37 protein-coding genes and 1 pseudogene are annotated in these 41,776 nt (G+C 73.7%); 22 read left to right on the top strand and 16 right to left on the bottom strand.

Features of this window, described 5'->3' with window-relative positions:
* From AZE13_RS31530 to AZE13_RS31515, 4 genes are all read right to left on the bottom strand, one after another.
* On the bottom strand, nucleotides 1–1,121 hold a 1,121-nt coding region (locus tag AZE13_RS31530; RefSeq protein WP_066939741.1), incomplete at its 3' end, for an ArsB/NhaD family transporter.
* A 357-nt stretch (nucleotides 1,122–1,478) separates the two neighbouring features.
* Nucleotides 1,479–2,450 (bottom strand): bile acid:sodium symporter, encoded by a 972-nt coding sequence (locus AZE13_RS31525; RefSeq protein ID WP_398780274.1) that lies wholly within the window; start codon nucleotides 2,448–2,450, stop codon nucleotides 1,479–1,481.
* A gap of 158 nt (nucleotides 2,451–2,608) precedes the next feature.
* Nucleotides 2,609–3,406 (bottom strand): ferritin-like domain-containing protein, encoded by a 798-nt coding sequence (locus AZE13_RS31520; RefSeq protein WP_066939735.1) that lies wholly within the window; start codon nucleotides 3,404–3,406, stop codon nucleotides 2,609–2,611.
* A gap of 156 nt (nucleotides 3,407–3,562) precedes the next feature.
* Nucleotides 3,563–4,759: a flavin-containing monooxygenase gene (locus AZE13_RS31515; protein WP_258528120.1), complete on the bottom strand. Its 1,197-nt coding sequence runs from the start codon at nucleotides 4,757–4,759 to the stop codon at nucleotides 3,563–3,565.
* A 245-nt stretch (nucleotides 4,760–5,004) separates the two neighbouring features.
* Here AZE13_RS31515 and AZE13_RS31510 point away from each other — a divergent pair, with 245 nt between their 5' ends.
* The 7 genes from AZE13_RS31510 (at nucleotide 5,005) to AZE13_RS31480 (ending at nucleotide 12,260) form a co-directional block, all read left to right on the top strand.
* The gene (locus tag AZE13_RS31510) at nucleotides 5,005–6,162 is read left to right on the top strand and encodes an NAD(P)/FAD-dependent oxidoreductase (RefSeq protein WP_066939731.1); all 1,158 of its coding nucleotides are present in this window, start codon (nucleotides 5,005–5,007) and stop codon (nucleotides 6,160–6,162) included.
* Nucleotides 6,163–6,240: 78 nt separating this feature from the next.
* Nucleotides 6,241–6,549 carry a (2Fe-2S)-binding protein gene (locus AZE13_RS31505; protein ID WP_066939756.1) on the top strand — a complete coding sequence of 103 codons (309 nt, stop codon included), beginning with the start codon at nucleotides 6,241–6,243 and terminating at the stop codon, nucleotides 6,547–6,549.
* The gene (locus tag AZE13_RS31500; RefSeq protein WP_079124576.1) at nucleotides 6,536–8,119 is read left to right on the top strand and encodes an NAD(P)/FAD-dependent oxidoreductase; all 1,584 of its coding nucleotides are present in this window, start codon (nucleotides 6,536–6,538) and stop codon (nucleotides 8,117–8,119) included. Before AZE13_RS31505 ends, AZE13_RS31500 begins: the two co-directional genes overlap by 14 nt.
* A gap of 35 nt (nucleotides 8,120–8,154) precedes the next feature.
* Nucleotides 8,155–9,063, top strand: a complete 909-nt coding sequence (locus tag AZE13_RS31495) for a dihydrodipicolinate synthase family protein (RefSeq protein ID WP_066939728.1) — start codon at nucleotides 8,155–8,157, stop codon at nucleotides 9,061–9,063.
* 67 nt (nucleotides 9,064–9,130) lie between these two features.
* Nucleotides 9,131–10,135 carry a proline racemase family protein gene (locus AZE13_RS31490; protein WP_066939725.1) on the top strand — a complete coding sequence of 335 codons (1,005 nt, stop codon included), beginning with the start codon at nucleotides 9,131–9,133 and terminating at the stop codon, nucleotides 10,133–10,135.
* Nucleotides 10,132–11,514, top strand: coding sequence for an aldehyde dehydrogenase family protein (locus tag AZE13_RS31485; protein ID WP_066939722.1), 1,383 nt, complete (start codon nucleotides 10,132–10,134; stop codon nucleotides 11,512–11,514). Before AZE13_RS31490 ends, AZE13_RS31485 begins: the two co-directional genes overlap by 4 nt.
* 47 nt (nucleotides 11,515–11,561) lie before the next feature.
* Complete coding sequence (locus tag AZE13_RS31480) at nucleotides 11,562–12,260, top strand: GntR family transcriptional regulator (protein ID WP_066939753.1); 699 nt, start codon at nucleotides 11,562–11,564, stop codon at nucleotides 12,258–12,260.
* Between the two features lie 45 nt (nucleotides 12,261–12,305).
* On the opposite strand, the gene AZE13_RS31475 is transcribed toward AZE13_RS31480, so the two are convergent.
* Nucleotides 12,306–12,707, bottom strand: a complete 402-nt coding sequence (locus tag AZE13_RS31475) for a DUF5997 family protein (protein ID WP_066939719.1) — start codon at nucleotides 12,705–12,707, stop codon at nucleotides 12,306–12,308.
* Nucleotides 12,708–12,764: 57 nt separating this feature from the next.
* Between AZE13_RS31475 and AZE13_RS31470 the strand changes: the two genes are divergently transcribed.
* Nucleotides 12,765–13,544, top strand: coding sequence for a LysR family substrate-binding domain-containing protein (locus tag AZE13_RS31470; RefSeq protein WP_066939716.1), 780 nt, complete (start codon nucleotides 12,765–12,767; stop codon nucleotides 13,542–13,544).
* A gap of 75 nt (nucleotides 13,545–13,619) precedes the next feature.
* Here AZE13_RS31470 and AZE13_RS31465 read toward each other — a convergent pair whose 3' ends face one another.
* Nucleotides 13,620–14,630, bottom strand: coding sequence for a chitinase (locus AZE13_RS31465; protein WP_066939750.1), 1,011 nt, complete (start codon nucleotides 14,628–14,630; stop codon nucleotides 13,620–13,622).
* A 239-nt stretch (nucleotides 14,631–14,869) separates the two neighbouring features.
* Between AZE13_RS31465 and AZE13_RS31460 the strand changes: the two genes are divergently transcribed.
* Entirely contained in the window at nucleotides 14,870–16,318 is a 1,449-nt protein-coding gene (locus AZE13_RS31460; RefSeq protein WP_107288552.1) for a GH1 family beta-glucosidase, read from the top strand.
* Nucleotides 16,319–16,381: 63 nt separating this feature from the next.
* Here the strand turns inward: AZE13_RS31460 and AZE13_RS31455 are convergent, their stop codons facing one another.
* The 6 genes from AZE13_RS31455 to AZE13_RS31430 are packed head-to-tail and all read right to left on the bottom strand — an operon-like array spanning nucleotide 16,382 to nucleotide 21,791.
* On the bottom strand, nucleotides 16,382–17,650 hold the full coding sequence (locus AZE13_RS31455; RefSeq protein ID WP_066939711.1) for a thiolase family protein: 1,269 nt from the start codon (nucleotides 17,648–17,650) through the stop codon (nucleotides 16,382–16,384).
* Nucleotides 17,643–19,307: an AMP-binding protein gene (locus AZE13_RS31450; RefSeq protein ID WP_066939708.1), complete on the bottom strand. Its 1,665-nt coding sequence runs from the start codon at nucleotides 19,305–19,307 to the stop codon at nucleotides 17,643–17,645. The genes AZE13_RS31455 and AZE13_RS31450 overlap by 8 nt, the downstream gene beginning before the upstream one ends.
* Nucleotides 19,308–19,313: 6 nt before the next feature.
* Nucleotides 19,314–19,895: a biotin transporter BioY gene (locus tag AZE13_RS31445; RefSeq protein WP_066939705.1), complete on the bottom strand. Its 582-nt coding sequence runs from the start codon at nucleotides 19,893–19,895 to the stop codon at nucleotides 19,314–19,316.
* Complete coding sequence (locus tag AZE13_RS31440) at nucleotides 19,892–20,629, bottom strand: energy-coupling factor transporter transmembrane component T family protein (protein ID WP_079124575.1); 738 nt, start codon at nucleotides 20,627–20,629, stop codon at nucleotides 19,892–19,894. Before AZE13_RS31440 ends, AZE13_RS31445 begins: the two co-directional genes overlap by 4 nt.
* Entirely contained in the window at nucleotides 20,626–21,309 is a 684-nt protein-coding gene (locus AZE13_RS31435; RefSeq protein WP_258528118.1) for an energy-coupling factor ABC transporter ATP-binding protein, read from the bottom strand. The genes AZE13_RS31440 and AZE13_RS31435 overlap by 4 nt, the downstream gene beginning before the upstream one ends.
* Nucleotides 21,306–21,791, bottom strand: coding sequence for an acyl-CoA thioesterase (locus AZE13_RS31430; protein ID WP_066939699.1), 486 nt, complete (start codon nucleotides 21,789–21,791; stop codon nucleotides 21,306–21,308). Before AZE13_RS31430 ends, AZE13_RS31435 begins: the two co-directional genes overlap by 4 nt.
* A gap of 117 nt (nucleotides 21,792–21,908) precedes the next feature.
* Here AZE13_RS31430 and AZE13_RS31425 point away from each other — a divergent pair, with 117 nt between their 5' ends.
* The 4 genes from AZE13_RS31425 to AZE13_RS31410 all read left to right on the top strand — a co-directional run bounded on the left by AZE13_RS31425 (nucleotide 21,909) and on the right by AZE13_RS31410 (nucleotide 26,431).
* Nucleotides 21,909–22,910, top strand: coding sequence for a zinc-dependent alcohol dehydrogenase family protein (locus AZE13_RS31425; protein WP_066939697.1), 1,002 nt, complete (start codon nucleotides 21,909–21,911; stop codon nucleotides 22,908–22,910).
* Between the two features lie 96 nt (nucleotides 22,911–23,006).
* Nucleotides 23,007–23,723, top strand: a complete 717-nt coding sequence (gene bioD / locus AZE13_RS31420; protein WP_066939694.1) for a dethiobiotin synthase — start codon at nucleotides 23,007–23,009, stop codon at nucleotides 23,721–23,723.
* Nucleotides 23,724–23,958: 235 nt separating this feature from the next.
* Nucleotides 23,959–25,059: a biotin synthase BioB gene (gene bioB, locus AZE13_RS31415; RefSeq protein WP_066939746.1), complete on the top strand. Its 1,101-nt coding sequence runs from the start codon at nucleotides 23,959–23,961 to the stop codon at nucleotides 25,057–25,059.
* Nucleotide 25,060: 1 nt separating this feature from the next.
* Nucleotides 25,061–26,431 carry a cytochrome P450 gene (locus tag AZE13_RS31410; protein WP_066939692.1) on the top strand — a complete coding sequence of 457 codons (1,371 nt, stop codon included), beginning with the start codon at nucleotides 25,061–25,063 and terminating at the stop codon, nucleotides 26,429–26,431.
* Here the strand turns inward: AZE13_RS31410 and AZE13_RS31405 are convergent.
* The 3 genes and pseudogenes from AZE13_RS31405 to AZE13_RS31395 all read right to left on the bottom strand — a co-directional run bounded on the left by AZE13_RS31405 (nucleotide 26,355) and on the right by AZE13_RS31395 (nucleotide 29,022).
* Nucleotides 26,355–27,527 carry an 8-amino-7-oxononanoate synthase gene (locus tag AZE13_RS31405; protein ID WP_066939689.1) on the bottom strand — a complete coding sequence of 391 codons (1,173 nt, stop codon included), beginning with the start codon at nucleotides 27,525–27,527 and terminating at the stop codon, nucleotides 26,355–26,357. The two genes, AZE13_RS31410 and AZE13_RS31405, sit on opposite strands and share 77 nt — an antisense overlap.
* Nucleotides 27,528–27,745: 218 nt before the next feature.
* A pseudogene (locus AZE13_RS31400) lies at nucleotides 27,746–28,636 on the bottom strand (beta-ketoacyl-[acyl-carrier-protein] synthase family protein); the annotation flags it as partial.
* A gap of 149 nt (nucleotides 28,637–28,785) precedes the next feature.
* The gene (locus tag AZE13_RS31395) at nucleotides 28,786–29,022 is read right to left on the bottom strand and encodes an acyl carrier protein (RefSeq protein WP_066939686.1); all 237 of its coding nucleotides are present in this window, start codon (nucleotides 29,020–29,022) and stop codon (nucleotides 28,786–28,788) included.
* A 242-nt stretch (nucleotides 29,023–29,264) separates the two neighbouring features.
* On the opposite strand from AZE13_RS31395, the gene AZE13_RS31390 reads away from it, so the two are divergent.
* From AZE13_RS31390 to AZE13_RS31350, 9 genes are all read left to right on the top strand, one after another.
* Nucleotides 29,265–29,852 (top strand): (2Fe-2S)-binding protein, encoded by a 588-nt coding sequence (locus tag AZE13_RS31390; RefSeq protein WP_066939683.1) that lies wholly within the window; start codon nucleotides 29,265–29,267, stop codon nucleotides 29,850–29,852.
* A complete protein-coding gene (locus tag AZE13_RS31385) occupies nucleotides 29,849–30,868 on the top strand; it encodes an FAD binding domain-containing protein (RefSeq protein WP_066939680.1) in 1,020 nt (339 codons plus the stop codon). The genes AZE13_RS31390 and AZE13_RS31385 overlap by 4 nt, the downstream gene beginning before the upstream one ends.
* Complete coding sequence (locus AZE13_RS31380; RefSeq protein ID WP_079124574.1) at nucleotides 30,865–33,003, top strand: xanthine dehydrogenase family protein molybdopterin-binding subunit; 2,139 nt, start codon at nucleotides 30,865–30,867, stop codon at nucleotides 33,001–33,003. Before AZE13_RS31385 ends, AZE13_RS31380 begins: the two co-directional genes overlap by 4 nt.
* A gap of 631 nt (nucleotides 33,004–33,634) precedes the next feature.
* A complete protein-coding gene (locus tag AZE13_RS31375) occupies nucleotides 33,635–35,206 on the top strand; it encodes a sensor histidine kinase (RefSeq protein ID WP_398780272.1) in 1,572 nt (523 codons plus the stop codon).
* A gap of 3 nt (nucleotides 35,207–35,209) precedes the next feature.
* A complete protein-coding gene (locus tag AZE13_RS31370; RefSeq protein ID WP_181690511.1) occupies nucleotides 35,210–35,614 on the top strand; it encodes a roadblock/LC7 domain-containing protein in 405 nt (134 codons plus the stop codon).
* Entirely contained in the window at nucleotides 35,611–35,964 is a 354-nt protein-coding gene (locus tag AZE13_RS31365) for a DUF742 domain-containing protein (RefSeq protein ID WP_066939672.1), read from the top strand. Before AZE13_RS31370 ends, AZE13_RS31365 begins: the two co-directional genes overlap by 4 nt.
* Complete coding sequence (locus AZE13_RS31360) at nucleotides 35,945–36,565, top strand: GTP-binding protein (RefSeq protein ID WP_066939669.1); 621 nt, start codon at nucleotides 35,945–35,947, stop codon at nucleotides 36,563–36,565. Before AZE13_RS31365 ends, AZE13_RS31360 begins: the two co-directional genes overlap by 20 nt.
* Nucleotides 36,562–37,839, top strand: a complete 1,278-nt coding sequence (locus AZE13_RS31355) for a cytochrome P450 (RefSeq protein ID WP_258528116.1) — start codon at nucleotides 36,562–36,564, stop codon at nucleotides 37,837–37,839. The genes AZE13_RS31360 and AZE13_RS31355 overlap by 4 nt, the downstream gene beginning before the upstream one ends.
* 325 nt (nucleotides 37,840–38,164) lie before the next feature.
* The gene (locus AZE13_RS31350) at nucleotides 38,165–41,251 is read left to right on the top strand and encodes a non-ribosomal peptide synthetase (RefSeq protein WP_066939666.1); all 3,087 of its coding nucleotides are present in this window, start codon (nucleotides 38,165–38,167) and stop codon (nucleotides 41,249–41,251) included.
* Nucleotides 41,252–41,272: 21 nt separating this feature from the next.
* Here the strand turns inward: AZE13_RS31350 and AZE13_RS31345 are convergent, their stop codons facing one another.
* The gene (locus AZE13_RS31345; protein WP_066939664.1) at nucleotides 41,273–41,632 is read right to left on the bottom strand and encodes a hypothetical protein; all 360 of its coding nucleotides are present in this window, start codon (nucleotides 41,630–41,632) and stop codon (nucleotides 41,273–41,275) included.
* Nucleotides 41,633–41,776 lie beyond the last annotated feature (144 nt).

The following is a 41,776-nucleotide window of genomic DNA, read 5'->3' as shown; positions in this document are numbered from 1 at the left end:
AGGTCCGCGCCCAGGGCGAGCGCCCACCACATGACGTGATCGGCGGCGCCGCCCATCTGGTGGACCAGGTCCTGGGTGATGGGGGCCATGGTGGCGACGTAGGGAATGTTGTCGACGATGCCGGAGAGGACGGCGGAGGCCCCGAGCAGGACCATGGAGCCGCCGGCCGCGTTGTCGCCGATCGTGTCCGCCAGGGCGCTGGACACCTGCTTGATGACGCCGGTGTCGATGAGACCGCCGATCATGATGAACAGGCCCGCGAAGAAGGCGAGGGTGGGCCACTCGACCTCGCCGAGCACATCGCCGGTCTCGGTCGCGGAGACGGCGATCAGCAGCCCCGCGCCCAGGAGGGCGACGATGCTGGGCTCGTAGTGCAGCACCGGGTGCAGCACGAAGCCGACGATGACGAGGGCGAGGACGGCCAGGCCCTGGACGAGCAGCCGCGGACGCCTGATCGCCTCGCGTTCGTCGAGCTCCATGATGTCCGCGGCGCGGTTCTCGTCGTAGACGAAGGTCCTGCGGAACAGGAAGCGGCACAGGGCGAGCAGCACCACTATCAGGACCGCGCTCAGCGGCGCGAGGTGGACGAGGAAGTCGTTGAAGGTCAGCCCGGCCCGGCTGGCGATGATGATGTTGGGCGGATCGCCGACGAGGGTCGCGGTGCCGCCGATGTTGGAGGCGAGGACCTCGGCGATCAGGAACGGCGCCGCGGGCAGCCCGAGCCGCTCGCACACCAGCAGGGTGACGGGGGCGATCAGCAGCACCGTGGTGACGTTGTCGAGCAGCGCGGAGGCGACCGCGGTGATGACTATCAGCATGGCCATCACCCGGAAGGGTCTGGCCTTGGCTCTCTTGACCGCCCAGATGGCCAGGTACTCGAAGAGTCCGGTCTTCTTGAGTACGCCGACGATCATCATCATGCCCATCAGCAGGAAGATGACGTTCCAGTCGACGCCCGAGTCCTCGGAGTAGAAGGCGGAGACATCGTCGGTGGCGCCGATGGCGAGCATCAGGCCGGCGCCGCCGAGGGCGGCCGCGACGCGGTGGATCTTCTCACTGATGATCAGGGCGTAGGTGCCGGCGAAGACGGCGATCGCGGCCCAGCTGTGCCAGTCGTTCATAGCTCCCCGATGGATTCGTGGTTCATCTGACGGCTTTCAGCAGCTCGTTGGCGGACGTGGTGTCCTTCCGCTTCACAGGGGCGCCCGATGGACTGACGGGCTGTCAGCCGATCCGGGGCGGCGTGGGCCAGGGGCGGGGCGCAGCGGATCAGCACGACAGCCGGCGGCAGCGGCGGCTGCGACGTGGGCTCCGTGACCAGCGCCATGAACAGGAATCCCCCGATCGGAACAGAGAGTTCTCTCGTGTTTCGCCGACCAGGCTTCCCGGCACTCCAGCGATGAACTTACACGACCCTTACGGGGTATTGACAGGACCTTGACGGCTGGTGGCGAAGCTCAAGACCGCCGCGCGCCGGGTCAGCGGCCGGGCGCGGACTCGTCCGAGCTGACGAGGCGGGGCACCAGACGGACGTAGCCGACCATGCCCAGGACCTCGACGAGGGTCTGGACCACCACGACCACGGCGGCGACGGCCAGCCGGTCGGGCAGGGCCAGGGCCAGGGGGAGGACGACCAGGGAGTTACGGGTCGCACCGGTGAAGACGACGGCGCGGGCGGCGGGTACGTCCAGCCGGAACGCCCGGGCCACGGCCCGCCCGGCGAACGCCATCACGGCAAGGAACAGCACATAGCACGGGATCACGGCGGCGACATCGCCGAGGCCGTCGCCGCCGTCGTCGCCGAGCCGGGGCACCTGGGAGGCGACCACCACCAGGAGCGTGGCGGCCATCAGCGGCACCATCGTCGTGGCCGCCGCGTCCGACACCGTCCGGCCGGCCGGACGGCGGGCGGCCCACGCCTGGGTGGCCCAGGCCAGTGCGAGGGGGATCACGATGAGGAAGGCGAACGCCTCGAGGAACGGGCCGGCCGCCACGACGTCGGCCAGCGCCGGTCCCATGAACAGGTAGAGGAACAGCGGGAGCAACAGCATCTGGGCCACCAGCAGCACCGGAGTCGTGGCGAGCAGGCGACGGCTGCTTCCGCCGGCCAGCCCGCAGAAGACGATCACGTAGTCCACGCACGGGCACAGCAGCACCAGCAGGACGCCCAGCCGTACGGCGTGGCCGGCGGGGAGGAACGGATATATCGCGGCGACCACCAGCGGGACGACCAGGAAGTTCACCACCAGGGTGGCCGACAGGAAGCGGCCGTCGCGGAGGGAGCGGACCAGTTCCGCGGCGGGGACCTGCAGGAAGGTGACGAAGAGCAGGGCACCCAGTACCGGGTTGATGGCGTGTGCCAGGCCGGGACCCACGGCCGGGGCCGCCCAGCCCAGCGCGGCGCCCGCCGCCAGCGCGGAGACATAGACCGCGACCTGGTGCTGTTCCATGCGCGCGACCAGGCCCCGCGGTTCCTCCGACACCCCTGTGGCTCCTCTGCTCCGTCCGGCGTCCGTCCGGCCTGCCGGCCGGGATCACTCGCCCGACATCCTCCCTGGCCGGGCTGCGGGGACGAGCGCCGGGGGCGACTGCGGCGGTGGACGTCCGGTCACCGGCGACCGCGCGGCCCGGCGGCCACCGCCCGGCCGAGCGCATCGCGCCGCCCGGGCGGGGACGTGCGCAAGCCGGTCAGCCGACGCCAGCCGCCACAGCGCTCGAAGAGGTACGTCACGCGGATCCCGGATCCCAGCAGCCGCTTCCTGGCCCACGACCATCCCAGGATCGCGCCCATACGGGACACCACGGCCAGGCTGACGTCACGGTGGACGCGGATCTCGGCCAGAGCGGTCCGGCGCAGGCTCCTCCGCACCAGGGCCGACCGCCGGCGGTCGCCGTCGGCCAGGCGCAGCAGCTCCCCGTGGGCGTGCGCGAGGTGCCGCTGTTCACCGCGCGTGATCGAGGTCAGGGCGCGGTGCGTGTCGGGCCGTTGGGCGAGCGCCTTCCGCATCAACCGCAGTTCTGCCGCCCCGCGTTGCTCGGTGACACGGCTGCGGGACAGATGGGCGATGACGTCCTCCTCGCAGAGGGGCCGCGCGTCCCGCAGACGACGGTGCGGGACACCGAGGCCGCGCTGTTCGAGCTGCGCCATGTAGTCGAGATCGGCGCAGAGCGGGGCCGCTTCCAGGCTCCGGCCGCGGAGCAGGGTGTGGAAGACCCGCGCGTGCTCGTTCCCCTCGGCCCCGTGGCGGGAGATCCTGAGGGCCAGTTCGGGGTCGGTGACCCGCGCGGCGATACGTTCGTTCGCCCAGCCGCAACCGGTCTGTCCGGCCGCGGTGAGGGTGCACAGCAGCCGGAACGCTTCGTCGTTGTCGTGGATGTCGAGGAACAGCTTCCGTACGGACAGCATGGCGATGGCGGCTCTCCAGGCGTCTGATCAGCGGACGGGGAAAGGCAAACAGACCGGGACGGCTCGCACCGCCCCCGGCGTCCACACCCCGCGCGGTATCGCCCGATCGAGCGACGGCACAAGGCCGTTCCGCCCTGTCACGAGGGTGCGACGGCTTCACCCCGGCTCCCGCGCACCCTCCTCCGCCTCCGCCTCCGTGCCACGGGGCGCCGGAACCAGCGTGGGGTCCGCGGCCCGCCGGATGGCCCGGGCGATACGGCGCCCCTCGATGCCGATCTCGCGCAGCGCTCCGGTGAGCGGGTTGTGGTAGCCGGCGAAGTACAGCTGCGGCGCGTGCGGGCTGGTCCGCGCTCCGCGCACGACGGGCAGCCCGTTCGCGCCGAGGAGCGGCAGCGGGCCGAGGAGCCGTTCCAGGTCGGAGCGGTACCCGGTGGCCGCGATGACGGCATCGGGGGTGCGGGACGTGCCGTCGGCGAGCAGGACGCGGGAGCCGTCCATACCGGTCACCGCCGCGGTCGGAAGGACCCGCCGCGCCCGGATGGCGTCGACGAAGCCGTGGTCCAGGACGGGGTTGACCTCCTCACGGGCGGCGCGGGTGAACATCCCCGTGGTGGGCCGGGGCAGACCGTACGGGGTCAGGTCCGGCAGGGCGAGGCGCTGCATGAGCGCGGTGGCCCAGTCGCCCCACGCGGTCGGCATCCGGGCCGCCACGATCCCCGCGGCCTGCCACCGGTTGCTGGACCGCGGCATGATGTGGGGCGGGGTCCGTACGGAGATCCAGACCTTGGCCGCCCCGGCTCCGGCCAGTGCGACGGCGATCTCCGCACCGCTGTTGCCCGCCCCGACCACGAGCACCTCGCGCCCCTGGTAGGGGCCGGGGTTGCGGTAGTCGCGCGAGTGCAGGAGTTCGCCGGTGAAGGTGTCCCGGCCCGGCCAGTCCGGCAGCAGCGGAACGTGGTTGCGGCCGGTGGCGACCACGACCGCCCTCGCCGGCAGCGTGCGGTCCGCGGTATGCACCAGCCAGCGCGCGGCCGTCCGCCGGTCCGGGAGCGCCGCCGCCGGTTCGATCCGCCGCACCGCGGTGCGGACGCGGACGTCGATCCGGTGGTGGGCGGCGTACCTCTCCAGGTAGCGCACCCAGTCGTCGCGGCCGACCCACAGGCCCGCCTGCCGGGGGACCCGCAGCCCGGGAAGGCGGGAGAAGCCGCGTGTGGTGTGCAGTTCCAGGTGGTCGTAGCGCTCGCTCCAGCTCGTCCCCACGCCGCCCGAGCGCTCCAGGACGACGGCCGGTACGTCGGCCCGGCGCAGCATCGCGGCGACCGCCAGTCCGCTGGGGCCGGCGCCGATCACCACGACCGGAGGGGGCTGATGGGGGTGGTGGGAATGACCGGAATGATTACGTTTCATAGACATCGCTGGCTTCAACGAACACCCCTACGCGGAGTCACGCCGCGCGCAAGGGTGTTGCACCGGAATGCCGGAACGCCGGGGACGTCGGGACGCGGGACGTGGGGCGGGTGCGGGGGCGGTACTGCCGGGAAGCGCGTAATCGCTCGCAGGCTCTTGGCACGGGCAATGCAATGTGAAATATTACTGACGTGCTGACAAGGAAGTCCGCGGACGTCATCGTCATCGGGGCCGGCGTGATCGGCGCGGCCTGCGCCCACTACGCCGCCCGGTCCGGCCTCCGGGTCCTGGTGCTCGACCGCGGCCCGGTGGCCGGCGGTACGACCGGAGCCGGTGAGGGCAACCTCCTGGTCTCCGACAAGGAGCCCGGCCCCGAGCTCGAACTGGCCCTGCTGTCCGCCCAGTTGTGGCGCGAGCTGGCCGAGGAACTCCCGTCCGGCATCGAGTACGAGGCCAAGGGCGGACTGGTCGTCGCCTCCGGTGAGAAGGAGATGGCCGCGCTGCGGGACCTCGCGGCCCGGCAGCGGGCGGCGGGTGTGACGGCGGACGAGGTCCCGGCCGACCGCCTGCACGACCTTGAGCCCCGGCTCGCCATCGGCCTGGCGGGCGGCTGTCACTATCCGCAGGACGCCCAGGTCATGCCGGCGCTCGCCGCCGCGCATCTGCTGCGCGCGGCAGGCGGCGGGCGGGTCCGGGTGCGGCTCGGCGAGGAGGTCACCGGGCTGCTGACGGGGGCGGGCGGCGCGATCCGGGGGGTGCGGACGGCGGCCGGCGAGTACCACGCCCCGTACGTGGTGAACGCCGCCGGGGCCTGGGGCGGTGAGATCGCCCGCCGTGTGGAGGTGGACCTCCCCGTGCGGCCCCGCCGGGGCTTCATCCTGGTCACCGAGCCGCTGCCGCGCGTCGTGCGCCACAAGGTGTACGCGGCCGGCTATGTCGCCGATGTGGCCAGCGGCTCCGCCGCGCTGCAGAGTTCCGCGGTGGTGGAGGGCACCCCGGCCGGGCCGGTCCTGATCGGCGCCACCCGGGAGCGGGCCGGCTTCGACCGCACGCTCTCGGTCGAGGCGCTGCGGCGGCTGGCGGCCCGGGCCACGGAGCTCTTCCCGGTCCTCGCCGGGGTCCGGGCGATGCGCACCTACGTCGGCTTCCGCCCGTACCTGCCGGACCACCTGCCCGCCATCGGCCCCGACCCGCGCGTCCCCGGACTGCTGCACGCGTGTGGCCACGAGGGCGCCGGGATCGGCCTCGCCCCCGCCACCGGACTGGTCGTCGCACAGGCGCTGACCGGCGGCGAACCGCTCCTCGACATCGCCCCGTTCAGGCCGGAACGCTTCTCCCCGGCCGCCTGAGACCACCACCGTGACCGCCATGACCGCGTGACCGCCATGACCGCCACAACCGACGTGACCGCCATCAGAGGAGGATCCGTGGCCCGTACCCCTGCCGGCCTGGCCGGCGCCCAGCCCGGTCCGCCGTTCCGGATCACCTTCGACGGGCGCGAGGTCACCGCGCTGCCCGGCCAGTCCGTCGCCGCCGCACTGTGGGGAGCCGGAATCCTGGCCTGGCGCACCACCCGCGTCCGCGGGCGCCCCCGGGGCGCGTTCTGCGGCATCGGCCAGTGCTACGACTGCCTCGCCACCATCAACGGCGAGCCCAACCGGCGGGCCTGCCTGGTGCCGGCCCGGCCGGGGGACACCGTCACCACGCAGGAAGGACACGGCCGTGCCGACGTCTGAACCGTACGATCTCGCGGTGATCGGTGCGGGCTCCGCCGGTCTCGCCGGGGCCGTGGCCGCCGGTGAACTCGGGCTCTCCGTCGCCCTGCTGGACACCGCCGCGCAGACCGGCGGGCAGTTCTACCGCACCCCGGCGCCCGCCCTGGGAGCCGTCCGGCCCGAGGCCCTGCACCACGACTGGTCCGCCTACGCCGACCTGCGCCGACGGCTGGCGCGGAGCGCTGTCCGCCACCTTCCCGGGCATCACGTGTGGAGCGTGACCAGGGACGAGGAGGCCGCCGGTGGGTGGTCCGTGCATGCCGTCACCGGGGCCGACGGCGGCGGCGAGCGCCCCGTGCGGGTACGGGCCCGCGCGGTCCTGCTGGCGACCGGCGCGTACGAACGGCAGCTGCCCTTCCCCGGCTGGACGTTGCCCGGCGTCGTGGGTGCCGGGGGAGCGCAGGCCATGCTGAAGTCCGGGCTGGTGCTGCCCGGCCGGAGGGTCGTCGTGGCGGGCAGCGGTCCGCTGCTGCTCGCGGTGGCCGCCTCGCTGGCCGCCGCCGGCGCCAGAGTGCCGGCTGTGGTCGAGGCAGCCGGCTACCCGCGGTACGCCCGGCACCCCCGGGCGCTGGTCACCAACCCGCACAAGGTGGCCGAAGCGCTGGTCCACGGCGCCGCGCTGCTGTGGCACCGGGTGCGGCTGCGGCCGCACAGCGCGGTCACCGAGGTGCACGGCACCGACCGGGTGGAGGCCGTCACCGTCACACGTCTCGACCGCGACTGGCGCCCCGTACGGGGGACGGGGCGCCGGATCGACTGCGACGCGCTGGCCGTCGGGCACGGCCTCGTCCCCCAGATCGACCTGGCCACGGCGCTCGGCTGTACCACCCGCCCGCTGCCCGACGGCACCCGGGGCCTGGCCCTGGACGGCCTCCAGGAGACCTCGGTGCGCGGCCTGTGGGCGGCGGGCGAGACCGGGGGAGTGGGCGGGGCACAACTGGCGAGAACCGAAGGAGAGTTGGCGGGTATCGCCATCGCCGCGCGGGTGCTGGGCCGCGCCGCCCATGGCGGCCGGGTCCGGGAACTCGGGCGCCGCAGGGACCGGATGCGCGCCTTCGCCGACGCGATGGCCGTCGCCCACGCGCCCGGCCCGGAGTGGCCGCGCTGGCTCACGGACGACACCGAGGTGTGCCGCTGTGAGGAGGTCACCGCCGGGCGGATCCGCGAGGCGGCCGAGGACCTCGGAGCGCACGACGGCCGCACCGTCAAACTGCTGACCCGGGCCGGTATGGGCTGGTGCCAGGGCCGGATGTGCGGCCCGGCGGTGGCCTGTCTCGCGGCCCGCGGCCGTGACGCCGAACCACCGGCCGAACGCCGCCCGTTCGCCGTGCCGGTCCGGCTCTCGGTGCTCGCCGCGCTCGACGACCCCGCCGAGCCCCGGCCCGGGACCTCGGCCGACCCCGATCCCGATCCCGATCCCCTCCCTGGCCACGACGCCGACGCCGATCCCGGCTCCGACTCCGAGCCCGGCCCCGAGCCCGCGACCGATCCCCACCCCGAGGCCGGTCCCGCCCCCGGCGGCAACGGCTGACCCCTTGTCACCTTCCGTAGAGAGGTTTCGCCGGTATGACCACCACTGGCTGGACCAGCGCCCGCCCCTGGCGCGGCATCATGGTCGCCACCGCCCTGCCCCTGCGTGACGACCTGTCCGTCGACCACGACGCCTACGCCGAGCACATCCGCTGGCTGCTCGACAACGGCTGCGACGGTGTCGTGCCCAACGGCTCGCTCGGCGAGTACCAGACCCTCACCGACCAGGAGCGGGCCCGCGTGGTGCGGACCGCGGTCGAGGCCGCGGGTGACGCGGCGCGCGTCATGCCCGGCGTCTCCGCCTACGGCAGCGCCGAGGCCCGGTGCTGGGCGGAGCAGGCGGCCGGGGAAGGCTGCCGCTCGGTGCTCCTGCTGCCCCCGAACGCCTACCGGGCCGATGAGCCGGGTGTGCGCGCCCACTATGCCGAGGTCGCCCGGGCCGGCGTGCCGGTCGTCGCCTACAACAACCCCATCGACACCAAGGTCGATCTCACCCCCGGCCTGCTGGCCCGGCTGCACCAGGACGGCAGCGTCGTCGCCGTGAAGGAGTTCTCCGGTGACGTCCGCAGGGCGTACGAGATCGCCGAACTCGCCCCGGAACTCGATCTGCTGATCGGCGCGGACGATGTCCTGCTCGAACTCGCCGTCGCCGGTGCGGTCGGCTGGATCGCCGGATACCCCAACGCCTTCCCCGCCGGCTGCGCTGCCCTCTACCGCGCCGCCGTCGCCGGAGACCTGGCCACCGCCCGTCCGCTCTACGCCTCCCTCCACCCGCTGCTGCGCTGGGACTCCAGGACCGAGTTCGTCCAGGCCGTCAAGGTGTCCATGGATGTCGTCGGGCGCCGGGGCGGGCCCACCCGCCCCCCGCGTTCCCCGCTCACCGCGGAGGCCGAGGCGGCGGTGCGGGCCGCCACCGAGAAGGCCGTCGCCGACGGCCACCGCTGATCACCCGCCGCACCCCCACGGACAGCCCGCCCATCCACAGACCGAAAGACAGACCGAAAGGAAGCCCGTGCGCACCCGCCATGTCTTCCACGCCGTCGACTCGCACACCGAGGGCATGCCCACGCGCGTGATCACCGGTGGCGTCGGCACCCTCCCCGGCGCCACCATGGCCGAGCGCCGGACGTACGTCATGGAGCACCGGGACGACCTCCGGACGCTCCTGATGTACGAGCCGCGCGGCCACGCCGCCATGAGCGGCGCCATCCTCCAGCCGCCCACCCGCCCTGACGCCGACTACGGAGTCCTGTACATCGAGGTCTCCGGGCTGCTCCCGATGTGCGGACACGGCACGATCGGGGTCGCCACCGTCCTGGTCGAGACGGGCATGGTGCCGGTGGCCGAACCGGTCACCACCGTCCGCCTCGACACCCCGGCGGGGCTGGTGACCGCCGAGGTCCAGGTGGCCGACGGCGCGGCCACGGCGGTCACGCTCACCAACGTGCCGGCGTTCTGCGCCGCTCTGGACCGCAAGGCCGCCGTGCCCGGGTACGGCACCGTCACCTACGACCTCGCGTTCGGCGGCAACTTCTACGCCTTCGTCGAACTCGACGCGCTGGGGCTGCCGTTCGACCGGGCGCGCAAGGACGACCTGCTGGCCGCCGGACTCGCGGTCATGGACGCGGTCAACGCCTCACCCGAGCGGCCCGTGCATCCCGAGCGGCCGGAGATCGCCGGGGTCAAGCACGTCTACCTAGCCGCTCCCGGATCCGACGCCCGCCACTCGCGGCACGCGATGGTCGTCCACCCCGGCTGGTTCGACCGTTCCCCGTGCGGTACGGGCACCTCGGCCCGGATGGCCCAGCTGTACGCGCGCCGGCAACTGCCCCTGGGCCGCGACTTCGTCAACGAGTCCTTCATCGGCACCCGCTTCACCGGGCGGCTGACCGAGAAGACCACCGTGGGCGCACTGCCCGCCGTCGTACCGACCGTCACCGGACGCGCCTGGATCACCGGCACCGCCCAGTACCTCCTCGACCCGGACGACCCCTTCCCCGGAGGATTCCTCCTGTGACCGCCGCTGCCTCCCTCATCACCTCGCACAACCCGGCCGACCCCGCCGACGTCCTGCTGGAGATCGCGGCGCCCGGCGCCTTCGCGGCGGCCGGCACCGTGGAACGGGCCCGGGCCGCCCAGCCGGACTGGCTGGCCGGCGGGGCGGCCGCCCGCTCGGCCGCCCTCGGCGCGGTCGCCGACACCCTCGACGCCCATGCGGCCGAACTGGCCACGCTCGCCGTCCGCGAGGTGGGCAAGCCGCTCACCGAGGCCCGGGCCGAAGTCGCACGTACCGCCGCCATCTGGCGCTACTACGCCCAGGCCCCGTACGAACCGGCCGGTGCGGTCCACGAGACCGCCACGGGCCCCGGCCTGCTGCTCACCCGCCGCCGCCCGCACGGCGTGGCCGGGCTGATCACCCCCTGGAACTTCCCCTTCGCCATCCCGAGCTGGAAGGCCGCCCCGGCGCTCGCGGCCGGCAACGCGGTCGTCCTCAAACCCGCCCCCGAGGCCACCGCCTGCGCGCAGCGGCTGGCCGAACTCGTCCGACCGGCCCTGCCCGACGGGGTGTTCACCGTGCTGCCCGGCGGGGCGACGGAGGGCGGCGCGCTCGTCTCCGCCGCCGATGTCCTCTCCTTCACAGGCTCGACCGCCGTCGGCCGGGCCGTCGTATGCGACGCCACGGCCCGGGGCGTTCCGGTCCAGGCGGAGATGGGCGGCCTGAACGCGGCGATCGTCCTCCCGGACGCCGACATCGGGCGGGCCGCCGCCCATCTCGCCGCCGCGATCGCCGGCTACGCGGGCCAGAAGTGCACCGCCACCAGCCGGGTCATCGCGGTCGGCGCGGCCCTCGACCCGCTGCGCGAAGCCCTCTGCGAAGCGCTGCGGTCCGTTCCGTCCGGGGACCCGGCCGATCCGGCGACCGTGTGCGGGCCGCTCATCGGCCGGTCCGCCCGCGATCAGGTCGGTGACGCCTGGCGCGGCCTGGGGGCGCTCGTCGGCGGCACCGTACCCGAGCGGCCCGGCTGGTACGCGGCCCCGACGCTGGTGGAGAAGGTCCCCGCGGGGCACCGGCTGCTGCGCGAAGAGGTCTTCGGCCCGCTCGCGGTCCTGCTGGCCGCCGATGACCTGGACCACGCGGTGCGGATCACCAACTCCGTGCCGTACGGCCTGGTCACCTCGGTCCACACCGCCGGCCTGGACGCGGCGCTGCACGGGCTCGACCGGCTCGACACCGGGCTGATCCGGCTCAACGCCCCGTCCACCGGTGTCGATTTCCATCTGCCGTTCGGCGGCACCAAGGCCTCCGGTCACGGGCCGCGCGAACAGGGCCGGGCGGCACTGGAGTTCTACACCTCCAGCCGGACGTACACCCTGTCGCCCGCGGGAGCAACGTGACATTGTACGGTGGTGGTCCATACCAGACCGAAGGGATCATGACCACCATGGGGCACCTGAAGCACCGTGACCTCAACGCCGGCCGGGAGCGGCTGCGCGACCAGGTGAGCCATGCCCTGCGAGCCGCCCTGATCTCCGGCGAGCTGCGTCCGGGCGTGGTGTATTCGGCGCCCACCCTCGCCGAGGACTTCGGTATCTCCGCCACGCCGGTCCGCGAGGCGATGCTCGACCTGGCCCGCGAAGGCCTGGTCGAGCCCGTCCGGAACAAGGGTTTCCGGGTCACCGAGTTCAGTGAGCGCGACCTCGACCAGTACACCGAGATCCGCGCGCTGATCGAGATCCCCATGGTCGGCCGGATCACCCGCAGCGCCACCCGCGAGCAGCTGGAGGCGCTGCGCCCGGTCGCCGAGGAGATCGTGCGGGCGGCCCGCGACCACGACCTCATCGGCTATCTGGAGGCCGACCGGCGGTTCCACCTGTCGCTCCTGGCGCTCTCCGGCAACGACCGGCTGGTCGAGACCGTCGGCGACCTGCGCAAGCGCTCCCGGCTCTACGGGCTCACGGCCCTGGACGAGCGCGGTGAGCTGCTTCCCTCGGCCGAGGAGCACCTGGAGCTGCTCGGCCTGATGCTCGCGGGCGACGCGAAGAAGGCCGAGCAGTGCATGGCCAGGCACCTGGGCCACGTCCGCTCCCTGTGGGCCGGCGGCGACGGCTCACAGGGGAGTGCGCGGAGCGACAGGCCCTAGCCCGTCCGCTTCCTCTTCCTTCTCTTCTTCTTCCTTCCCTTCCTGCTATTCCTTGTTCTGGGCGTCCTCGTTCTGGGCCTTGTGCTTTTCCTTGATGCGCGCCGCTTCCTTGCGGACCTCGGCCTGGGTGGCGCGTTCCTTCTGCAGCCACTCGGGGTTCTCGGCCTTCAGCGCGTCGATCTGCTCCGTGGTGAGGGCCTCGGTGACACCGCCGCGCGCGAGGCCGGAAATGGAGACGCCGAGCTTCGCGGCGACCACCGGACGGGGGTGCGGGCCGTTGCGTCGCAGCTCCCGCAGCCACTCGGGCGGGTCCGCCTGCAGCGCATTGAGTTCGGTGCGCGAGACGACGCCCTCCCGGAACTCGGCGGGGGTGGCTTCGAGGTACACACCCAGCTTCTTCGCCGCGGTGGCGGGCTTCATCGTCTGGGCGGTCTGGTGCGACTTCATGGGTCCAGGGTATCGAGCGTGTGCGCGACCTCTGACCACGACCGGTAACCTGGTGGGGTGACAGGCTCGGAAACATCCCCTTCGTTCCGGCTCGCGTATGTCCCGGGAGTGACGCCCGCCAAGTGGGTGCGGATCTGGAACGAGCGCCTGCCGGACGTACCCCTGCACCTCGTCCAGGTATCCGCCGAGGAAGCCTCTGGGGTGCTGCGGGACGGCGGCGCCGATGCCGGGCTCCTGCGCCTGCCGACGGACCGGACCGACCTCAGCGCGATCCCCCTGTACACCGAGACGACGGTGGTGGTGGTCCCGAAGGACCACCTCGTGGCCGCGGCCGACGAGGTGACCCCCGAGGATCTGGCCGACGACATCGTGCTCCACCCCCTGGACGACACGCTCGACTGGGAGCATCCGCCGGGACGGCCGGCGATCGAGCGTCCCGCCACCACGAAGGACGCCGTCGAGCTGGTGGCGGCGGGCGTCGGGCTGCTCGTCGTGCCGCAGTCGCTCGCCCGTCTGCATCACCGCAAGGACCTCACCTACCGGCCGGTCACCGGCACCCCCGAGTCGCGGGTGGCGCTGTCGTGGCGGGAGGACCGGACCACCGATCTGGTGGACGACTTCATCGGGATCGTCCGCGGGCGGACCGTCAACAGCACCCGGGGCCGCCGTCCCGCCGCCCCGGCGGAGGCGCAGCGCGACCGGCCCGGCACGGGAGGCGCGCGGCGGCAGCCCGCGGCGGGGAAGCCGAAGCCCACGTCATCGGGCAAGGGGGCGCGGAGGGGCTCCGGCGCACCCAAGGGAATCAAGCGGGGCAAAAGGGGTAAACCCCGCCGCTAGTGACGTCCGCGGTGAGCTCGGGTGAGCGCTGAAGCGAGCACTGTGCCTTCAGCGCTGAAGTGAGCGCTGCGCCTCTCAGCGGCCCTGTGCAGCCTTGACGTTGTCGCCGAACGTCCAGTTCCCGGCCCCGTCCCAGTTGACCGACCAGGTCATCAGGCCCTTCAAGCCGTTGTGGTACGTGTTCCAGGCCCGCGTCACCAGGTCCGGAGGCATATGGCCGCCACCGGCGCCCGGCTGCGCGGGCAGTCCCGGAACCTGTTTGTCGTAGGGGACCCTGATCGTGGTGCCTTGGACCGTCAGCCCCTTGTCGAGGCAGTCCGTCTGCGCGGTGAACCCCTCGATCGTGCCGGCCGCGTACGAGTCGCCGCGGCATCCGTACATGCTGCCGTTGTAGTACTGCATGTTCAGCCACCAGAGCCGGCCGTTGTCCGCGTACTTCTTGATGATGGGGAGGTAGGCGCCCCAGATCGATCCGTAGGTGACGCTTCCGCCGGTGACATAGGCCGTCTCCGGGGCCATGGTCAGGCCGAAGTCCGGAGGCATCCGGGCGAGAATGCCGTCGATGATGCGGATCAGGTTGGTCTGCGAGGGCGACAGGCGGCTGATGTCGCCGCTGCCGCTGAGGCCGGTCTCGATGTCGATGTCGATCCCGTCGAAGTGGTGCGCCTGGAGGATCGGCACGATCGTGTCGACGAACCGGTCCGCGACGGTGCTGGAGCCGAGGTCGATACCGGCCGCCGCTCCGCCGATGGACATCAGGATCGTGAGGCCCTCGGCCTTGGCCTGGCACATCTCGGCCGGGGTCGGGACCTTCACCGTCGCGTCCATCCCGTCCTCCCAGAGGGCCGTGCCGTCCGAGCGGATGACGGGGAACGCCGCGTTGAGGACGTTGTATCCGTGATCGCGGATCCGGGCATCGGTGACCGGCGTCCAGCCGAACGGCGGATGGACGCCGTTCGCCGCACCGTCCCAGTTCTCCCAGTACCCCTGGAGGACCTTGCCCGAGGGCCTGGGCCCGGCCGCGCAGGCGGCGTCCCGGGGCGCGCTCGGCGCCGCGGCGATCAGCATGGGTGCGGTGACGGCCATGGCCAGGCCAACCCTCAGGAGACGCGACAGCCGACCGGTCACGCCGGGCTCCTTCCGTGGGGCGACGGGGTGCGCCACACCGTAAGTTGGTCCATACCTTTCGTCAAGGGGCGGCGAATGCGGGGGAGTTGGTGGCGTCATCGCCGCCTGGGTGCCAGGGTGAGGGAGCCTGGTCGGGCCGCTTCTCCGCACCTCACCGTCATCCCCGTCTCATGTCCACCTTCCGGGAGTCGCTGTACATGACCACCAACGAGTTCCGTCCCGACGCGTCCGCCACGCTCCGGTTCCCCGCCGGATTCCGCTGGGGCACCGCCACCGCCGCGTACCAGATCGAGGGCGCCGCACAGGAGGACGGCCGGGGTCCGTCCATCTGGGACACCTTCAGCCGGACGCCCGGCAAGGTCCTCCATGGCGACACCGGCGACACGGCCGCCGACCACTACCACCGCATGCCGGAGGACGTGGCGTTGCTCAGAGAGCTGGGCGTGAGCGACTACCGCTTCTCCGTGGCGTGGCCCCGGGTCCAGCCGGACGGGCGGGGCCCGGCCAGCCAGAAGGGGCTGGACTTCTACCGCCGGCTCGTGGACGAACTGCTGGACGCCGGTATCCGGCCGGTCGCCACCCTCTACCACTGGGACCTTCCGCAGCAGCTGGAGACCGGGCTGCCCGGCGACTCCGCCGATGCCGCGGGCGGCGGCTGGCCGCGGCGCGACACCGCCGAGCGCTTCGCCGACTACACGCGGTACGTGGCCGAGGCGCTCGGTGACCGGGTCGCCACCTGGATCACCCTCAACGAGCCGTGGTGCGCGGCCTTCCTCGGGTACGCGGCCGGCATCCACGCCCCCGGCCGCACCGACCCGGCCGCCGCGCTGCGCGCCGCGCACCATCTCAACCTCGCCCACGGGCGCTCCGTCCAGGCCCTGCGCGCGGCGCTCCCGGCCTCGGCGGAGATCTCCCTGACCCTGAACCTGTTCGCGCTGCGGCCCGCGCGCGACAGCGGGGCCGACCGGGAAGCGGTCCGCTGTGTCGACGCCGTCGCCAACCGGCTCTTCCTCGATCCGGTCTTCCACGGGCGGCTGCCCGAGGACCTGGTGCGCGATACCGCGGAGGTCACCGACTGGTCGTATGTGCACGACGGCGACCTGGAGGCCATCGCCACGCCCATCGACTCCCTGGGCGTCAACTACTACACGCCGCTGGTGGTCGCGGCCGGTGCGCACACCTCGCCCTCGTCGTCCCGGCCCCGGTCGCCGTGGCCGGGGGCCGCCGGAGACGTGCGGCTCCCGCCGGCGCCGGGGCCGCGTACCGCCATGGACTGGCCGGTGGACGCCGGCGGACTGTACGAGCTGCTGACCCGGCTCCGCGACGAGCTGCCGCACACCCCGCTCCTGATCACGGAGAACGGTGCCGCCTACCACGACTACGCCGATCCGGAGGGCCGGGTCCACGATCCCGAACGGATCGCCTACCTGCACCAGCACCTGGCCGCCGTGCACCGGGCGATCGCCGACGGGGCCGATGTGCGGGGCTACTTCGTCTGGTCGCTGCTGGACAACTTCGAGTGGGCGTACGGCTACAGCAAGCGGTTCGGCATCGTCCACGTCGACTACGCCTCGCAGCGACGCACCCTGAAGGACAGCGCCCGCTGGTACGCCGCAGTGGTCGCCCGGAACGGCGTGGAGGCGTAGGAACTTTCGTTCAACTGTCGTCAGAAGTACGGGAGTTGGGCGTCGGGTCCGCCGGATCCCCGGTCAGTCCGTCGGCTGTGCGGAGAACAGTGCGGTGAGGCCCATCCCGCCGGCGATCCCCAGCATGGCCAGGCCCCGGGCGCCGGGCGGGAGGTCCGGGGCCGGGGCGCGGACGAGCTGGCTGAACAGCCGGGTGACCAGGACCGCGCCGGAGGCGCCGAACGGATGGCCCAGGGCGAGCGCACCGCCGTCCAGGTTGATCCGCTCCTCCGCGATGTCCAGCGCGTCCAGCGAGGCGAGGACCTGCGCGGCGAAGGCCTCGTTGAACTCGATGCGCGCTGCCGCGATCCCCCGGCCACCGGAACCGGGGCCGGGGAGTGGGCCGTCCGGGGGGTCCGTGGCGAGATCCGGGCGCCGGGCCAGCAGCCGGCGGGTGGCCGCGACCGGGCCGATGCCCAGCAGATTCGGGTCCACACCGGCGGTACTCGCGTCGACGAAGGCCAGGGCGCGCCGGTGACCGAGCGCGCGGGCCACCGACCTGCTGGTGACCAGGACCATGGCCGCGCCGTCGTTGAGCGGGCAGGAATTGCCCGCGGTGACCGTCCCCTCCCCCGGGGCGGCGAAGAGCGGACGCAGCGCGGACAGCGCGGCCGGAGAGGTGCCGGGGCGGGGACACTCGTCGCGGGTGACGAGGCCGTGGTCGGTGGGTACGGGGGTGAGCTCCGCCGCGAACCGGCCGCTCCGCTGGGCACTGACCGCCCGGCGATGGCTGCGCAGGGCGAACGCGTCCTGCCGGTCGCGGGTGATGCCGTAGCGGGTGGCGACGTTCTCCGCGGCCACCCCCATGTCCGGGTCGCCCACCGACTCCGGTGCGAAGCGGGCCCGGGCGTAGAACTCGGGCATACCGCCCCGGCGTCGGGGCTGCCGTACCCGCCACGGGGCGGTGCTCACACTCTCGCCGCCGCCCGCGAGATACACCTCCCCGGCCCCGGCGGCCACCAGCCGGCAGGCGAGGACGACGGCCTCCAGGCCGGAGCCGCACTGCCGGTCCACGGTGACGCCGGGCACGTCCATCGGGAGCCCCGCCTCCAGCGCGGCCAGCCGGGCGAGGTTGCCGCCCCCGCCGGCCGCGTTGCCGACGAGGACATCGCAGACCCGCGCGGGCTCGGTGCGCGCATCGGCCAGTACGTCCCGGATCACGGCGGCGACCAGTTGTGACGCCTCGATCCCGGCCAGTGCGCCGCCGGCCCGGCCGATCGGGGTTCGGCGGGCCGCGACCACCACCGGCTGCCGGTCGTCGGGGAGTTCACCGTGCCCACCGGTCTCAGTCATCGGATCCCCCGGACGCGTCCGGGAACGGGACGAGCCGGGCGTCGCCCTCGGCCAGCCACTCCTCGACCCGGCCCCGCGCGATCTTGCCGCTCGACGTCAGCGGCCACGCGCGCAGGGTGTAGAAGCGGCGGGGCACCTGGTAACGCGGCAGGGCGGCGCCGCACAGCTCGCGCACCGCGGACTGGGTCAGCCCCCGGGTACCGGACCCGGTGACGACGGCGACCAGCGCCCGGCCCAGATAGTCGTCGGGGACGGAGGTCACCAGTGCCAGGTCGATCTGCGGCAGCCGGATGAGGGCGCTCTCCACCTCGGACGGGTAGACGTTGAGGCCACCGGTGATCACCATGCCGCCGCGGCCGAGGAGATGGAGGTGCCCGTCCGCCGTGAGCCGGCCGGTGTCCCCGACCGTGGCCCAGTCCCCGTCGGTACGGAAACTGCCCTCGCCCCAGACATACCCGTCGCATACCAGCGGACTCCGTACGTACACCGTGCCCTTCGTGCCCAGGGGCACGGGGGCGCCCCCGGCGTCGCGGAGCTCCAGCGTGACGGAGGGGAACGCCGTGCCGACGTCCTGGGCGGCGGTGTCGGGGCCGGGTGAGCCGACGGTGACGAAGCCCAGTTCCGAGGCGCCGTAGTACTCCCGCACCCGGGCCCGGGGCAGTAACCCGGCGACCGGCGCGAGCAGGCCGGGGGAGAGTTTGGCGCCGCCGCTGACCACCGTGGCCACCTCGTCGAACCGCTGCCCCGGGGGCGCGCCGGAGTCCTCGGTGGCGGCGCACAGGGCGCTGAGCATGCTCGGCACCACGACCAGCCGGCGGACGGATCCGCGTGCCAGCCGTCGCAGCACCGCCGCGGTGTCGAATCCGCTCAGCCCGTGGAAGGCCGCCCCGCTCTCCAGGCACTCGGCCAGTGCGTAGAGGCTCAGGCCGTGCGCGAGCGGGCCCGGTGCCAGGGTGTGCTGCCCGGCGTCCATGCCCCAGACCTCGCGGCCCTCGGCGAGGCTGATCCGCCAGGAGCGGCGGGAGCGGTGGAAGGCGTGCGGCAGGCCGGTGCTGCCGGAGGTGAAGCCGACCAGGAAGGGGGTGGCGTCCGCGCCGGGCGCCAGGTGTTCCGCCGGGTCGGCGCCGAGGCGTTCGCCGAGCCACCTGTCGTACGAGCCGGACGCATCGGATGAGCCGGACGCATCGGATGAGCCGGCTGGGCCGTCCGCCCCGGACGAGCCGGGCCCGTGCGCCGGTGCGGGTGGGCGCCCGTCGCCGGCGATCAGGGTCCGGATGCCGAGCCGGTCCGCCACGCCGTGCAGTGCGGTCTGTCCGGCGGAGCACACCACGAGGTCGGGGCGGAGCCGTGCCAGCACCGCGTGGGTCTGGGCCGTGCCCCAGTGCGGGTCCAGTACGGCGCAGACGCCCCGGCCCGCCGTCGCGCCGGTGAACAGCTCGGCGAAGACCGGGTGGTTGCCCGTGCCGATGGCGAGCAGGCGGGCGCCGGCGGGGAGCCACCGCCGGTCCTGCGGGGGGACGGTCCGCAGTCCGGCCGCCACCGCGGCGGCCCGCCGGGCCAGTTGGCGGTGTGTCACGACCTGGCCGTCGAGCGTGAAGGCGGCCTCCTCGCCACGGGGTCCGGCCCCGGTCCGCGCCACCTGTTGTGCCACCGGCATCCGCGCTCACCTCGGTTCGATCGGATAGGAGCGTCGTACGTTGTGCGCCACCGCGGCCGCGGCCGCCGCTTTGAGGAGGTCCCCGACCGCGAAGTACAGGGCGCCGGCCGCGGCCTTGCCCATACCGAGACCGGTGGTGAGCGCGGTCCAGGGGATGCCGATCGCGTAGACGGTCAGCAGACCGCCCGCGACACAGGCGGCGAAGTGGGCGGCGAGCTGCGGCACACGGCCCGTCAGCCGGATCGCGACCCGCTGCACCAGCAGTCCGGTGACGAACGCACCGGGAATCCAGCCCAGCAGATATCCGCCGGTCGGCCCGGGGATCACGCCCAGCCCGCCCCGGCCGCCGGCCAGCACCGGCAGCCCGAGCACGGTCAGCAGCACGACCAGCGCACAGGCACAGGCGCCGCGGACCGGACCCAGCACCGCGCCGGCGAGCATCACCCCCAGCGTCTGCAGGGTGATCGGCACCGGGACGATCGCGATGGTGACCGGCGGGACCAGGCCCAGCGCGACGATGATCGCGCAGAACAGGGCGATCAGGACGAGGTCCTGGGTGCTCATCAGGCGACGGGTGGGTGCGGTCATCCGGATGCCTTTCCGCCGGTCCGTTCGGTGTCTTCGGTCCGTTCCAGCCGTGCGGTCCGTGCGGTCCGTGCCGTCCGTGCGGTTCGTTCGGTCCGTGCGGTCCGTTCGTCACGGGCGGGGCCGCCGGAGCGGGCCGGCGGATAGCCACGGGCGTCGATGGCCGCCGCGATGTCCTCCGCCGACTTCAGCACCCGGATCACCAGGGGCACGATCAGCGCGACCGGACTGCCCCGCAGACCGCGCGCCGCCTGGGCCTCCCGGATCTCCTGGAACTGCCGGAACACCTCCGGGACGAAGCGCAGCGCCAGCGACACAGCGAGGGCGACCGCCGGCGCGTTCACCAGCCCCGCCCGGTCCAGCGGACGCAGCATCAGTTCCAGCACGCGCTGCAGTTCCGAGGTCCGGGTGGTGAACGTGACGCTCAGCGCGGACAGCAGCAGGACGGCCAGACGCAGCCCCACCACCAGCGCCGTGTGCACCGATTCGGTGAGGGCGGCGGCCGCCACCACCACGGCCAGCACCCCTGCCGGGCCACGGAGTTGCCGGACCAGCCGCTCCCGGGGCGCCCGTACGGAGAGCAGCAGGGCCAGGGCGAGGACGGCGCCCGGACCGAGGACGGCCACCGACCCGGTGAGGAAGACGGCCACGCCGCACACCAGCAGCGCCGCCAGCTTGCCTCCGGCCGGGGCGCGGTGCAGCGGCGAGGTGCCGGGCACGTACAGCGACACCCTCATGAGCAGTGCTCCACATACCAGGGCACGGCGGTCTGCGGCGTGCCGTCGTACACCACGCGGCCCTGGTCGAGGACGAGCACCCGGTCGTAGCCGGTCAGCAGATCGAGGTCATGGGTGAGGACCACGGCCTGCTGCGGCAGCTCCGCGATCACGGCCCGGAGCCGATTGCGGTTGCGCAGGTCCAGCAGGGTGGTCGGCTCGTCGAACACCACCGTCTCCGGCCGCATGACCAGCACCGCGGCCAGCGCGACGAGCTGCTTCTCGCCACCGCTCAGGGCATGAGAGGACCGGTCGGCGAGGGAACCGATGCCGAGGCGCTCCAGCTCGTCGCGGACCCGGCCCGGTATCTCCGCGCGGGGCACACCGGTGTTCCGCAGGCCGAAGGCCAGGTCCTCCTCGACGAGGGGCAGGACGATCTGGTTGTCCGGGTTCTGGAAGACGAAGCCGACCTGCCGGCGGATCCGGCGGGCGTCCTTCGCAGTGTCCCGGCCGTCGACCAGTACGGTGCCCGCACTGGGCAGGACAAGGCCGTTGAGCAGCCGGGCGAAGGTGCTCTTGCCGGAGCCGTTGGCGCCGATCACGCCGATCCGCTGCTCGGTCAGCTCGACGCCGACGGTGTCCAGCACCGTGCGGGGGCCGAAGCGTACGGAGACGCCGTCCAGGGTGATGCGCACGGTCACCGGCTCTCGGGCCGGCGCTGTGGCTCCGGGGCCTCCGCCGGCGCTTGCTCCGGGGCGTCATCCGGGGCGTCGTCCGGGGCGGGGCGCAGGGCGGCGAGCGCCTCGCGGGTCGGCGCCGGGATCGGGCGGGCCCGGCCGGCCTCCTTGTCGACGCACACCCAGACCACCTCGACCCGTGCGACCGGCGCCCGGTCCCCGGCGTGCACCATCACGGCGTCGAAGGCGAGACTGCTGGTGCCGATCCGCCGGACGTGAGCGGTGATGTCCAGGACGTCGTCGAAGCCCGCCGGACCCTCGTAGCACAGCTCGATCTTCTTGACGTGGTAGACGACACCGTGCGCGTCGGACCGGGGGTCGAAGCGCGCGGCCAGCCCCGCCTCGCGGAGCAGCTCGTTGACCGCGGTCTCCGCGTAGGAGCAGTAGACCCCGTTGTGCACATGGCCGTGCATGTCCACGTCCGAGAACGGAACTCGCTGCCGCACGGACCCCCGCTCTCCGTGTAGGGTCACCAGCTGCCTGTGCTGATGGCACCTTTGCCTATGACAGCAGCACGGTACCCAGCCGCCACCGCACTGTCACCACCATGTGAGGATTCGCCGATGCCCCGGAGCCTCCGCAGCATCGTCAGGGAATTCGGCCCCGCCGCCGAGGTGGTGGGCACCGAGGAGTACCTGCCCCCCCGGCCCGGGCCCGGTCAGGTGGCCGTCCGGATGCGGCTGGCGTGCGTCAACCCCTCCGACCTGGTGACCATTTCCGGTGCGTACGCCTCCCGTACCGTCCTGCCGTTCGTGCCGGGCTTCGAAGGCGTCGGGGTGGTCGCCGAGACCGGCCCGGACGTGCGGGACCTCCGGGCCGGGCAGCGGGTGCTTCCGCTCGGCAGCGCGGGCGCCTGGCAGCAGACCAAGGTGACCGACGCCCGGTGGTGCTTCCCCGTGCACCCCGGGCTCACCGACCAGCAGGCGGCCACCGCGTACATCAACCCGCTCACCGCACTGCTGATGGTCCGTCACCACGTCCTGGAACCGGGTGCGGGGACGGTGGTGGTGAACGCCGCCGCCGCCACGATCGGCCGGATGCTGATCCGGATGCTGAACCGCGCGGGGATCCGGCCGATCGCCGTCGTCCGCCATCCGCGCGGACTGACCCGGCTCGCCGGTACCGAGCTGACCGCGGCGGTGTGCACCGCCGACCGCGCGGCGGGGCAGGCCGTGCGCGAGCTCACCCGCGGCCTCGGCGCGGAGGTGGTGCTGGACGCGGTGGGCGGCGCGGAGGGCGCGGAGCTGGGCCGCGCGCTCGCCCCCGGCGGCACCCTCGTGCACTATGGCCTGCTCTCCGGACACCCCCTGCCACCAGAGCTGCCGGCCGAGCGGCGCGATGTACGGATCGTCCTGTTCCGGCTCCGGGACTGGGTGCACCGCGCGCACGCCGACGCCCCGGACCGCCTCACCGACGCCCTGACGGAGGCGTTCGGCCTGGTCCTGGATGGTACGGCCGCCTCACCGGTGGCCGGGGAGTACCCACTGGCCGCCGTACGGCAGGCGCTGGAGCGGGACACGGAGCCGGGACGGCGGGGCAAGGTGCTGCTCCGCCTCACCGGCTGACGGACGAACGACCCGGGCAACCGGGCAACGGGCGAGCGATCCGGGCAACTGGAAAGAGGGGCGAACACCCCGTACAACCGGACAAGGGGAGGGACCATGGCACTGCTGGCCGTTACCGGGACCGGTACGGAGGTCGGGAAGACCGTCACCACGGCCGCGGTGGCGGCGCTCGCGCTGACCGCGGGCCGGCGCGTCGCCGCGGTGAAACTCGCCCAGACCGGGGTGCTGCCCCACCAGGACGGCGATCTCGCCGAGGTGGTCCGGCTGGCCGGCCCCCTCGGCACCCGGGAGCTCGCGCGCTATCCGGAGCCGCTGGCGCCCGCCACGGCTGCCCGCCGGGCGGGGCTGCCGGGACTGCGCAGGGACGCCGCGGCAGCGGCCGTCCGGGAGCTGGACGCCGACCACGACCTCGTACTGATCGAGGGGGCGGGCGGCCTGCTGGCACGGTTCGACGACACCGGATGGACCCTGGCGGACCTCGCGGCGGACCTGGCCGCGCCGGTCGTGGTGGTCACCACCGCCGGCCTCGGCACCCTCAACGCAGCCGCGCTGACCGCCGAGTCGCTGGCCCGCCGGGGCGCCCGGCTGCACGGTGTGGTGATCGGCAGCTGGCCCGCACGGCCGGATCTGGCCATGCGCTGCAACCTCACCGACCTCCCCGAGATGACCGGCGGGCCGCTGATCGGCGTCCTGCCCCGGGCCATGGCGGAACGGGGCCGGGAGGCCTTCGCCGCAGCTGCGCGGGCCGGACTGGGTGCACCACTGGGCGGACGCTTCGAGGCCACGGACTTCGCCGTACACTGGCGGACCTGAGCGAGGGCGCCTTCCGGTGTTGTCCGGAGCCACCCCTTTTACGGTGCGGGACACCGGTGAATACTCGGCCACGGGACACCCGCACCGCACCGCACCGACACCCGGTCCGGTCTCATCCGTCCGAGCGGGAAGGACACCCGCCGTGGATACCGCCCCCACCGACACCGCTGCCCCCACCGACACTGCTGCCCCCACCGACACTGCTGCCCACGCCGCCCACGCCGCCCATGACGACCTGATCGGCACACTGGTCGACAAGGCGCTCCGGCGTGAACCACCCACCCGCGCCGAGGCCCTGGCCCTCCTGAAGACCCCCGACGAGGCCGTCCTCGACGTCGTCGCCGGCGCCTCCCGGGTACGCCACCGCTACTTCGGCCGCCGGGTGAAGCTGAACTTCCTGGTGAACCTCAAGAGCGGGCTCTGCCCGGAGGACTGCTCGTACTGCTCACAGCGGCTCGGCTCACAGGCCGAGATCCTCAAGTACACCTGGCTCACCCCGCGAGAGGCCGCCGAGGCCGCCGCACAGGGCTTCGCCGCGGGCGCCAAACGGGTCTGCCTGGTGGCCAGCGGACGCGGCCCCACCGACCGGGACATCGGGCGGGTCTCCGAGACCATCGCCGCGATCCGGGCCGAGAGCCCCGGCGTCGAGGTCTGTGCCTGCCTCGGGCTGCTCTCCGAGGGCCAGGCCGCACGGCTGGGCGAGGCGGGCGCGGACGCGTACAACCACAACCTCAACACCGCGGGGGACCGCTACGCGGACATCTGCACCACGCACACCTACACCGACCGCGTCGAGACCGTCGAACAGGCCAGGGCCGCCGGCCTCTCGCCGTGCTCCGGCCTGATCGCCGGCCTGGGAGAGCGCCCCGAGGAACTGGTCGACGTGGCCTTCTCGCTGCGCGCACTGGACCCCGACTCGGTACCGGTGAACTTCCTGATGCCCTTCAAGGGCACCCCTCTGGCCGGAGAATGGGGCCTCACCCCGCAGCACTGTCTGCGCATCCTCGCCATGGTCCGGTTCGTCTGCCCCGACGTCGAGGTCCGGCTGGGCGGCGGGCGGGAGATCCATCTGCGGGGTATGCAGCCGCTGGCCCTGCACCTCGCCAACTCCCTGTTCCTCGGCGACTACCTGACCAGCGAGGGCCAGCCGGGCGCCGCGGACCTGGAGATGATCCGGGACGCCGGCTTCGTCGTCGAGGGCATGACGGAGACCACCCTGCCCAAGCACCGGGACGACGCGGTCAGGGTACGCAGACGGGGCACGGGCACCGGCCTGCCCCCCAACCTGCCGCCCGACGCCCTGCCACACACCCCCGGCCCGCAGGCGGACACGTGACGTGACGTCGACGGATCCCGCCCTCGCGGTGGACCTGTTCTCACCGGAGTTCCTGCACGACCCCTACCCGGTGTACCGGACGCTGCGCGAGACCGGCCCGGTCCACCACGACCCGGGGACCGGCCTCTGGCTCGTCAGCGGCCACCGCGAGGTGCGCCGGGTGCTGCTCGACCCCGAGCTGTACCGTCCGGACAACGCGCTCGACGCGGTGGTCCGGCTGTCCGTGCCCGCGTTGCGCTGCCTGGCGAGGGCGGGGTTCACCCTCCCGCCGACGCTCGCCAACAACGGCACGGCCACCCACGCGGGCCTGCGGCGGCTGATCGCCGGCCTGCTCGGCCGTGACCGGGTGGCGGCCGCGGCGCCGGTGGTCGAACGCCTGCTGGCGCCACGCCTGGACCGGATCGAGCGGGAGCTCGCCGACCGGGGGACCTGCGATCTGGTCGCCGCGCTCACCCGGGACCTGCCGTTCGAGGTGATGCTCCGGGTGCTGGGACTGGAGGGCGACATCGATGTGGACATCGACCTGCTCGCCCGCTGGAACGACGCCTCCCTGGAACTGTTCTGGGGCGCTCCGCCCCGCGAACGCCAGCTGCCGCTGGCCCGGCTCGCCGCCGAGTTCCACCAGTGGCTCGGCGGCCTCACCGAGCGGGCGGCCCCCGGCGGCACCGGCCTCCTCGGACTGCTCGCCGCGCACCGGCACCCGGACGGTACGCCGCTGAGCCGCCAGGAGACCATCGCCGTCTGCTACTTCATGGTCATCGCCGGGCAGGCCACCACCGGGCAGATGCTCGCCACCATGCTGCTGCGCGCGGTGTCCGACACCGCGCTGTGGCCCGCGCTGGGCCGGGACCGCGCACTGGCCGCCGCCTGGGCCGAGGAGATGCTGCGCCGGGAACCGCCGTTGACCACCTGGCGCAGGGTGACCGCCCGGCCGGCCCGCCTGGGCGGAGCCGAACTGCCCGAGGGCGCCCAGCTGTTGCTGATGCTCGCGGCCACCGGCTCCGATCCGCGGATGTTCGCCCGCCCCGAGCGCCTGTGCCCGCACCGGCCGCATGCCCGGGAACACCTCTCGTTCGGGCTGGGGCGGCACCGCTGCCCCGGCGCCGCGCTCGCCCGCATGGAGGCCGGGACGGTACTGCACGCGGTCTCGGCGCGGCTGCCCGACCTCCGGCCGGCCCACGCCGGGCGGGACGTCCCGATGCGCGGGCTGCTGTCCTTCCGCGCGCCCCCCTCCGTCCCGGTCCGCCGGGCCGGAGGGGCCGGCCGGGACGGGCCGCAGGGCCGGGACGGAGTGCTCAGCCGGGACGGCAGTCCGCGATCACCGTTACCGCACCGTCCACCTGATCGTCCGTCAGGTCCGCCCGGGCGGTGAGCCGCAGCCGGGAGAACCGGTCCGGCACCGACGGCGGACGGAAACACCCCACCTCGACCCCCGCCTCGCGGCACCGCTCCCGCCAGGCCACTGCATGCCGTGCGGAGCCGGCCCGTACGGACACCACGCCGGCCCGGGCCGGGGCCACCGGCAGCCCGGCCGCGGCCAGTCCGGCGTGCAGCCGGGCGGCCACCGCGCGGACCCGGGCGGCCCGTTCCGGCTCCCGCCCGAGGACGCGGAGCGCGGCCAGGGCGCCACCCGCGCAGGCCGGTGCGACACCGGTGTCGAAGAGGAATCCGCGAGCCGTGTTGATCACGTGCTCGATCACCCGGCGCGGCCCCAGCACCGCGCCGCCCTGCGCACCGAGCGCCTTGGACAGCGTGACGGTGGCGACCGTGTCCGGGCTCCCGGCCAGGCCCGCCGCACCCAGCGCGCCCTCCCCGCGGCCGCCGACCACACCGAGTGCGTGCGCCTCGTCCACCAGCAGTCCGGCACCGTGGCGGCGGCAGACGGACCGCACTTCGGCCAGGTCGGTGAGGTCCCCGTCCACCGAGAAGACGGACTCGGTGACCACCAGGGCCCGTGGCCGGCGCCGGCCGGCCAGTACCTTCTCCAGCGCGGCGGTGTCATGGTGCGGGACGTCCACCACCTCGGCTCCCGAGAGCCGGCAGCCGTCGATCAGCGAGGCATGGTTCGCGGTGTCCGCCGCCACCAGGCTGCCGGGCCGGCACAGGGCCGTGACCGCCCCCAGATTGGCCAGATATCCGGAGGAGAAGACCAGGGCCGCCTCGGTGCCGCAGAACGCGGCGAGTTCCCGCTCCAGTTCGTGGTGCAGCCCGATGGTCCCGGTCACCACCCGCGCCGCGCCCGCTCCGGCTCCCCAGACGGCGGCGGCCCGGGCCGCCGCGGCGGTGACCTCGGGGTGGGTGGCGAGGCCGAGGTAGTCGTTCCCGGCCAGATCGATCCCCGGCCCGGCGGCGTCCCGGACCCGTACCGCACGGCGCAGGCCGGCCCGCTCCCGGCGCCGGGCGCTGTCGTCCAGCCAGGCGAAGACGGCTTCGGGCGGCGGCTGGCGGTCGTGCGCCGGCTGATCCATGCGGACTCCCTCGGACGTCGTGGCTCAGGGCTCGATCGAGGCTCAGGAGGCGGGGTCCACGTCCGGCAAGGCCCCAGTATCAGGCTCCCGTTGTGGCCGCCGAAGCCGAACGAGTTGGACAGCACGGGGCCCGGCGTCCACCGGCGTGGTGCTCCCCGTACCAGGTCCAGGCCGGGGCCGAGCCCGGGGTCCGGCGCCACCAGCCCCTGGACGGGCGGGATCAGACCGTGCACCATCGACAGCACCGCGGCCACCGCCTCCAGGGCACCACTGGCCCCGAAGACATGCCCGGTGGCTCCCTTGGCCGACGTGACGGCCGGCCCCGCCGTCCCGAAGACCCTTTCCAGCGCCCGGGATTCGGCGAGGTCGCCCTGGAGCGTGCCGGTGCCGTGCGCGCTGATCTGCGCGATGTCCGACGGGGCGAGCGCCGCGTCCCGCAGGGCCAGGGCCATGCACCGGGCGGCGCCGGAGCCGTCGGGGAGCGGCATGGTCACGTCGTGGGCGTCGGCGGTGCTCGCCGCGCCCAGGACCTCGGCCAGTACGGTGGCGCCCCGCGCCCGCGCGGTGTCCGCCGCCTCCAGGACCAGCGCCGCCGCTCCCTCGGCGACCGTGAACCCGTCCCGGCCGCGGTCGAAGGGCCGGGTACGGCCGGTGGCCGACAGCGCCCGCATGGTCGTGAAGCCCGCGAGGACCGTGCCGTGCGCGGCGGCCTCGGTACCACCGGTGAGGACGGTGTCGCAGACGCCGTACGCGATCAGCCGGGCGGCCGAGGCGATGGCGTGCGTCCCGGAGGCGCAGGCCGTGGTGACCGTCTCGCAGGGCCCTTGCCAGCCGAGCCGTTGCGAGACGGCGGCGGCCGCCGCATTGGGCATGACCATCGGCACTGTGAACGGCGAGACGCGTCGGTCACCGTGCCCCGCACGCACCAGGGACTGCCGTTCCATGGTGGTCACCCCGCCCAGCGCGGTGCCGAGGACGACCCCCGCGCGCTCCGGTCCGTACCGCGCGGTCAGCGCTTCGGCGCCCCCGGCGTCGGCGACGGCCAGCTCCGCCGACGCCACCGCGAACTGGGTGCAGCGGTCGGTGTGCCGGATCTCGGCCCGGTCCATCCAGCGCCCGGCGTCCCAGGGTTTCAGCGGCCGGTGGCCGGGCGGCGCCGACGGCGCGGGCACCAGCAGGTCCCGCCACAGGGCGTCCGTTCCGGTCCCCGCGGCCGTGACGCTGCCCAGCCCCGTCACGACCACCCGCCGGGCGCCGCTCATGTCCGCGCGCGGACCAGCTCGCAGGCGTCGCGGACGGTGCGTACCGACTCGACGCCTTCATCGGGCAGAGCGACCTGGCAGGCCTCTTCGACCGCCATCAGCATTTCCACCAGGGTCAGGCTGGTGGCCCCCAGATGCTCCGTGAACTCCGCCTCCATGGTCACCTGTTCCGGTGCGACCTGCAGCACCTCCACCGCGCAGGCCCGGACCTTCTCGAACACCTCATCGGTCATCCGCCACGGCCTCCCCAGGAACGCTCCGCCCGAGCACGCGCGGACGGAGTGTACCGCCGGGTGCCGTGGCTGTCTGTGCCGTTTCAGGCGCACACGGCCCCCGGGGAACGGGCTGCCGGAGATCCTGGCCGGGGCGGTTCTTGTTGGCCGGACAGCTGTCCGATAAATTCACGTAGCCCCTTCGCCTCCTCCTCGAAGCCGCCGCGCGCCCGGTACGCGACAGACGCGAAAGAAGGCTGCTCATGGCCCGATCGACGTCCAGCGTCATCACCCTGGACATCAACGGCGAGAAGCACACCCTGCCCGTCGACCACCGCAGCACCCTGCTCGACGCGCTGCGCGAACACCTCGGTCTGACCGGTACCAAAAAGGGCTGCGACCACGGCCAGTGCGGTGCCTGCACGGTGCTGGTCGACGGCCGCAGAGCCGTCTCCTGCCTGCAGTTCGCGGTGGCGGCCGAGGGGCGCGCCATCACCACCATCGAGGGCGTGGCGGACGGTGAACGGCTGCACCCGGTGCAGCAGGCCTTCCTCGACCTCGACGGATACCAGTGCGGCTACTGCACGCCCGGGCAGATCTGTTCGGCCGTCGCGGTGCTCGAGGAGCACGCGGCGGGCTGGCCGAGCGCGGCGACCGACGACGTACGGCCGTCAGCGGGACCGCCACCGCTGACCGACGACGAGATCCGGGAGCGGATGAGCGGCAACCTGTGCCGCTGCGGTGCGTATGTGGCGATCGTCCAGGCGGTCGCCCGGGCGGCCGGCAGCGGCCCGTGCGCCGAGCGGGCGGCGGGGCGCGGTCCGGCGGCCGGCGCGGAGGTGACGGCATGAGGGAGTTCGGCTACCGGCGGGTGTCCGACGTCCGGGGCGCGGTGGCCCTGCTCGACGCCGAGCCCGACGCGCGGCTGCTCGGCGGCGGCACCAACCTCGTCGATCTGATGAGGGCCGGAGTGGAGCGCCCCGGCCTGCTCATCGACGTACGGGAGCTGCCGCTCGACCGGATCGCCCGCACGGACGGCGGCGGGCTGCACATCGGCGCGACCGTCACCAACAGTGATCTGGCCGCGCATCCCGAAGTGCGCCGCGCCTACCCCGCGTTGGCCCAGGCCGTGCTCGCCGGGGCGTCCGGGCAGCTGCGCAACATGGCCACGGTCGGCGGGAATCTGCTGCAGCGCACCCGCTGCGGCTACTTCACGGATGTGACGAAGGCCTGCAACAAGCGCGTGCCCGGAAGCGGTTGCCCGGCCGTCGCGGGCGAGCACCGCAACCACGCGATCCTCGGTGCCTCCGCGCACTGTGTGGCCGTCCACCCCTCGGACATGGGGGTGGCGCTCACCGCCTTCGACGCCGCGGTGTCGTACGAAACGGTGGCCGGAGCCGGGGAGTTGCCGCTGGCGGAGTTCTACCTCCCGGTGCGGGACACCCCGCACCGGGAGACCGCGCTGCCGGCCGGCGCGCTGATCACCAGTGTCACCCTGCCGCCGGCTCCGGTCGCCGCCGTCTCCCGCTACCGCAAGGTGCGCGAGCGCGCGTCGTACGCGTTCGCGATCGGGGCGGTCGCCGCCGCCCTCGACGTCCGGGGCGCGGGCGCGGACGGCGGAGCCCGGGGCGCGGTCGTCCGCGACGTCCGGCTCGCCTTCGGGGCGGTGGCCTCCCGGCCGTGGCGGGCCCGGGAAGCCGAGCGGCTGCTGACCGGGGGACCGGCGAGTGCCGAGGCGTTCACCGCCGCACTGGACGCCGAACTGGCCGCCGCCGAGGCGCTGCCCGGCAACGGGTACAAGGTGGCGCTGATCCGCGATCTGGCCGTCGCCCTGCTGACCGAGCTGACCGAGGAGAGCGCCGGATGACCACGTCCCCGACCACGCCCCCGGCCGCGGCCGGGACCGCGACCACGCCCGCCTCCGGGGCGACGGGGGCCGTCGGCACCGCGTACCCCCGCGTGGAGGGCCGGGCCAAGGTCACCGGGGCGGCCCGCTACGCCGGTGAGATCTCGTTCGGTGAACTCGCTCACGGCTGGCTGGTGTCGTCCCGCATCACCCGGGGCCGGATCCGCTCCGTGGAGTCCGCGCCCGTGCTGGCGATGCCCGGCGTTCTCGCCGTCCTCCACCACGGGAACGCCCCGCGCGTCGACGGGGACTACACCGGCCCGCTGGGCCCGCCCGACCCGACCATCCTGCTCTTCGGCGACGACCGCGTGCCGAGCGCCGGCTGGCCGGTGGCGCTGGTGGTCGCCGAGACCTCCGAGCAGGCCCGCGAGGCCGCCGAGACGCTGGTGGTCCGGTACGACGAGGAACCGCACGACGTCGAGTTCCGGGCCGGCCGCCCGGGCACGCACACCCCGCCCGGCATGACCAGGGAGAAGGGCGATCTCGACGCCGCACTCGCCGCGTCCGCCGTCGTCGTGGACGCGGAGTACACCACGCCGGAGGAGCACCACAACCCCATGGAGCCGCATGCGGCCACGGCGTTCTGGGACGGCGGCCGCCTCGAGGTCGTCGACTCCAACCAGAGCAGCATGTGGGTGGCGGAGGAACTCGCGAAGCTGTTCTCCCTCGACCCGGCAGCGGTGCGGGTGCGGTCCGAGCACGTCGGCGGCGCGTTCGGGTCCAAAGGGGTGCATCCGCACCAGGTGGCCGCGGTGATGGCCGCGACCCTGCTGCGGCGTCCGGTGCGGGTCGTGCTGACGCGCCGCCAGATGTTCTCGCTCATCGGCCACCGGAGCGCCACGGCACAGCGCGTCAGGCTCGGCGCCGACGCCGACGGGCGCCTGCGCGCCATCGACCACCAGGCGTACAGCGCCACCTCGACCGTGCACGAATTCGTCGAGCAGGGCGCCGACGCCGCGCGGGTGCTGTACGACGCCGACGCCCACCACACCGGCAACCATGTCGTCGCGCTCGATGTCCCCTCCCCGACCTTCATGCGGGCACCGGGGATGGCCCCGGGCTCGTTCGCGCTGGAGTCGGCGCTCGACGAACTCGCCGAGCGGTGCGGTATCGACCCGATCGCACTGCGCGCACGCAATGAACCGGACGTCGGGCCGCTCTCCGGACTGCCGTTCAGCAGCCGCAATCTGCTCGCCTGCTTCCGGGAGGGGGCCCGCAGGTTCGGCTGGGCGGACCGCGACCCGCGCCCCGGCGTCCGCCGCGCAGGGCGCTGGCTGCTCGGGACCGGCATGGCCGCGGCCTCCTTCCCCGCGGGCGTCGCCCCGTCCACCGCGGCCGTGACGGCGGAGGCGGACGGCACCTTCACCGTACGGATCACCGCGGCGGACCTGGGCACCGGGGCGCGGACCGCGCTGACGTCGGTCGCCGCGGATGCGCTGGAGACGACGCCGGACCGGGTCCGGGTACGGATCGCGGACAGCGACTTCGGCCGGGCGTGGGTCGCCGGCGGGTCGATGGGCACCCGCTCCTGGGCCTGGGCGGTCATCGCGGCGGCCCGCGCACTGCGCGAGCAGCTCGACCTGGGCGGCGGTGTTCCGCCGCAGGGCATCACCGTACGGTCCGACACCACCGAGGCGGTCGCCGCACTGGCCGAGCGGGAACGCCACTCGTTCGGGGCGCAGTTCGCCTCGGTCGCCGTGGACCCGGCGAGCGGCGAGGTCCGGGTACGGCGGATGCTCGGCGTCTTCGCCGCGGGCCGGATCGTCAATCCGCTCACCGCGCGCAGCCAGCTCATCGGCGGGATGACCTGGGGGCTCTCCATGGCGCTGCACGAGGAGGCGGTCCGGGACCAGGCGTCGGGCGGGCTCGTCGGCGCCGACCTCGCGAGCTACCACTTCGCGGCGCACGCCGACGTCCCCGTCATCGAGGCGGACTGGGTGGACGACCCGGATGACGACGACCCGGTGGGCATCAAGGGGATCGGGGAGCTCGGCATCGTGGGCGCCGCCGCGGCGATCGCCAACGCGGTCTGGCACGCCACGGGCGTACGCCACCGGCACCTGCCGATCCGGCCCGACCGGATCCTGACGGCGTAGACCGGCCCTGCGCACGGCGGACTCCCCTCCTTCTCCTCCCGCCTCCTCCCGCGGGGGCGGTGCGGGCCATGAGGTTTCAGCCATCAGGCGTGGATGAAAAGTGGGTGAAGGCTGAGGGGGTGACAGGGCTCCGGTGGCTGGACAGACGGGGAGGTCCGGGGTGGTGGCGGACGTCAGGGTTGTGTATCGATACCGCCGGTATGCCGTGATGCGCGCCGATGTGACGGTGTTACGGAGAGCAGTCGCCGGTGCGCGGAGTCGTGGTGCGGCCGAGGGGCGGGTCTGGCCGGGAAATCATTCGTTTGCGCAGGTGGTGGAGGTGCGGCGGAGGTTGGGCGGCCTGGCTGTCGAAGGGGCCGCTGTCCCTGCGGGGTTGACGGAGCGTTGATGTCCGGCCGCGGGCGGGGTGACGGCCGTCTCGGCCGGGTGTGGCCGTAGCCGTGCCCTCAAGCGTATGAGTAGTGATCAATTCCGGTTATAGTGCTACCAGTTGGGTGCGCGGAGTGAGCGGTCTCCGTGTTCCCGGCTCATGACTGTATTGCCGCCTCGGATGGGTGGGAGCGGCGGGACGGATATCGTGCCTGTCGCGCCGCATCCGGGCGCCACGTAAGCCCCATGATTGAGGATGCTGATGGTTCGTACTGCGTCGTCACCCGGAGGCTCGCATTCCGGCTCCGTTGCGGCGTGGTCGGCGCCCGCTGCCGTGGCCGCCGTGGGGACCGCGGTCGCCGGACCGCTCGTGCCCGCCGCGGCCACCGGCGCGGTGATCTGGTGCGGCGCCCTCGCCACCGTGGCCATCGCCCTCGTATCGGCGGTGGCGGCACGGCGGGGCCAGGCCCTGGCCGCGGTGCGCGCCGAGGCCGCCGAGCGCGAGACCCGGCTCCTCCAGCATCTGCGGCAGCAGGAGGCGGCCACGATCCGCCTCGCCGAGGAGCAGCTGCCGGTGGCCGTCAGCAAGCTCCAGGAGGGCGAGTTCGCCGAGGACGTGCTGGAGTCCCTCACCGTCACGGACGACGGGCTCAGCCCGCAGTTCCGCGCGGCGCACGAGGCCCTGCTGCGCTCGGTGGTCGAGGCGGTGCAGGCCGAGGAGTCGCTGCGCGACTCCGCGCAGCGCGGTGTGGTCAACGTCGCCCGCCGGGTCCAGGCCATCGTGCACCAGCAGGCCACCGACCTGCGCGTGATGGAGGACCGGCACGGCCAGGAGCCGGCGTTCTTCGCCGACCTGCTCAGGCTCGACCACGGCACGGCGCTCATCGGGCGGCTGGCGGACAGCATCGCCGTCCTCAGCGGTGCCCGGCCGGGACGCCAGTGGAGCAAGCCGGTGCCGCTCTACAGCGTGCTGCGCGGTGCGATGTCGCGGATCCTCGACTACCAGCGGGTGGAACTGCACTCCGTCGCGGAGGTCGCCGTCGTCGGACCGGCCGTCGAGCCGCTCATCCACGCCCTGGCCGAGCTGCTGGACAACGCCACCCGGTACTCGCCGCCCAAGACCCGCGTCCATCTGACCGCGGTGGAGGTGCACATGGGCATCGCCATCGAGATCGAGGACGGCGGTATCGGCCTCAGCGAGGAGGCCCGGGAGCGGGCCGAGCGGATGCTGACCGAGGCCCAGGCCGGGATCGACCTCAAGGACCTCGGCGAGTCGCCGCGGCTGGGACTCGCGGTGGTCGGCCGGCTGGCGCGGGCGTACGACTTCCAGGTGGCGCTGCCGCCTTCGGCCTACGGGGGAGTGCGCGCCGTCCTGAGCGTGCCGAAGACGTCGATCACCACCGCGCCCGCACCGGGCAGGGCACACGGCATCGGCGCGGCCTCGGGCCCGCGTCCGGAGGTCCGCCGGCCCGGGCCGCCCGCCGCGGCGGTGGCCGACGACATCCCGATCGAGCACGCGGCGCCGCGGACCGCGCAGACCGGCACCGGCGGACGCGACGAGGACACCGGCACCCACGCCGCGGTGGACCGCGGCCGTGCCGAGGAGCCGCCCACCGCGACCACGGTGACCGCCAGCGGCCTGCCGCAGCGGCGCCGGCGCGCTCCGAATCCGGCCCGTAAGGCGGCGCCCCCCAGGCCGGGCCCGGCGGCGACCGCGCACGAAGAACCGGCGCCCGGTGTCTGGATGGCTGAACTGCACAGTGGCCTCGCCGGCGAGCGGCAGACGTCCGCACCCGCCCGGACCAGCAACGACACGTCAGACAAGGGTGAGTAACCGATGCAACAGCGTGCGGATATGGACTGGATGCTCAAGGACCTCGCGGAGAGCGTCCCCCAGACCCGCCATATCGTGGTGCTGTCGTCCGACGGCCTGTGCATGGCCCGGTACGACACGAGTGCGGACACCGCCGACCGCCTGGCCGCCATCGGTTCCGGACTGCAGAGCCTCTCCACCGCGGTCGCCGCCGAATTCCCGCACAGTAACGGCCGGATGCGGATGGTCGTCATCGAGGTCAACGGCGGCTTCCTGTACCTGATGGCCGCCGGCGCGGGCGCCCATCTCGCCGTGCTCGCCGACGAAGGCGTGGACGCGGGCCTCGTCGGACAGTGCATGCGCGACCTCGTGGCCCGGATCGGCGCCCACCTCACCAGCCCGCCGCGGGCCGACGGACCGACGCGGTGAGCCCAGCCGGTCAGGACTGGGACGAGGGCGGGCCGGAGCGGCTCTACGTGATAACGGGGGGCCGCTCACAGAGTGACCAGCACGCCCCGCTCGACCTTGTCACACTGATCGTCGCCACCGAGGAATCGCAGCTGGGCATGCAGCCCGAACTCGCCGCCATCCTCCGGATCTGCCGCACGCCGCTCTCCGTCGCCGAGATCTCCGCGCACCTGGCGCTGCCGGCGAGTGTCGTCGGCGTACTCCTCCAGGACCTCCTGGCCGATGGGCGGGTGGAGGCCCGTGCACCGGCCGCCACACACCCCGACATAGCACTGATTGAGGCGGTTATCCATGGTCTCCAGAAGCTCTGACACCGTCACGGAGCCTCGGCATGAGGACCAGTTGCCGTCGACGGTCTCCACCGCCGTCAAGATCGTCATCGTCGGTGGATTCGGCGTCGGCAAGACCACTCTGGTCCGCTCGGTGAGCGAGATCCGGCCGCTGACGACCGAGGAGACGATGACGGAGGCCGGCGCCGGCGTCGACGACGTCTCCGGGATCGAGCGCAAGACGGTGACCACCGTCGCCATGGACTTCGGCCGGATCAGCCTCAACGAGGAGCTGGTGCTCTACCTGTTCGGCACGCCCGGCCAGCAGCGGTTCTGGTTCCTGTGGAACGGCCTCTTCGAAGGCGCGCTCGGCGCCGTCGTCCTGGTCGACACCCGGCGGCTCGAAGTCAGCTTCGACGTCATCGGCCGCCTGGAAGAGGCCGAAGTGCCGTTCGTGATCGCCGTCAACGCCTTCCCCGACGCCGACTCCTACCCCGTCGAGGAGCTGCGCGGCGCCCTGGACCTGCCGGAACAGGTGCCGATCGTGGTGTGCGACGCCCGCGAACGGGCGTCGAGCCGGGACGTCCTGATCACCCTCATGCGCTACCTGCGCTCCTTCGCCCAGACCTCGGAGCCCCAGTGACCGCCAACCTCCCCGAGCGCCCCGCCGATCACCACCCGGCTCCGCCGCCGGGCTGCCCGGCACACGGCGGCGCCCCCGGGAACCTGTACCGCCTGCACGACCCCGAGGTCCAGGCCGAACTCGTGGCCGTGTACGAGAAGCTGCGCGCCGAGTACGGCCCGGTGGCCCCGGTGCTCGTCCAGGGCGACCTCCCGGCCTGGCTGGTCCTCGGGCACCGGGAGAACCTGGAGATCCTGCGCACCCCGAGCGTCTTCTCCCGCGACTCACGGCACTGGCGGGACATGGCCGAGGGCAACGTACCGGCCGACCACCCGCTGACGCCGGTCACCACCTGGCAGCCGCTGTGCGTCTTCGTCGACGGGGAGGAGCACCGGCGGCTGCGCGGCGCGGTCACCGACAGCCTGGGCCGCTTCGAGTCCCGCGGCATCCGCCGCCATGTCACCCGCTTCACCGACCAGCTGATCGACGAGTTCGCCGGATCGGGGACGGCCGACCTGGTGGGCCAGTTCGCCGCCGAGATCCCGCTGCGCGTGATGACCCAGCTGTTCGGTATGCCGGAGGAGCACGGACCGGGCCTGACCGCCGCCGTCCAGGACGTGCTCAAGGGCACCAAGACCGCGGCGGCCAGCAACACCCACCTCACCCGGACCCTCCAGCAGCTGGTCGAACGGAAGCGCGCCCGCCCCGGCCACGACTTCCCGTCCAAGCTGATAGAGCACCCCGCCGGTCTCACCGACGACGAGATCCGCGAACACCTGCGGCTCATCCTCACCGCGGCCAACGAGACCACGGTCAACCTGATCGCGAACACCCTGTGCACGGTGCTCACCGACCCCCGGTTCCGGGCGCACCTGACCGGCGGCCATATGACCCTGCCGGACGCGCTGGAGCAGGTCATGTGGGACGAGCCGCCGCTGATGACGCTGCTGGGGCGCTGGGCGACCAGCGACACCCGGCTCGGCGAACAGACCATCAGGAAGGGGGACATGCTGCTGCTCGGCCTGCGCGCGGCGAACGTGGACCCGGCGATCCGCCCCGACCTGACCGCCCCGGTGCACGGCAACCGCTCCCATCTGGCCTTCAGCGGCGGCCCGCACGAGTGCCCGGGCCGGCACATCGGCCGGGCGATCGCCGACACCGCCGTCGACACCCTGCTGACCCGGCTCCCCGACCTCCGGCTGGCCGTTCCCGAGACGGAACTGGAGTGGTCGTCGTCGTTGATGTACCGCCATCTCGTCGCGCTGCCGGTGCAGTTCACCCCGAACGGGCGTTAGCGACGCCCGTCGTCCGGATTCCGGATGGGGCGTCAAGGGGCCGGACGAGGAGCGGCGTATGACCTCTGTATGGCCTCCGTTCGGCCGTTGTCAATGTGATTCTCATTGCCTCACTGCAAGGTGTGGTCCCGTCCTAAAGTGATGCCGATGTGCGCACTGATGCTGGGGAGCACCGATGGGGCAGGCGTGGGCGTACGGTCCGCTCACGGCAGCCGCTGCGATACGGCAGGCATCAGCCGGCCTGCACCGGACGCAGAGCAGGTGGCCCAAGCCTGAGGCTCCCGCCTCCCGTTCGCGTCCGACGTCCCCCCCGTGTGGAGCCCTGATGAACACCAGCACGCCCTTCGCCGGCACCCGGAACCCCGCTGCGGACTCCGCCCCGCCAGGTGCCGCACTGCCCGGCCTGTTCGCCCACCGGGCGGCCCGCGCACCGCACAGCCAGGCCGTACGGGACGGGGACCGGGTCTTCACCTACCGGGAACTCGACGCGTGGTCGGAGTCCGTATCACGAGCGCTCCGCGCCCGGGGCATACGCGGTGGCGAGGCCGTCGCCGTCCTGGGCACCCGCTCCTGGGAGGCGACGGTCGCCATGGCCGGCATCCTGAAGGCGGGTTCGGTCTGCGTTCCCGTGGACGTCCACTATCCCTCGGCCCGCACCGCGGAGATGCTCACGGACGCCCGTACGCGGCTGGTCGTGGTCCTTCCCGGGCATACCGCGGCCGCGCCGGGCCCGGACCACGGACCGGCCGGGTGGGTCGCCTTCGACGACCTGATGGCGGCGGACCCCGGCCCCGGCGGTGACCTCCCGGCAGCCGTGCGGCGCCGGCCCGACGACTGCGCGTACATCCTCTTCACCTCCGGTACCACCGGCCGCCCCAAGCCCGTGGTCTTCCCCCACCGCGCCGTGACCCGGCTCGCCGTCGGGGACCACCCCTGGTGCCCCGGCCTCGGCACCCGCGTCCTGCAGACCTTCGGTCTCTCCTTCGACGGCTCGCTCTTCGAGACCTGGACCACGCTGATCAACGGGGGCTGCCTGGTCGTGGCCGAACGGGACGTCCTCCTGGACACCGAGCGGCTCCGGTCGCTGATCCGTGCCGAACGCATCACCCACGCCTTCCTGACCACCAGTCTGTTCCACCACGCCGTCCGCACCCACCCCGCGATCTTCGGCTCCCTGGAGACCGTGCTGATGGGCGGCGAGGCCATGGACCCGGACCTGACCGCGGCCGTCTGCGTGGCCGGGCGGCCCCGCCACCTCATCAACGGCTACGGCCCGACCGAGGGCGGCATCATGGTCACCGCGTACGACGTCGACGAGGTACCGCCCAGTGCGCCCGCCATCCCGATCGGGCGGCCGGTGGCCGGCAGCAGCTGCCATCTGCTGCGCGCCGACGGCACCCCGGCCGGTGTGGGGGAGGACGCGGAGATCCATATCGGCGGGGAGGGCCTCGCCCTGGAGTACCTCGACCGGCCCGAGGAGACCGCCCGGGCCTTCGTCACCCACCACACCCCCGAGGGAGCGGCGCTCCGGCTCTACCGCAGCGGCGACCTGGGGCGCCTGCGCGCCGACGGCACGCTGGAGTTCCGGGGCCGGACCGACCGCCAGGTCAAGGTCCGCGGCTTCCGGATCGAACTGGACGCGGTGGAAGCCCTGCTGCGCGGCCACCCCGACGTCGCCGAAGCCGCGGTACTCGTCCGGAGCAATGACGGCATCGGCAAGGGACTCACCGCCTTCGTCACCGCGGCGAACTCCGCCGCGCCCGGCCAGGCAGCCCTCCACGCCCACCTCTCCGGCAGTCTGCCCGCGCACGCCCTCCCCGCCCCCATCACCGTCCTCGACCGCCTCCCCCTCACCGTCAACGGGAAGACCGACTACGCGGCGCTGCGGAACTCGGCCGGTCCCGCCGCGCCCCGGTGCGGCACCGCACCGGCCGCCGGCCCCCGCAGCGGCGACCCGGTCGCGGACATCTGGGCAGAAGTGCTCGGCACGCCGGTCTCCGAAGGCACCGACTTCTTCGCCGCCGGAGGCAACTCTCTGCTGGCGGCCCACACGGTCACCCGCACCCTCGCCGCCCTCGGGCTGGCCGCGGACCGCTTCGCACCGCTGCTGCGGAGGCTGCTCGCCACCCGCACCCTCGCCGCCTACCGCTCCGCGACCCGCCGCGCGCCCGCCGGCCGGCCCGGCGGCCCGGAACCGGAGGACACCCCGCGGCCGGACTTCGAGGCCGAGGCCCGGCCGGAGCCGCTCCCGCCGGTCTCCCCGGCCCCCGCGCCCCGGCCCGCCCGGGCGCGCCACATCCTGCTCACCGGGGCCACCGGATTCGTCGGGGCGTTCCTCCTCGAACGACTGCTGAGGGACACCGACGCCACCATCCACTGCCCCGTCCGCGCGGACAGCAGCTCCCGGGCGACGCGCCGTGTCCACGAGGCGATGGAACGTTACGGCCTGCGGCTCACCGCACCCGAGCGGGTCCATGCTCTCCCCGCCGACCTGGCCCGTCCGGCCCTCGGCCTGGCCCCCGCCGACTTCGACCGGCTCGCGGACACCGTGGACCTCGTCCTGCACAACGCGGCACACGTCAACTTCCTCTACCCCTACCAGCAGTTGCGGCAGGCGAACGTGGCGGCCGTCCGCACCCTCGTCCGGCTGGCCGGGCCGCGCCGGATCCCCTTCCACTACGTCTCCTCGACCGCGGTGTTCGCCGGCAGCGGCGTCGGCGGCGTACGGCAGGTCGACGAGACCACCCCGCTCAGCCACCCCGAACTGCTCAGCATGGGGTACCCCGAGACCAAGTGGGTGGCCGAGCGGCTGCTCGGCCACGCGGCCGGTGCCGGACTGCCGGTCACCATTCACCGTCCGTACGAGATAACCGGCCACAGCCGGACCGGAGCCTGGAACACCGCCGGCGCCATCTGCGCCGTCTTCGACGCCATCGTGCGGATGGGCCTGGCGCCCGCGGTGCCGCTCCCGCTCAACCTGGTGCCCGTCGACGCCGTCACCGACGCGATCGTCGGCATCGCCACCCGGCTGCCGTACCTCGGCGGGGCGGTCCATCTGACCAACCCCCGGCCGGCGTTCCTCGCCGACATGGTCGGCCGGATGCGCGCCGCCGGGCACCACGTCGACGAGGTGAGCTACCCGCGGTGGACGGAGGCGCTGGCCGACCATGTGCACGCCCACCCCACCGCGCCCATCGCACCGTTCGCCCCGCTCTTCCTCACCCCCGCCCAGCAGGCCGGCTGCACCGTCAAGGAGATGTACTTCGACACCGTCTTCCCCCAGGTGCGGCGTACCCGCACCGACCGGCTCTGGCCCTCGTGGCAGGCCTCCTGCCCCCCGGTGGACAGTGCGCTGCTGGACGCCTGCCTCACCAGCCTCCGGCGCGCCGGGCTCCTCCTCGGCCGCGCCTGACCGGGCCGGGCGGTGCTGTCCTCAGGACTGCTTCACCCTGCGGGCGTCGACCTCGCCCGCGTACCGGAAGACCCGCAGGGGCGGGCCGGCCGGGCCGCGGCGGGTCTCCCCGCTGTCCACGAACAGGTAGCGGTGCGGCTCGATGTCCAGATAGGCGCGTCGCCTCGTGTCGTCCGCGCGCCAGTCGACCCGGCACGGCACGTCCGTCCGCAGGTTCCGCAGGAGCGGCGGCGCGCCCGCGCCGATGACCAGCCAGACGCTCTCCCTCGCCCGGCCGCGTACGGCCGGCTGCCAGCGCCGCTCCTCGGGGTGGCGGGGCGGCGGTTCCCGCACCCAGCCGCCGGGGCCGAGCCGCCAGGGACCGTTCGTCGGACCGTTCATCGCGCATCCCGCTTTCATGAGCGGATACGTCCAGTGTGCGCGCGGAGGGGCCGAGGCCCAAGCCGGGGGAGGAGCGGACCGTGCCCCGCCCGTCCCGGAGGACCGGGCCGGACGGGGCACAGGTGAGGCAGCGGGCGGCTAGGG

The sequence above is a fragment of the Streptomyces sp. NBRC 110611 genome (genome assembly GCF_001590865.1).
Taxonomy (GTDB): Bacteria; Actinomycetota; Actinomycetes; order Streptomycetales; family Streptomycetaceae; genus Streptomyces.
Note: the sequence above shows the minus strand (reverse complement) of the source record. Positions and strands in the feature narration are given on the sequence as shown.

Excerpts from the sequence above, each read along its gene's own strand:
- AZE13_RS31525 (WP_398780274.1), bottom strand. The coding sequence starts at position 2,450 with ATGGAACAGCACCAGGTCGCGGTCTATGTCTCCGCGCTGGCGGCGGGC.
- AZE13_RS31520 (WP_066939735.1), bottom strand. The coding sequence starts at position 3,406 with ATGCTGTCCGTACGGAAGCTGTTCCTCGACATCCACGACAACGACGAA.
- AZE13_RS31495 (WP_066939728.1), top strand. The coding sequence starts at position 8,155 with ATGACCACCACTGGCTGGACCAGCGCCCGCCCCTGGCGCGGCATCATG.
- AZE13_RS31480 (WP_066939753.1), top strand. The coding sequence starts at position 11,562 with ATGGGGCACCTGAAGCACCGTGACCTCAACGCCGGCCGGGAGCGGCTG.
- AZE13_RS31475 (WP_066939719.1), bottom strand. The coding sequence starts at position 12,707 with ATGAAGTCGCACCAGACCGCCCAGACGATGAAGCCCGCCACCGCGGCG.
- AZE13_RS31465 (WP_066939750.1), bottom strand. The coding sequence starts at position 14,630 with ATGGCCGTCACCGCACCCATGCTGATCGCCGCGGCGCCGAGCGCGCCC.
- AZE13_RS31460 (WP_107288552.1), top strand. The coding sequence starts at position 14,870 with ATGACCACCAACGAGTTCCGTCCCGACGCGTCCGCCACGCTCCGGTTC.
- AZE13_RS31455 (WP_066939711.1), bottom strand. The coding sequence starts at position 17,650 with ATGACTGAGACCGGTGGGCACGGTGAACTCCCCGACGACCGGCAGCCG.
- AZE13_RS31450 (WP_066939708.1), bottom strand. The coding sequence starts at position 19,307 with ATGCCGGTGGCACAACAGGTGGCGCGGACCGGGGCCGGACCCCGTGGC.
- AZE13_RS31445 (WP_066939705.1), bottom strand. The coding sequence starts at position 19,895 with ATGACCGCACCCACCCGTCGCCTGATGAGCACCCAGGACCTCGTCCTG.
- AZE13_RS31440 (WP_079124575.1), bottom strand. The coding sequence starts at position 20,629 with ATGAGGGTGTCGCTGTACGTGCCCGGCACCTCGCCGCTGCACCGCGCC.
- AZE13_RS31425 (WP_066939697.1), top strand. The coding sequence starts at position 21,909 with ATGCCCCGGAGCCTCCGCAGCATCGTCAGGGAATTCGGCCCCGCCGCC.
- bioD (WP_066939694.1), top strand. The coding sequence starts at position 23,007 with ATGGCACTGCTGGCCGTTACCGGGACCGGTACGGAGGTCGGGAAGACC.
- AZE13_RS31405 (WP_066939689.1), bottom strand. The coding sequence starts at position 27,527 with ATGGATCAGCCGGCGCACGACCGCCAGCCGCCGCCCGAAGCCGTCTTC.
- AZE13_RS31395 (WP_066939686.1), bottom strand. The coding sequence starts at position 29,022 with ATGACCGATGAGGTGTTCGAGAAGGTCCGGGCCTGCGCGGTGGAGGTG.
- AZE13_RS31390 (WP_066939683.1), top strand. The coding sequence starts at position 29,265 with ATGGCCCGATCGACGTCCAGCGTCATCACCCTGGACATCAACGGCGAG.
- AZE13_RS31385 (WP_066939680.1), top strand. The coding sequence starts at position 29,849 with ATGAGGGAGTTCGGCTACCGGCGGGTGTCCGACGTCCGGGGCGCGGTG.
- AZE13_RS31380 (WP_079124574.1), top strand. The coding sequence starts at position 30,865 with ATGACCACGTCCCCGACCACGCCCCCGGCCGCGGCCGGGACCGCGACC.
- AZE13_RS31375 (WP_398780272.1), top strand. The coding sequence starts at position 33,635 with ATGGTTCGTACTGCGTCGTCACCCGGAGGCTCGCATTCCGGCTCCGTT.
- AZE13_RS31370 (WP_181690511.1), top strand. The coding sequence starts at position 35,210 with ATGCAACAGCGTGCGGATATGGACTGGATGCTCAAGGACCTCGCGGAG.
- AZE13_RS31360 (WP_066939669.1), top strand. The coding sequence starts at position 35,945 with ATGGTCTCCAGAAGCTCTGACACCGTCACGGAGCCTCGGCATGAGGAC.
- AZE13_RS31350 (WP_066939666.1), top strand. The coding sequence starts at position 38,165 with ATGAACACCAGCACGCCCTTCGCCGGCACCCGGAACCCCGCTGCGGAC.
- AZE13_RS31345 (WP_066939664.1), bottom strand. The coding sequence starts at position 41,632 with ATGAACGGTCCGACGAACGGTCCCTGGCGGCTCGGCCCCGGCGGCTGG.